56 protein-coding genes and 1 riboswitch (2 of these 57 cut by a window edge) are annotated in these 56874 nt (G+C 72.3%); of the genes, 16 read left to right on the top strand and 40 right to left on the bottom strand.

Annotated elements, in window-relative coordinates; genetic code table 11:
- Nucleotides 1-236, bottom strand: partial view of a hypothetical protein gene (locus tag FB388_RS03525; protein ID WP_142096807.1) — the 5' end (the start) only. 550 nt of this gene lie to the left of the window's left edge; the window shows 236 of its 786 coding nt (coding positions 1-236); its start codon is at nt 234-236; its stop codon lies beyond the left edge, outside the window.
- Nucleotides 237-701: 465 nt separating this feature from the next.
- Here FB388_RS03525 and FB388_RS03520 point away from each other — a divergent pair, with 465 nt between their 5' ends.
- Nucleotides 702-1955: an FAD-binding oxidoreductase gene (locus tag FB388_RS03520; RefSeq protein WP_142096804.1), complete on the top strand. Its 1254-nt coding sequence runs from the start codon at nt 702-704 to the stop codon at nt 1953-1955.
- Here the strand turns inward: FB388_RS03520 and FB388_RS03515 are convergent, their stop codons facing one another.
- Nucleotides 1956-2816, bottom strand: coding sequence for a LysR family transcriptional regulator (locus FB388_RS03515; RefSeq protein WP_142096801.1), 861 nt, complete (start codon nt 2814-2816; stop codon nt 1956-1958). It lies immediately after the preceding gene.
- Between the two features lie 82 nt (nt 2817-2898).
- Here FB388_RS03515 and FB388_RS03510 point away from each other — a divergent pair, with 82 nt between their 5' ends.
- The 4 genes from FB388_RS03510 (at nt 2899) to FB388_RS03495 (ending at nt 6082) form a co-directional block, all read left to right on the top strand.
- Nucleotides 2899-3312: a DoxX family protein gene (locus FB388_RS03510; protein ID WP_211361744.1), complete on the top strand. Its 414-nt coding sequence runs from the start codon at nt 2899-2901 to the stop codon at nt 3310-3312.
- 9 nt (nt 3313-3321) lie between these two features.
- Nucleotides 3322-4302, top strand: coding sequence for an ABC transporter substrate-binding protein (locus FB388_RS03505; protein WP_142096794.1), 981 nt, complete (start codon nt 3322-3324; stop codon nt 4300-4302).
- 87 nt (nt 4303-4389) lie between these two features.
- The gene (locus FB388_RS03500) at nt 4390-5298 is read left to right on the top strand and encodes a TIGR03564 family F420-dependent LLM class oxidoreductase (protein WP_142096791.1); all 909 of its coding nucleotides are present in this window, start codon (nt 4390-4392) and stop codon (nt 5296-5298) included.
- A gap of 10 nt (nt 5299-5308) precedes the next feature.
- Nucleotides 5309-6082 carry an aminotransferase class IV gene (locus tag FB388_RS03495; protein WP_142096788.1) on the top strand — a complete coding sequence of 258 codons (774 nt, stop codon included), beginning with the start codon at nt 5309-5311 and terminating at the stop codon, nt 6080-6082.
- Between the two features lie 4 nt (nt 6083-6086).
- Here the strand turns inward: FB388_RS03495 and FB388_RS03490 are convergent, their stop codons facing one another.
- The 5 genes from FB388_RS03490 to FB388_RS03470 all read right to left on the bottom strand — a co-directional run bounded on the left by FB388_RS03490 (nt 6087) and on the right by FB388_RS03470 (nt 8333).
- Complete coding sequence (locus FB388_RS03490; protein ID WP_142096785.1) at nt 6087-6689, bottom strand: DUF5134 domain-containing protein; 603 nt, start codon at nt 6687-6689, stop codon at nt 6087-6089.
- A gap of 93 nt (nt 6690-6782) precedes the next feature.
- Nucleotides 6783-7115, bottom strand: a complete 333-nt coding sequence (locus FB388_RS03485; protein WP_142096782.1) for a TfoX/Sxy family protein — start codon at nt 7113-7115, stop codon at nt 6783-6785.
- Between the two features lie 48 nt (nt 7116-7163).
- The gene (locus FB388_RS03480) at nt 7164-7373 is read right to left on the bottom strand and encodes a dodecin (protein WP_142096780.1); all 210 of its coding nucleotides are present in this window, start codon (nt 7371-7373) and stop codon (nt 7164-7166) included.
- A gap of 44 nt (nt 7374-7417) precedes the next feature.
- Nucleotides 7418-7825, bottom strand: a complete 408-nt coding sequence (locus FB388_RS03475) for a PPOX class F420-dependent oxidoreductase (protein ID WP_211361743.1) — start codon at nt 7823-7825, stop codon at nt 7418-7420.
- Nucleotides 7826-7892: 67 nt separating this feature from the next.
- A complete protein-coding gene (locus FB388_RS03470) occupies nt 7893-8333 on the bottom strand; it encodes a PepSY-like domain-containing protein (RefSeq protein WP_142096777.1) in 441 nt (146 codons plus the stop codon).
- Nucleotides 8334-8464: 131 nt separating this feature from the next.
- Here FB388_RS03470 and FB388_RS03465 point away from each other — a divergent pair, with 131 nt between their 5' ends.
- Complete coding sequence (locus FB388_RS03465; protein ID WP_142096774.1) at nt 8465-10426, top strand: M13 family metallopeptidase; 1962 nt, start codon at nt 8465-8467, stop codon at nt 10424-10426.
- Entirely contained in the window at nt 10423-10797 is a 375-nt protein-coding gene (locus FB388_RS03460) for a hypothetical protein (RefSeq protein WP_246121556.1), read from the top strand. Before FB388_RS03465 ends, FB388_RS03460 begins: the two co-directional genes overlap by 4 nt.
- Nucleotides 10798-10804: 7 nt before the next feature.
- On the opposite strand, the gene FB388_RS03455 is transcribed toward FB388_RS03460, so the two are convergent.
- The 5 genes from FB388_RS03455 to FB388_RS03435 all read right to left on the bottom strand — a co-directional run bounded on the left by FB388_RS03455 (nt 10805) and on the right by FB388_RS03435 (nt 14686).
- The gene (locus tag FB388_RS03455) at nt 10805-11644 is read right to left on the bottom strand and encodes a DUF1707 SHOCT-like domain-containing protein (protein ID WP_142096771.1); all 840 of its coding nucleotides are present in this window, start codon (nt 11642-11644) and stop codon (nt 10805-10807) included.
- A gap of 120 nt (nt 11645-11764) precedes the next feature.
- Nucleotides 11765-12271, bottom strand: coding sequence for a SixA phosphatase family protein (locus FB388_RS03450; RefSeq protein ID WP_246121554.1), 507 nt, complete (start codon nt 12269-12271; stop codon nt 11765-11767).
- On the bottom strand, nt 12249-12662 hold the full coding sequence (locus tag FB388_RS03445) for a guanyl-specific ribonuclease (RefSeq protein ID WP_142096768.1): 414 nt from the start codon (nt 12660-12662) through the stop codon (nt 12249-12251). Before FB388_RS03445 ends, FB388_RS03450 begins: the two co-directional genes overlap by 23 nt.
- Nucleotides 12659-13114 (bottom strand): barstar family protein, encoded by a 456-nt coding sequence (locus FB388_RS03440; protein ID WP_246121552.1) that lies wholly within the window; start codon nt 13112-13114, stop codon nt 12659-12661. The genes FB388_RS03445 and FB388_RS03440 overlap by 4 nt, the downstream gene beginning before the upstream one ends.
- Before the next feature lie 12 nt (nt 13115-13126).
- Nucleotides 13127-14686, bottom strand: a complete 1560-nt coding sequence (locus FB388_RS03435; RefSeq protein WP_142096765.1) for an AMP-binding protein — start codon at nt 14684-14686, stop codon at nt 13127-13129.
- 99 nt (nt 14687-14785) lie between these two features.
- Here FB388_RS03435 and FB388_RS03430 point away from each other — a divergent pair, with 99 nt between their 5' ends.
- Nucleotides 14786-17536: a helix-turn-helix transcriptional regulator gene (locus tag FB388_RS03430; protein ID WP_142096763.1), complete on the top strand. Its 2751-nt coding sequence runs from the start codon at nt 14786-14788 to the stop codon at nt 17534-17536.
- A gap of 14 nt (nt 17537-17550) precedes the next feature.
- On the opposite strand, the gene FB388_RS03425 is transcribed toward FB388_RS03430, so the two are convergent.
- The 19 genes from FB388_RS03425 to FB388_RS03335 form a co-directional block, all read right to left on the bottom strand.
- The gene (locus FB388_RS03425; RefSeq protein ID WP_142096759.1) at nt 17551-17991 is read right to left on the bottom strand and encodes an SRPBCC family protein; all 441 of its coding nucleotides are present in this window, start codon (nt 17989-17991) and stop codon (nt 17551-17553) included.
- Between the two features lie 8 nt (nt 17992-17999).
- Nucleotides 18000-18830, bottom strand: a complete 831-nt coding sequence (locus FB388_RS03420) for a phosphoenolpyruvate hydrolase family protein (RefSeq protein WP_281290376.1) — start codon at nt 18828-18830, stop codon at nt 18000-18002.
- A complete protein-coding gene (locus FB388_RS03415; RefSeq protein ID WP_142096754.1) occupies nt 18827-20017 on the bottom strand; it encodes a Tm-1-like ATP-binding domain-containing protein in 1191 nt (396 codons plus the stop codon). The genes FB388_RS03420 and FB388_RS03415 overlap by 4 nt, the downstream gene beginning before the upstream one ends.
- Nucleotides 20018-20057: 40 nt before the next feature.
- Nucleotides 20058-20888 (bottom strand): PhzF family phenazine biosynthesis protein, encoded by an 831-nt coding sequence (locus tag FB388_RS03410; RefSeq protein WP_142096751.1) that lies wholly within the window; start codon nt 20886-20888, stop codon nt 20058-20060.
- Between the two features lie 65 nt (nt 20889-20953).
- On the bottom strand, nt 20954-21904 hold the full coding sequence (locus FB388_RS03405; RefSeq protein WP_142096749.1) for an NAD-dependent epimerase/dehydratase family protein: 951 nt from the start codon (nt 21902-21904) through the stop codon (nt 20954-20956).
- Between the two features lie 97 nt (nt 21905-22001).
- Nucleotides 22002-22451: a cupin domain-containing protein gene (locus FB388_RS03400; protein ID WP_246121550.1), complete on the bottom strand. Its 450-nt coding sequence runs from the start codon at nt 22449-22451 to the stop codon at nt 22002-22004.
- Entirely contained in the window at nt 22445-23212 is a 768-nt protein-coding gene (locus FB388_RS03395) for an SDR family NAD(P)-dependent oxidoreductase (protein WP_246121548.1), read from the bottom strand. Before FB388_RS03395 ends, FB388_RS03400 begins: the two co-directional genes overlap by 7 nt.
- A gap of 17 nt (nt 23213-23229) precedes the next feature.
- Nucleotides 23230-23784 (bottom strand): hypothetical protein, encoded by a 555-nt coding sequence (locus FB388_RS03390; RefSeq protein ID WP_142096748.1) that lies wholly within the window; start codon nt 23782-23784, stop codon nt 23230-23232.
- 457 nt (nt 23785-24241) lie between these two features.
- Nucleotides 24242-24823 (bottom strand): hypothetical protein, encoded by a 582-nt coding sequence (locus FB388_RS03385; protein ID WP_142096745.1) that lies wholly within the window; start codon nt 24821-24823, stop codon nt 24242-24244.
- Nucleotides 24820-25065 carry a hypothetical protein gene (locus tag FB388_RS03380; RefSeq protein WP_170225457.1) on the bottom strand — a complete coding sequence of 82 codons (246 nt, stop codon included), beginning with the start codon at nt 25063-25065 and terminating at the stop codon, nt 24820-24822. The genes FB388_RS03385 and FB388_RS03380 overlap by 4 nt, the downstream gene beginning before the upstream one ends.
- Nucleotides 25062-25304 carry a metal-dependent transcriptional regulator gene (locus tag FB388_RS03375; protein ID WP_170225456.1) on the bottom strand — a complete coding sequence of 81 codons (243 nt, stop codon included), beginning with the start codon at nt 25302-25304 and terminating at the stop codon, nt 25062-25064. Before FB388_RS03375 ends, FB388_RS03380 begins: the two co-directional genes overlap by 4 nt.
- On the bottom strand, nt 25301-25990 hold the full coding sequence (locus FB388_RS03370) for an iron-sulfur cluster assembly protein (RefSeq protein WP_142096743.1): 690 nt from the start codon (nt 25988-25990) through the stop codon (nt 25301-25303). The genes FB388_RS03375 and FB388_RS03370 overlap by 4 nt, the downstream gene beginning before the upstream one ends.
- Nucleotides 25987-27054, bottom strand: coding sequence for an amidohydrolase family protein (locus tag FB388_RS03365; RefSeq protein ID WP_142096740.1), 1068 nt, complete (start codon nt 27052-27054; stop codon nt 25987-25989). The genes FB388_RS03370 and FB388_RS03365 overlap by 4 nt, the downstream gene beginning before the upstream one ends.
- A 20-nt stretch (nt 27055-27074) precedes the next feature.
- Complete coding sequence (locus tag FB388_RS03360) at nt 27075-28103, bottom strand: NAD(P)-dependent alcohol dehydrogenase (RefSeq protein ID WP_142096738.1); 1029 nt, start codon at nt 28101-28103, stop codon at nt 27075-27077.
- Between the two features lie 13 nt (nt 28104-28116).
- Nucleotides 28117-29805: a chaperonin GroEL gene (groL, locus tag FB388_RS03355; RefSeq protein ID WP_142096735.1), complete on the bottom strand. Its 1689-nt coding sequence runs from the start codon at nt 29803-29805 to the stop codon at nt 28117-28119.
- Between the two features lie 106 nt (nt 29806-29911).
- Complete coding sequence (mimD, locus tag FB388_RS03350) at nt 29912-30292, bottom strand: propane 2-monooxygenase effector subunit MimD (RefSeq protein ID WP_425468522.1); 381 nt, start codon at nt 30290-30292, stop codon at nt 29912-29914.
- The gene (locus FB388_RS03345; protein WP_142096733.1) at nt 30289-31476 is read right to left on the bottom strand and encodes a ferritin family protein; all 1188 of its coding nucleotides are present in this window, start codon (nt 31474-31476) and stop codon (nt 30289-30291) included. The genes mimD and FB388_RS03345 overlap by 4 nt, the downstream gene beginning before the upstream one ends.
- The gene (locus tag FB388_RS03340; protein WP_142096730.1) at nt 31473-32522 is read right to left on the bottom strand and encodes an FAD-binding oxidoreductase; all 1050 of its coding nucleotides are present in this window, start codon (nt 32520-32522) and stop codon (nt 31473-31475) included. Before FB388_RS03340 ends, FB388_RS03345 begins: the two co-directional genes overlap by 4 nt.
- Nucleotides 32523-32607: 85 nt before the next feature.
- Nucleotides 32608-34245 (bottom strand): ferritin family protein, encoded by a 1638-nt coding sequence (locus FB388_RS03335; RefSeq protein WP_170225664.1) that lies wholly within the window; start codon nt 34243-34245, stop codon nt 32608-32610.
- A 220-nt stretch (nt 34246-34465) separates the two neighbouring features.
- On the opposite strand from FB388_RS03335, the gene FB388_RS03330 reads away from it, so the two are divergent.
- On the top strand, nt 34466-36268 hold the full coding sequence (locus FB388_RS03330) for a sigma-54-dependent Fis family transcriptional regulator (RefSeq protein ID WP_142096725.1): 1803 nt from the start codon (nt 34466-34468) through the stop codon (nt 36266-36268).
- Between the two features lie 1109 nt (nt 36269-37377).
- On the opposite strand, the gene FB388_RS03325 is transcribed toward FB388_RS03330, so the two are convergent.
- On the bottom strand, nt 37378-38481 hold the full coding sequence (locus FB388_RS03325; protein ID WP_211361741.1) for an IS110 family RNA-guided transposase: 1104 nt from the start codon (nt 38479-38481) through the stop codon (nt 37378-37380).
- 265 nt (nt 38482-38746) lie between these two features.
- On the bottom strand, nt 38747-40195 hold the full coding sequence (gene gndA / locus FB388_RS03320; protein ID WP_142096722.1) for an NADP-dependent phosphogluconate dehydrogenase: 1449 nt from the start codon (nt 40193-40195) through the stop codon (nt 38747-38749).
- Nucleotides 40196-40529: 334 nt separating this feature from the next.
- Between gndA and FB388_RS03315 the strand changes: the two genes are divergently transcribed.
- A complete protein-coding gene (locus tag FB388_RS03315; RefSeq protein ID WP_142096719.1) occupies nt 40530-41648 on the top strand; it encodes a winged helix DNA-binding domain-containing protein in 1119 nt (372 codons plus the stop codon).
- Nucleotides 41649-41673: 25 nt separating this feature from the next.
- Here FB388_RS03315 and holA read toward each other — a convergent pair whose 3' ends face one another.
- A complete protein-coding gene (gene holA / locus FB388_RS03310) occupies nt 41674-42633 on the bottom strand; it encodes a DNA polymerase III subunit delta (protein ID WP_142096717.1) in 960 nt (319 codons plus the stop codon).
- 111 nt (nt 42634-42744) lie between these two features.
- Nucleotides 42745-42862: riboswitch (SAM riboswitch) on the top strand.
- A gap of 8 nt (nt 42863-42870) precedes the next feature.
- On the opposite strand from holA, the gene thrC reads away from it, so the two are divergent.
- Nucleotides 42871-44142 carry a threonine synthase gene (gene thrC / locus FB388_RS03305; RefSeq protein ID WP_142096715.1) on the top strand — a complete coding sequence of 424 codons (1272 nt, stop codon included), beginning with the start codon at nt 42871-42873 and terminating at the stop codon, nt 44140-44142.
- A gap of 158 nt (nt 44143-44300) precedes the next feature.
- Nucleotides 44301-45503, top strand: a complete 1203-nt coding sequence (locus tag FB388_RS03300) for an acyltransferase family protein (protein ID WP_142096712.1) — start codon at nt 44301-44303, stop codon at nt 45501-45503.
- Here FB388_RS03300 and FB388_RS03295 read toward each other — a convergent pair.
- The 5 genes from FB388_RS03295 to FB388_RS03275 all read right to left on the bottom strand — a co-directional run bounded on the left by FB388_RS03295 (nt 45487) and on the right by FB388_RS03275 (nt 52105).
- On the bottom strand, nt 45487-45972 hold the full coding sequence (locus FB388_RS03295; protein ID WP_142096710.1) for a hypothetical protein: 486 nt from the start codon (nt 45970-45972) through the stop codon (nt 45487-45489). The two genes, FB388_RS03300 and FB388_RS03295, sit on opposite strands and share 17 nt — an antisense overlap.
- Entirely contained in the window at nt 45969-47348 is a 1380-nt protein-coding gene (locus FB388_RS03290) for a sensor histidine kinase (RefSeq protein WP_142096707.1), read from the bottom strand. The genes FB388_RS03295 and FB388_RS03290 overlap by 4 nt, the downstream gene beginning before the upstream one ends.
- Nucleotides 47345-48019, bottom strand: a complete 675-nt coding sequence (locus FB388_RS03285) for a response regulator transcription factor (protein WP_142096704.1) — start codon at nt 48017-48019, stop codon at nt 47345-47347. The genes FB388_RS03290 and FB388_RS03285 overlap by 4 nt, the downstream gene beginning before the upstream one ends.
- A gap of 42 nt (nt 48020-48061) precedes the next feature.
- A complete protein-coding gene (locus tag FB388_RS03280; RefSeq protein ID WP_246121546.1) occupies nt 48062-48802 on the bottom strand; it encodes an SGNH/GDSL hydrolase family protein in 741 nt (246 codons plus the stop codon).
- A 183-nt stretch (nt 48803-48985) separates the two neighbouring features.
- Entirely contained in the window at nt 48986-52105 is a 3120-nt protein-coding gene (locus FB388_RS03275) for an AfsR/SARP family transcriptional regulator (RefSeq protein WP_142096702.1), read from the bottom strand.
- A 125-nt stretch (nt 52106-52230) separates the two neighbouring features.
- On the opposite strand from FB388_RS03275, the gene FB388_RS03270 reads away from it, so the two are divergent.
- The 4 genes from FB388_RS03270 (at nt 52231) to FB388_RS03255 (ending at nt 56595) form a co-directional block, all read left to right on the top strand.
- A complete protein-coding gene (locus FB388_RS03270) occupies nt 52231-53778 on the top strand; it encodes an MFS transporter (RefSeq protein WP_142096699.1) in 1548 nt (515 codons plus the stop codon).
- A 179-nt stretch (nt 53779-53957) separates the two neighbouring features.
- Complete coding sequence (locus FB388_RS03265; RefSeq protein WP_142096697.1) at nt 53958-54788, top strand: CPBP family intramembrane glutamic endopeptidase; 831 nt, start codon at nt 53958-53960, stop codon at nt 54786-54788.
- Nucleotides 54785-55939 carry a sensor histidine kinase gene (locus tag FB388_RS03260; protein ID WP_142096694.1) on the top strand — a complete coding sequence of 385 codons (1155 nt, stop codon included), beginning with the start codon at nt 54785-54787 and terminating at the stop codon, nt 55937-55939. The genes FB388_RS03265 and FB388_RS03260 overlap by 4 nt, the downstream gene beginning before the upstream one ends.
- Nucleotides 55936-56595 carry a response regulator gene (locus FB388_RS03255; protein WP_142096691.1) on the top strand — a complete coding sequence of 220 codons (660 nt, stop codon included), beginning with the start codon at nt 55936-55938 and terminating at the stop codon, nt 56593-56595. Before FB388_RS03260 ends, FB388_RS03255 begins: the two co-directional genes overlap by 4 nt.
- Here the strand turns inward: FB388_RS03255 and FB388_RS03250 are convergent.
- Nucleotides 56571-56874: the 3' portion of a winged helix-turn-helix transcriptional regulator gene (locus FB388_RS03250; protein ID WP_246121544.1), read on the bottom strand. The gene runs 98 nt beyond the window's last position; only the last 304 of its 402 coding nucleotides appear in the window; its start codon lies off the right edge, out of view; it ends in the stop codon at nt 56571-56573. The genes FB388_RS03255 and FB388_RS03250 overlap by 25 nt on opposite strands.

Genomic DNA, 56874 nt, shown 5'->3' with positions numbered 1-56874 from the left:
CCGCTCACATCGATCGGGCTTGCGTCCAGGTGTGCCAGGACCAGCAGCCAATCGGCCAGATCCGGGTGGTCCGCAAGAGACGGGTCACGCTTGACCGCTTCGTGAACTCGCTCGATGAGCTCTCGACCGGTGGCGTAATGACTACCGACCACCGCATCATCCGTGGCAATGCGCTCAGACGCACCGGTATCGCCGTCACCCGCAGCAGCTACGGGGTCGGCGCGTCGAGCTGTCACGATCGCGCTGGATTGCTCGCGAGTGTGGCCGGATACCTGCGGGGCCGCATCTGTTCGTCGAAGAGCGAGCCACGTACTCCACATAGACCGTCCCATCCCCGTGCGCGAATCAGCGATGCCGTGAAGTCGCATCGAGCGTACCGATCATCTCCAGCTCCAACTGTCAGCGAGCGCACCTTTCGTCGAATGCCAAGCGAGGATCGCCGGCATGAGCGGCTACGCCCAGCGGCGTAGGCCGCCCCATCGGCGTGGGCGCGGCGACGTAGCCGAGGAGCCGACACCGGTCGGACGCCCTCGACGCCCCCTCGGACCAGCCTTCTCGTACCCGGCCGATCAGTTCCGGACCGGGCGCCGGTCATCACCGGCGACGAGACGGTCCGAGGAGATGGCGATGAGCGAGCTTGCGAGCGAATCAATGTCACAGCGCCTGCGCGACGCGCCGGCCGAGCGCAGCGAGGCCGTGCGATGAGCACCCCGACGCAGCAGCTGGCGCAGGCACCGAGCCTCGGCCAGATCGCGCACGAGCTGGAGACCACGCTGACCGGCCCTCTGCACCTGCCCGGCGACGCCGAGTACGAGCGGCAGCGGGACAGCTTCCGCGGCGCGCCGGATGCCGTCGTCGACGCCGAGACCGTCGCCGACGTGCAGGCCACCGTCCGCGCCGCCCGCCGCCACGGCCTGCCGCTCACGGTGCTGTCCACCGGCCACGGCACGGTCGTCGCTCCCGACGGCGGCATCCTGCTGCGGACCTCGCGGATGGCACAGGTGCTGGTCGACCCCGACCGCCGCATCGCGCGGGTGGGGCCGGGGGTGCGGTGGAGCGAGGTGATCGCCGCCGCCGAGCCGTTCGGGCTCGCGCCGCTCTCCGGGGACACGCCGTCGGTCGGCGTCGTTGGATACACGCTCGGTGGCGGGCTGTCCTGGCTGTCGCGCAAGTACGGGTTCGCCGCCGACAGCCTGCTGCGGGCCGAGCTCGTCACGGCGGACGGGCGCGTGGTCGTCGCCGACCGGCAGCACCACACCAACCTGTTCTGGGCCATCCGCGGCGGGAGCGGCAACTTCGGCGTCGTCACCTCGCTGGAGCTCCAGCTCCACCCGGTGCCGAGCGTCTACGGCGGTTGGGCCGAGTTCCCGGTCGAGGGGGCCGAGCGCGCGCTTCGGTACCTGGCCGACCACGAGCTGCCCGACGAGCTGTCGGTCTCGGTGGTGGTCAGCGAGGAGTCGCTGGTGGTCCGTGGCGTCTACGCCGGCGAGGGCGGCCGGGCCGCGCTGCAGCCGCTCCTCGACGCCGCGGGCACGCCGGTCGTGGACCGGTTCCGCGAGATGCGCTACTCCGAGATCTCGACGATCGGGGGGACGCCGCCGATCACGTTCGCGATGTTCGACGAGCTCTCCGAGGACACCATCGCCGCGGTCGTCCGGAGCGGGGTGCCGGTCGAGGTCAAGCACTGGGGCGGCGCGATCGCGCGGCCCGCGCACGACGACCCCGGCCCGGTGAGCCACCGCGACGCCCGGTTCGTCATGAAGATCGCCGCGCAGGCCGCCGACGCGATCACCGCGTCGGCCACCGGTGGGTCGTTCCTCAACTTCCTGCACGACACGACGCTGACGCACACCGCGTTCACGCCGGAGAACCACCGGCGGCTGCGGGAGATCAAGACCGCCTACGACCCGGCGAACTTCTTCCACCGCAACCACAACATCCCGCCGCTCGGCTGATCACGAGGAGCGACCGTAGAGGGCCGCGGCGATGTGGACGAACGAGCGGACGAGCGGGTTGGCGTCGGCCTCGTTCCACGCGACGACGAGGCGGCTCGGGGGCATGTCCAGCAAGGGCACGGCGGTGAGTCCTTCGGGGAGCGTGTGCCCGAGCGGTACCAGCCCGACCGTCCCGCTCCAGAGAACGGCCTGCAGGCACTCGTGGACGGTCCGCACCACGGGACCGTCGCCCCGGACCTCGCCGGCATCCCAGTAGGCACGCCAGACGGGATCGGTCCCGTCGGGCAGCCGGAACCACCGTCGATCGGCCAGGTCACCGAGGCTCAGGGTATCCCGGCGGGCGAGCGGGTCGTCGGTGCGCAGCACCACGCCGACCGGGTCGGTGCGCAGCACGAGGGTGCTGATCCCGCTGTCCTCGAACGGGGCGCGGGTGAGGGCGACCTCGACCAGGCCGGCCCGCAGGCCGGTGGTCGGGTCGGCGAAGTCGGCCTCCCTGATGCGGACGTCGACGCCGGGGTGCCGTTCGTGGAACGCGGCGGCGAGGCGGGTCCCGGCCTGCTCGGCGCTGTCGGCCAGGGTGCCGATCGTGATCGTTGCGGCGCCTGCGGCCGCGGCCACGCGGATGCGGAGCTGGTCGGCTTGCGCGAGCAGGGTGCGCGCCTCGTCGTAGAGCGCGGCGCCCGCGGCGGTGGGCGCGACTCCGCTCGCCGTGCGGTGCAGGAGCACGGCGCCCAGCTCCGCCTCCAACTGCTTGACGGCCCGGCTCAGCGGCGGCTGGGTCATGTGGAGCCGGGCAGCGGCGCGCCCGATGTGGCGTTCCTCCACGACCGCGACGAAGTAGCGAAGCAGCCGCAGATCCATCACCAGCGAACATACCGGCGCGGTATCGGGCGACCCGAAGAGGTGTTGGCACGTGGCGGCCGCTCCGCGCTGGAGTGGTCGCGTGTCCCGTCCCCTTCGGATCGGCCTGTGGGCCGTCCAGATCCTGCTGTTCCTCGTCTTCGCAGGCACCGGCCTGTGGAAGCTGCTCACCCCGATCCCGCAGATCGCTGCCGCTTTCCCCTGGGCCGGGGAGGTTCCCGCCCCGTTCCTGTACGCGACGGCGCTGCTCGACCTGCTCGGCGGCCTCGGCATCCTGCTTCCCGCCGTCACCGGGGTCGCACCCGGACTCACCGTCCTCGCGGCGCTCGGGTGTGCGGCGCTGCAGGTGGGCGCGATCGCCTTCCACCTCTCCCGCGGGGAAGCCGCCGACACGCCGTTCAACGTCCTGCTCGCGGCGCTCGCCCTCGTCGTCGCATGGGGCCGGCGGCGGGAGACGACGAATCCACACTCGACAAGCAAGGAGAGCCTTACTTAATCTCCCGCCATGCCCTCGACCGACGCCACCCGCCGGGAGTTCCTCGCCATCCTGGCCGCCACCGGGCTCCTGTCCGCGTGCGCCACGACGGACCGGCCAGCTGCGCCGGCGACCCGCACCGTCCATCACCCGCTCGGCACCACCGAGGTACCGCTCGCGCCCACCCGCGTGGTCGCGCTCGACCGCCGGGCCGCGCTCCCCCACCTGCTCGCACTCGGCGTCACGCCGATCGGCGCCCTCACCTACGAGAGCATCATCGGCACGCCGTTCCCGCCGCTCGTGGCCGAGCAGGCCCGCGATGTGGCGGTCCTGCCGGTCGCGGGCAGTGCGGACGACCCGAACCTGGAGGCCGTCGCCGCCCTGCGGCCCGACCTCGTGATCGGCTGGACCGGCGGCATCGACGAGAAGTACGCAGCGCTGTCGGCGATCGCGCCCACGGTTGCCGTCGACGTGGACTTCACGGACGCCGCGGTGAGCCTCCGCGCGATCGCGGCGGCCCTGGGGCGTGAGGCCGAGGCAGAAGCCGTGATCAGCGCGTTCGACGAGCGCCGCGCCGTGCGCCTGCGGGAGATCGGCGAGATCGGGGACGTGTCGGTGGTGCTCGGGATCGGCGGGCAGCAGTTCCGCGTGTACCAGCCGGCCGGGTCGTCGGTGGCCCGCTGGCTGGCCGAAGCGGGCGGGCGGCTCGTGCCCGACATCGCGTCCGCCATCGGCGAGCCGTCCGGCGACGAGCTCGTGCTGATCAGCCCGGAGAACCTCGGCCAGATCACCGGCGAGACGATCGTCGTCATGCACAACACCGGCGCTGCGGGCGAGGCCGCGCTCGCCGAACTGGAGGGCTCGCCGCTCTGGCCGACGTTGCCCGCCGTGCAGGCCGGGCGCGTGGTGAAGGTGAACTCGCAGGAGTCGGTGGGGTCGTACGGGTTCCAGGGTTACGCCTCCGTGCTCGATGCCCTCGTCGACCAGTGGACGGCGCTCGGGCCTCGCTGACGCCTACGCGGCACCCATCCGGGGGCGAACGTGTCCGAGCCGCAGTAATCGGATTCGGATGCGGCGCCGCGATGGCAAGGTGGCGCCATGCGGATCAGCGTTTTCGGGTTCCTCGGCGATGGAGGCGGGCGCTCTCCCGTCGACCGTTACGTGGAGTACCTCCGCCGCGTGCGCGACGAGGGCTTCACGCGGCTGTGGACCGCGCAGCTGCCCCACGAGCCCGACCTCCTCACGACCATGGCGGTGGCCACCCGGGAGGTCGACGGGATCGAGGTCGCCACCGGCGTGCTGCCCATCCAGGTGCAGCACCCGATGCAGCTGGCTCAGCGCGCGCTGACGGTCAACCTGATCTCCGGTGGACGGCTGGTGATGGGGCTCGGGCTGAGCCACAAGGTGGTCGCCGAGAACACCTGGGGCGTGTCCTGGGACCGGCCGGTGCGGCGCATGTCGGAGTTCCTCGACGGGCTGCTCCCGCTGCTCGCGGGCGACAAGGCCGACGCCACCGGCGAGTTCACCAGCACGCGCGGTGCGCTGCGGATCCCCGACGCGCCGACGCCGCCCGTCTACATCGCCGCGCTCGGCCCGCAGATGCTCAAGCTCGCGGGCAGGCGCACCGCCGGCACGGTCACCTGGATGACGGGGCCGCGCACGGTCGCCGAGCACGTCCGCCCGACCCTTCGCGAGGCGGCGGGCGAGCGGGCGGTCGAGGTCGTCACCGCGCTGCCGACCTGCGTCACCGACGACGCCGCGGCCGCCCGCGCACACGCAGCGTCCGAGTACGCGATCTACGGCAAGCTGCCCTCGTACCGCGCGATGCTCGACCGGGAGGGCTGGGCCGGGCCGGAGGACGCCGCGCTCATCGGCACCGAGTCCGAGGTCGCCGAGCGGATCGAGGAGCTGCGGGCGGCGGGCGTCGACGAGTTCGTGGGGGCCACTTTCGGGTCGAGTGAGCAGCGCGCCCGCAGCCGGGCCCTGTTGCTGACCTGCCGAACGTAGGCTTCCCGCCGTGGACGAGCTGGCATCTGTCGACGGCACCATCGGCCCGGCCGACGAGATGAGGATCCCGGTCACCGACGACGGCCTGCTGCGCGGCGACGGCGTGTTCGAGGTCGCCCGCCTCTACGCAGGCCGGCCGTTCGCGTGGGACGAGCACGTCGAGCGCCTGAAGCGTTCGGCGGCCAACGTCCGCCTGGAGTTCGACCTGGACGCCGCGCTGGCCGAGGTCGACGCGCTGTTGGAACGGGTAGGGGCCGTCGACGGTGCGCTCCGGCTGCTGATCACGCGCGGCGGGCGGCGGGTCGTGATCGTCGGCCCTCTCCCGCAGCGGCCGCCCGCCATCACGCTCGGGACCATCCAGTACGCCCCGACGCGGGTGCTCGACGCCGTCAAGTCGCTGTCCTACGCGGCGAACATGCTGGCGTCCCGGGTCGCGCGCGAGGGCGGCGCCGACGAGGCCCTGCTGGTGACGCCGCACGGCCGCGTGCTCGAAGCCCCGACGTCGGCGTTCTTCTACGTGCTCGACGGCCGCCTGCACACCCCGCCGCTCGCCGACCACATCCTCGACTCGATCACCCGGCGCCACGTGCTCGAGCTGACCGGCGCGACCGCGCGGGTGTTGCACTGCGACCAGCTCGTCGAGCTGGAGGAGGCGTTCCTCGCCTCGACGACGCGCGAGGTCCAGCCGGTGTCCGCGATCGACGGCCGGCCGCTCCCCGCCACTCCCGGACCACGGACGGCGGCGGCCGCCGAGGCGTTGCGGCGGCGCATCGAGGCGAGCTGACCGCTCACAGCATCGTCAGCAGCATCCCGGCCATCCCACCGCTCATCAGGACGTGGCCTGCGGTATCGAGCCGGGACCCGACGGGCTGCGCGGGCCTCGTGCCCCTTCCCGCGCGCGATCCGGCCGCGACCAGAACCGGCGAGCTCCGGTGCTCCTCGACCACCGAGGCGAGCGCGGCGTTGCCGAGCAGCACCAGGATGGCGAGGGTGACCACCTGCATCCAGGCCGGGACCGGAGCGTCGTGGGATGCGGGGTCGGTGCCCATCGCCCAGGGCATCGCAGCGAGCATCCACACCATCGCCACCAGAACGAGCAGGTGACGGGCGTCGCCGGCCCGTCCGTTCCCCGCGGGATGCAGGACACGTCGAACGAACAGGGCGGCGAGCAGCCCGACCATCGCGAGCTGCGCGACGCCGGCCGGCGTGCCCGGAGCCGGCCACCCCCACGCCATCCCGACCATCGCGACGCTCATCAGTAGGTGCGACAGCGCGGCCATCCGGCCGCCGCCGGAGACCGGGGCCGGCCCGAACAGCCGGACCGACGAGGACAGCGCGGACACCCCGAAAGCCGCCGTGAACGCGAGCGCCGAGACCAGGGAAGGGGACACCCGGACCTCCCACGGGAGCGCGTACGTTCGTATAGCAACCAACTTGTTGCTATACGAACGCTATCGCAACCCGCGGATTGCGTCAATCGGTCCCTACTTCGCCGGCAACCTGCGCGCGTAGCTGCGCCCGCGCTCGACCCACGCGGCGAGCTGCTCCTCAGTTCGCAGGTCGTCGGGCTCGACGCGGAGGAACCCCTTCATGGTGCGGCCACCCATCACCATCGGGAACGCGGCGGTGGTGGCCAGCAGGTGCTCGCGCTCGGCCGGGTCGATGCGCACCAGGATCCCGCCCTCGCGGCTGGCGCAGACCGCCATGTTGCCGCCGAGCAGGAACGCGAGCCCGCCGAACATCTTCTGCTCGCCGAGCTCCGGCTCGCCCAGCAGAACGTCGCGGATCCGCTCCGCGAGATCCTCGTCGTACGCCACGGCCGGGACGCTACGCCCGACCACCGACACCAGCGGTGTCGCGGCCGGTCAGCCGTCCTCGAGGCGGAACCCGACCTTCATGCCGACCTGGAAGTAGGTCAGCTGGTCGTCCTGCACCGACCCGCGGATCTCAGTGACCTCGAACCAGTCGACGTTGCGCAAGGTCTGGGTGGCTCGGCCGATCCCGTGGCGGATCGCCTCATCGACGCTGTTGGAGCTACTGCCGACGATCTCGGTGACGCGGTAGACGTGGTCCATCGGTGTAGCGAACCACGCCGACCGCAGCCTTCCCAGCTCCTGCGCTATCCGCGCTTCCCGACGGCCGTCGGCCGGACCACGACGACGACGCGGTCGGGCGCGTCCTTCGGTGCGTTCGTACCGAACGGGGCGTCGTAGCGCTTCGCCAGCTCGACGTAGAACGCACCCGTCGGATCCGGCTCGATCCGCTCGACGACACCGCGCACCTCGAGGTACCGGTACGGGTTCTCCGCGTCCACGATCGAGATCGCCACGGCCGGGTTCGCCTGGATGTTCCGGAACTTGCGGCGGAAGTTCGTGTGCGTGAAGCGGATGAACTCGCCGTCCCACGCGAACCACATCGGGTTGACCTGCGGGGTGCCGTCCTCGCGGACGGTCGCGAGGTCGGCGATCAGCGGCCGCTCCAGCAGGTCGCGGAACTCCTCGGGGATGATCTCGGTCGCAGTGGTCACCTGGTCTCCTGTCTGCTCGGTCGTCGCTTTCCAACATCACCGGGACGGGCCGCGATTCCCGCAGCGCTCAGGCGTCCTCGAACTGGTTGTCCACCGGCCGCCCGGCGGCGTCGAAGTAGTACTCGCCGTCCGAACCGAGGAACTCCACCTCGTAGAACTCCCCCGCGGGGGTGACCTCGATCTCCCACTTGTCGACGTGCACGCCACCGGTCACCCCGTGGACCGCCTGGCGCACGGCGGCGGGGAAGCCCGCCGCGTCCACGACCTCGACCTCGGTCTCCAGCCACCGTCCCGAGAAGTCGAACTCGGCCTCGTACGCGCCGTCGTCGCCACCGAAGGCGGCCTCCCAGCCGTAGGGCTGCCGCTCCCACGTCACGACGTCGAATGCCGGGTAGCGCTGGTCGAAGGCCTGCTGCGCAGAGCTCGGGGCAGCGCTGCAGCTCGTCAGGCTCGCGACGGCCAGCGCCGTCGCCGCGATCCGCAGGTAGCCGCGGAGATCAGTGATCACATCCGGGATCATGCCGCTGCACGATCTTCGCGGCCAGGGCCGTGAGGTCGTCCACCGTGACGCCGAGCAACACGCCTGCGATCCGATCGGTGTCCATCCTCCCCGTCAGAACACGGGCATGATGGACGGCTGTGACGACCTCGGCTCTCCGTTCGGGGCTCGACCTGCGCTGGGTCGACCCCGCCATCCGCCCTCAGGACGACCTGTTCTCCCACGTCAACGGCCAGTGGCTGCGCACCCACGTCATCCCGGACGACCGGGCGCAGGACGGCGCGTTCCGAGCGCTGTACGACAAGGCCGAGGAGGACGTGCTCGCGATCATCGAGGAGGCGGCCGGCGAGCCGGGCACCGACGCCCGCAAGATCGCCGACCTCTACGCGTCGTTCATGGACGTCGAGCGGATCGAGGCGCTCGGTACGGCGCCCCTGAAGCCGCTCCTCGACGAGGTCGCGGGCGCCGGGGACAAGGCGGCGCTCGCCGCGGTGCTGGGCCGCCGCCAGCGGGAGGCCCGCACCGCGCTGTTCGCCGCGTTCGTCTCCACGGACCCGAAGAACGCCACGCGGTACCTGGTGCAGCTCGAGCAGTCCGGGCTGGGCCTGCCTGACGAGTCCTACTACCGCGAGGACGCCTACGCCGAGATCCGCGCCAAGTACGTCGCGCACCTGACGCGCCTCGCCGAGCTCGTCGGGCTGCCCGACCCGGCCGGGCTCGCCGAGCGCGTGCTGGACCTCGAGACCGCGCTCGCCGCCGTCTCGTGGGACCGCGTCACCAACCGCGACGCGGAGAAGACCTACACGCTCATGACGTTGCCGGCGCTGCGGCAGAACGCGCCGGAGTTCGACTGGGATCCGTGGCTCGCGGAGTTCGGCGCTGCGGACGGCGCCTTCGACGAGATCGTCGTGCGGCAGCCGACCTTCGTCGTCGCCGCCGCGAAGCTGTGGGCCGAGCGGCCGCTGTCGCAGTGGCAGGAGTGGCTCGCGATCCACACGGCCGCCGCATGCGCCGACTACCTCACGGAGGAGATCGTCGAGGAGGACTTCGACTTCCACGGCCGCACGCTGTCGGGCACGCCGCAGCTGCGGGATCGGTGGAAGCGCGGGGTCGGCGTCGTGCAGGGCGCGCTCGGGGAGGCGGTCGGCAAGCTCTACGTCGAGCGGCACTTCCCCGCCGCCGCGAAGGAGCGGATGGTCGAGCTCGTCGCCAACCTCGTCGAGGCCTACCGGCAGAGCATCAGCGAGCTGGACTGGATGAGCCCGGCCACCCGCGAGCGCGCGCTCGCCAAGCTCGCCAAGTTCGGGTCGAAGATCGGCTATCCGGAGAAGTGGAAGGACTACTCGGCGCTGGAGATCCGGGCCGACGACCTGCTCGGCAACGCACTGCGCTCCGGCGCCTGGTACACCGACTTCCAGCTCTCCAAGATCGGCAAGCCGGTGGACCGCGACGAGTGGCTCATGACGCCGCAGACCGTCAACGCCTACTACCACCCGCGGATGAACGAGGTGGTGTTCCCGGCCGCGATCCTGCAGCCGCCGTTCTTCGACGCGGAGGCGGACGACGCGGCCAACTACGGCGGCATCGGCGCAGTCATCGGCCACGAGATCGGGCACGGTTTCGACGACCAGGGCTCCAAGTACGACGGCGACGGCAACATGACCGACTGGTGGGAGCCGGGCGACCGCGCCGAGTTCGAGCGCCGCGCCAAGGGGTTGATCGACCAGTACAGCGCGCTCTCCCCCGCCGGGCTGCCGGACCACAAGGTCAACGGCGCGCTCACCGTCGGGGAGAACATCGGCGACCTCGGTGGGCTGACGATCGCGATCAAGGCCTACAAGATCGCACTCGGTGGCCAGGAGGCGCCGGTGATCGACGGATTCACCGGGCTGCAGCGGGTGCTCATCGGCTGGGCGCAGGTGTGGCGGATCGTCACCCGCGAGGCCGAGGCGATCCGGCGCCTCGCCGTCGACCCGCACTCCCCGCCCGACCTGCGATGCAACGCCGTCATCTCCAACATCGACGCCTTCCACGATGCGTTCGACGTGCAGCCCTCCGACGCGCTGTACCGGGCGCCGGAGGAGCGGGTGCGCATCTGGTGACGGAGAGCTGGACCAGCGCCGAGTGCGCGGCCGCGTGGGGCGTGAAGCCGGCGACCTGGCTCGGCTACGTCTCGCGCGGCCAGGCTCCGCAGCCGCTCGCGGAGCCCGACGCGCAGGGGCGCAAGAGGTGGGACGCCGACGAGGTGCGCGGGTGGCCGCGACCCGGCGTCGGGCGCAGCCGCGCCGGGGCCGGGCCGGAGGCCGAGGCGCTGCTCGAACAGATGCGGGAGGTCGCCGACCGCATCGAGGAGCTGCGCGGGCGCCAGCGGGAGCTGCTGTCCGCCGGGAAGGAGCAGGGGCTGGAGATCAGCTCGATGGCCAAGGCGCTCGGCATCTCCCGGCAGACGGCGTACGGCTGGCTCGCCGAGTGACCCCGGCTCAACCGGGCTCGTGCGCGTGCACCCCGATGACCGTCCCGTCGGGCTTCGCCTCGAGGTAACCGGACTGGCCGGTGTCGTTGTTGGTCGCGTAGATCGCGACCTCCGGTCCCGTGCCGATGTCCCGGACGATCATGTAGTGCACGGTCGGGTTCTCGACGTTCAGGCTCTCCGCGGCGCCGGCGAGCAGCCCGAGGATCTTGTCGACGTCGATCGCCGCGAGGTCCACGAGCGGGTCGTCGGGGTCGCGGTGGCCCGCGCTGCTGGGGCCGTCGAACCCGCCCTTGTAGTGATAGCTCTGCGCGCGGGCCGGAGCATCCGGTACCGGCATGTCGATCGACGCGTAGTCCGGGTAGACGGTGAGGTCCGCGACGAGCGTGGTGCCGAGCTCGGTCCGGACACCGTCGATGAGCTTGCGCAGGCCGGCCGGGGTGTGCAGGGCGGTCGGACCGATGACGATCGGTGCGGCGGCCGGTCCCCCCGCCGCGACGGGCGTGCCGTCCGGGCCCACCGGGGACGGCGCCTGCGAGGTCAGCCGTCCGATGCCGAACCCGGCGCCGAGCAGCACCAGCACGGCAACGGCGCCCACGACGCGGCTCCGACGTCGCACCGGCCGCTGCGGGGCGCGCTCCCGCAGCTCCGGCATCGGCTTCTCGAGCTGCAGGTCCTCGACGAGCTCCCGCAGCTCGCCGAGGGTCTTCGCCGCGGTGGCTGCGCCGGTGCGGGAGCGGTGCTCCTCGGCGTCGAGCTGGCCGTCGGCGTAGGCGGTGTCGAGCAGCCCGCACACCTCGGAGCGGTCGAGATCGCGCGCCCTCGTCCTGGGCGACCGGGCGGACGACACCGGCGGATCGTAGCCAGACCGGGCGCACCGGTGCCGCGGGGCCGGACCAGCTCCGCCAGGTGACGCACGATCTCCGCCGCGCGCCCGCCGTTGTGCGCGGGGCCGCTGCCCAGGCCGGCGTCAGGACCCGCGCGGTGTGGCGTGGTCGATCAGGCTCACACCGCCCGGCGCCGCGTCCACCCAGGAGGCGGTGAGGCCGAGGACCGTGATCGCCGACGTCTTCATCTCCACCTCCTCGCCGGTCAGCACGGCGACGAGGCCCGCGACACCCGGGTTGTGGCCCACGAGGAGCGCGGTGCCGACGTCCTCGGGAATGTCCCTCACGACGGCGAGCAGCGTCTCGACCGGCGCCGCGTACACGCGGTCGTCGACGATCGGATCGGGCGGGGCGTCGAGCTCGGCCGCGAGCAGCCGCCACGTCTGGCGGGTGCGGATGGCGGGCGAGCACACGACCGCGTCGAGGGGCCCGACCCGGTCCCGGATCCAGCGCCCGACGGCGGGCGCATCCCGGCGGCCGCGAGCGTTCAGCGGCCGTTGCGGGTCGGGCACGCCGTCGGGCCAGTCCGACTTCGCGTGCCGGAGCACCACGAGCCGGCGCGGGGCGTCAGGGCTGTGGGGTGAACTCACAGAAGCTCTCATAGTGGTCGTCGGTGTAGTACCAGTGTTCCGGGTCGCGCTCGTCCGGCCCACCGGTGACGATCCGGCGGGCCCCGCGGTTGCTCGCGCCGGGCGTCCTCACCGTGAACTCGCGGTAGTAGCCGGGAGCCTCGTCGGGCAGCAGGCCCTCGCGGTTGCCGAACGTGACGCCGTCGTTGCGCGGGTACTCGTACGGACCGCCTGCCTCGACGTCCTCGACCACCTCCCGCGCCTCCGGCGGCAGATCCTTCGTGCACGCGGGGACGGCGGCGGCCGCCGCTGAGGCGGGCAGGCTGGTCGCGGGCTGCGCAGAACTCGGTGCCGCCTGGCAGCCGGCCAGCGCGAACACGGCCAGCAGCAGGGCGAGCACCGCGCGGATCATGCTTCCCCCAGCGCCCGAACGCCGTGGCGACGGACGAACGCGACCGTCTCGAACTGGCGGTCGCCGGTGCCGCCGCCGCGCCACAGGTCGTCGGTGGCGGCACGCAGGATCTCGGTCAGCGTGAGGAAGCCGGGGAGATCACCCTCCACCAGCTGCTCGGCGCCGGGCCAGAGCAGGGCGACCCGCTCGTCGTCGGGCCACCACGTGGCCAGGTCGCGCAGCGAGTCGACCAACGCGTCCAGGTTGCGCCCCGCCGTATCGGGCAGTCGCAGCGCCCGCGCGATCGCCGCCTGCGCCTCGCGCATCCCGGCAGCCGGACCGGCGACCTCGGCCACGGCGAACCCGCTCGTGGAGAGGGTCCTGCGCACGTGGTCGGCGTCAACCGGTGCGGCCAGCAGCACCCCACGGCCGGTCAGGCCGGGGAGGAGAGACGCGACCCGCAGCCTGTCCATCCGGCTATTCGATCACGAACGCTCGCGGCCGGCGAGGACCCTGCGGAGAATCTTGCCGGCCGGGGAGCGCGGGACCTCGTCCACGAATACCACGGCGCGCACGCGACGCGATGGCGAGACCCGCGCGGCGACGTGGCCGATCAGCTCGTCGGCGTCGACCTCGCGTCGCCGCACCACATAGGCCACCGGGATCTCCCCCGCCACCTCGTCGGGGCGCCCGATGACCGCGCAGTCGGCGACCGCCGGGTGCTCGCCCAGCAACGCCTCGAGCTGGGCAGGGGCGACCTGGTGGCCCTTGTACTTGATCAGTTCCTTCACCCGGTCGACGACGAAGAGCCAGCCGTCGGCGTCGATGCGGACGAGGTCACCGGTGTGCAGCCAGCCGTCGGTGTCGAGCGTCTCGGCGGTGGCCTCCGAATTGCCGAGGTAGCCGGTCATCAGCTGCGGGCCGCGCACCCACAGCTCGCCGACCTCGCCGGCCGGCAGCTCGGCGCCCGTCGTGGGCTCGACCACGCGGGCCTCGGTGTTCGGCACGAGCATCCCGGCCGATCCGGGCCGCGCAGGACGCCCGTCGTGCGGGGAGGCGGAGATGATCAACCCGGTCTCGGTGAGCCCGTAGGCCTGTCCCACGAACCGGCCCAGGCGCTGCGCGCACGCGGTCTGCATCTGCGCGGACAGCGGCGCCGACCCGCACACGACCTTCTCCAGCGACGACAGGTCGTAGCGGTCCACCAGCGGGTGCTTCGCCAGCGCGAGGACGATCGGCGGTGCGCCGAGCACCGTCGTCACGCGGTACCGCTGGATCAACGCGAGGAACGACTCGACGTCGAAGCGGGACATGGTGACGACGGTGGCGCCGGCCCGCAGCACCTTGTTCATGCCGACCGCCTGGCCCGCCATGTGGAAGTACGGGATCGGGCAGATCGGCCGTTCCTGCTCGCCGAACGGGGCGAGCCGGTCCAGCTCCACCAGCGCGGCGACCAGTGCGCGGTGGGTGAGCATCACGCCCTTCGGCCAGCCGGTGGTGCCACTGGAGCACAGGAGAGCGGCCAGGTCGTGGGAGGGGTCGATGCGCACGGCCGGTGGGGCGTCGCCGTGCCCGAGCAGCTCCGAGAACGCCGAGGCGCCGGGGGCCGTCGCGCCGAGCACGAACACCCGCTCGACGCCGGCCTTCTCGGCGGCGGCGAGCGCGATCTCCAGGCAGGGCGGGACGGTGAGCAGGAACCGGGCGGACGTGTCGGCTAGCTGGTACGCCGCCTCGTCGACGGTGGCGAGCGGGCTCAGCGTGGTCACGACGCCGCCTGCGGTCAGCGCGCCGTGATAGGCGACCGCGAACTCGGGGAGGTTCGGCATCATGATCGCGAACACCTCGCCCGGCAGCAGGCCGCGGGCGGCCAGGCCCGTGGCGCAGCGGCGGACGCCGGCGACCAGGTCCGCGTAGGTGAGGGCACGCCCGCTCGCGCCGTCCACGATCGCGGGTTTCGCCTCCCGCTCCGGTGCGTGCGCGAGCACGTACTCGGGCACCGCGACGTCGGGGACGTCGACATCTGCGAACGCACTCGTGATGATCATCGTGCCTCCCTCGCGCGGGCTATCGTGCGTCGAACACAACCCGAGCGAGGCGTGAGATCGCCTCGGGGTGGGACCCCGGGATTTCGGGGGTGGTGGCGGATGGTGCTGCTCGAACGGGAGGCGGAGCTCGGCTGCGTCGACGCCCTGGTGGACGCGGTCGCCGGCGGGTTGGGCCGGGTCCTGTTCGTCGAGGGCCCGGCGGGGATCGGCAAGACCCGCCTGCTCGACGCGGCGGCTCAGCGGGCGCGCGCCGTGGGCCTGCGCCCACTCGTCGCGCGGGCCGGCGAGGTGGAGCGGGAGTACGCGTTCGGGCTCGTGCGCGCGCTGTTCGAGCCGGTGCTGGCCACCGGCGGTGCCGCGGAGCTGCTCGCGGGGCCTGCCCGACTGGCGGCCCCGGTGATCGTCCTGGGGGAACCCGGCAGCCCCGCCGGCATCGCCGAACGCCTGCACGGCCTGTATTGGCTCACCGTGAACCTCGCCGACCAGGACCCGCTCGTCCTGATCGTCGACGACGCGCACTGGGCCGACGAGCCGTCGCTGCGGGCGCTGGCCTACCTGGCCCACCGCATCGCCGACCTCCCGATCGGTCTCGTCGTCGCGGCTCGCCCCGAGGCCGGTGGGTCCGCCTCAGGTCTGCTCGCCGCGATCCGGTCCGAACCGGTGGCCACGGTGCTGCGCCCCGGCCCGCTCACCCGTGCCGGAAGCGATGCCCTGCTCCGCACGCGCTACACGGCCCCGACGCCGGAGTTCTGCGCGGCGTGCCACGAGGCGTGCGGCGGCAACCCGATGCTGCTGCTCGCCCTCGTCGACGCCGTCGGTGATGCGCCACCGGACGACCGCGTCGCCGCCGTGCACGATCGGGCCCCCGCGATCGTGGCGACGTCCGTGCTGCCCCGGCTGCGCAGGCTCCCGCCGGCGTCCGCAGCGGCAGCGAGGGCGGTCGCGGTCCTCGGCCCGGACGCGGAGCTGCGACACGTCGCGGCGCTCGCCGAGCTGGATCACGACGAGGCGGCCGAGGCGGCCGACGCGCTGGCCGCGGCCGGGCTGCTCGTGCCAGTGCGACCCCTCGCCTTCACCCATCCCCTGGTGGCACAGGTCGTCGCGGACCACATGACGCCCGGCGAGCGGCACCACGGCCATCTCGACGCCGCGCGGCGCCTCCACGCGGAGGGCGCCGACCCCGAGCGCGTGGCCGGTCACCTCATGGCCACCGAGCGACTCGGCGATCCGTGGGTGGTGGCGGCGCTGCGCGATGCCGCTCGCAGCGCGCTCCGGAAGGGAGCACCGGCCACCGCCGTCGCCTACCTGCGCCGCGCACTCGCCGAGCCGCCCGACCCCGCCGTCCGTGCCGAGATCCGGCTCGAACTGGGAACCGCCCAGCTGGAGGTCTCGGCACCCGACGCGTTCGCCACCCTGTCCGAGGCACTCGAGCTCACCCCGGACACCGCGTTCCGCGCCCGCGTCGCGCTCGTGGCATCCGGGGCTGCGCGGTCGGCGTCCGACTTCCGCACCGCGGATCGCTTCCTCGCGGAAGTGGACGACCGGCTCGACCAGCTGGAGGACGGGCTGCGGTACCAGGTCGAGGCCGAGGCCGTGTTCGTCCGCTGGCTGGATCCGGGGCGCCGGGCGGAGATGATCGCCCGCGCCCGGGCCCTCGAACCCCGCGCCGCGGCGGGCGGCGCAGCGGGCGCGAACGTCCTGCTGGTCCTGGCGTTCGACGCGCTGCTGGGCGGGGCGCCGACCGCCGACCGGGCGGCCGACCTGGCCGTACGCGCGGCCGCCGTGGCGAACGACATCGACGGGCCCACGCTCGGCCTCGTCGCCGCTGCGGTCAACGTCCTGCTCGCCCTCGACCGGGTCGGGCCTGCCCGCACCACGCTCGACCGGGTGATCGCGGTGGCGCGGCACCACGGGTCACTCCTGCAGCTCGGCGAGGCCACCACGTTCCGCGCGATGCTGAACCACCGGCTCGGGATGGTCCCCGACGCCGAGGCCGATGCCCGCCTCGCCGACCGGATCGCCCAGGAGGCCGCCGGCCCGTCGGCGCGCCGGTGGACCGTGGCGTGGCTCGTGCGCTGCCTGGTCGAGCGGGGCGAGCTCGCCGAGGCCGAGGACGTGCTGTGCCGCAGCGGTGTGCCGGCGAACCTCTCGGTGCTCCTCGAGGCGCGCGGGCACCTGCGGGCGGCACAGGGTCGCGCGGAGGAGGCGCTGGCGGATCTCCGCGCGGCCGGCGGCCGGGCCGAGCGCCAGCTCGACCACCCCGGGCTCGTGCCGTGGCGCCCGGCCGCCGCGTCGGTGCTGCGTCGGCTCGGGCGCCTCGGCGAGGCACGGGACGTCGCCGACGAGGCCGTGCTCCTCGCCCGGCGGTTCGCGGCTCCGCGGGCGCTCGGCCTGGCCCTCAACGCCCGTGGGCTGGTCGACGACTCGGTGGACACCCTGCGGGAGGCCGTCGAGGTGCTGGCCGCCACGCCGGCCCGGCTGGATCACGCCCGCGCCACCGTCAGCCTCGGTGCGGCGCTGCGGCGGGCCAACTCCCGCACCGACGCTCGGCAGATCCTCGAACACGGCATGCACGAGGCGCATGCGTGCGGCGCCGCCGCGCTGGTCGCCCACGCCCGCGAGGAGCTCACCGCCTGCGGCGCCCGGCCCCGCCGGCCCGCGACGACCGGGTGGGACGCGCTGACCCCCAGCGAACGCCGGATCGTCCAGCTCGCGCGGGACGGGCTGAGCAACCGCGAGATCGCCCAGACCCTGTTCGTCACGACCAAGACCGTCGAGACGCACCTCGGCGCGGCGTACCGCAAGCTCGGGATCACCCGGCGCACCGAGCTGGCGAGGGAAACCCGGTGAACGCCTCCGCCTCCTCAGCCCGCCGCGGCGAAATGCTCCCGCAGAGCCCCGATGCCGCCGCCGTACACCCCGTCCGCGAAGAAGTCGGTCAGCCGCTTCTCGTCGGCCGCGTCCGCGTCGAACTCCGCCCACCACTCGACGAACGCCTCCCCGGTGGCCGTCACCGGAGCCACCCGCAGCGTCGCGACGTAGCGGCGGGCGCCGAACGGGTTCTCCAGGAACTCGTAGGTGAGGCTGCGGTCCGGGTCGTCCAGGACCAGCAGCCGCTCGACGACGATGCCACCGTCGCCGAGCGTCAGCTTCCGCACCGCGCCGACCTCCGCGCCGGTCCCGGAGGTCAGCTCGCTCGCGGTGATCGCCGGATGCCACTTGGGCAGGCTGTCGAAGTCGCGGATGTGCGACCAGACCGCGTCCGCGGAGGCGGGGACGACACCACTGGCATACGCACGGGGCATGGGAGCTCCTACTTGGTGAGACGGGTCTTGAACGCGCGGGTCTGTTCGGTCAGCGCCTTCTCGGTGGGCAGCCGTTCCATCGAGGAGGCCCCGTAGAAGCCGTGGCAGTTCTTCGTGCGCTCCAGCACGTGCGCCGCGTCGTCCGGCATCGCGATCGGGCCGCCGTGGCAGAGCACCAGCACGTCGTCGCGGACCTCACGAGCGGCGGCGGCCCACTCGTCGATCAGCGTGACGCAGTCGTCGAGCGACTTCGCCGTCTCCGCGCCGATCGAGCCGCCGGTGGTGAGGCCCATGTGGCAGACGATGATGTCGGCGCCCGCGCGGGTCATCGCGCGGGCGTCGTCGGCGGAGAAGACGTACGGAGTGGTCAGCAGGTCGGCCTCGCGGGCGGCCGCGACGAGGTCGACCTCCAGGCCGTAGCCCATGCCGGTCTCCTCCAGGTTGGCCCGGAACACCCCGTCGATCAGGCCGACGGTCGGGAAGTTCTGGATGCCGGCGAAACCCAGGTCGGCGAGCTCGCGCAGGAACCGGTCGATGATCATGAACGGGTCGGTGCCGTTGACGCCGGCCAGCACCGGGGTGTGCCGGACGACCGGCAGCACCTCGGCGGCCATCTCCACCACGATCTCGTTCGCGTTGCCGTAGGCGAGCAGACCGGCGAGCGAGCCGCGGCCGGCCATCCGGTAGCGACCCGAGTTGTAGATGACGATGAGGTCGATGCCGCCGGCCTCCTCGCACTTGGCCGAGAGCCCGGTGCCCGCGCCGCCGCCGACGATCGGCTCACCGCGCCGGGCCATGTCCTGGAACTTCTCGACGAGCTCCGCGCGAGCGAACCTCACTTCTGCACCTCCCGCCACGCGTCCACCAACGCGTCGGCGAACTCGGGGTCGTTGATGTGGTGCGGCAGGCGCTCGACGCGCCGCCGCTCGGTCTGGCGCACCTCTGCCTCGAGGGTGGCGAAGAGCGCCTCGTCCGCCTCCGGGTCCCAGAACGCCTGCCCCGGCGCGTCCAGCGCGGACACCCCGCCTGCCGGCAGCAGGAAGCGCACCGGCCCCTCGCACGCGTTGAGCCCCCGCGCGATGAAACGGGCGAACTCCACGCACTCCTCCGGAGTGGTGCGCATCAGCGTGACCTGCGGGTTGTGCTCGTAGAACGTGCGATCGGCGAACTGCGCCGGCACCGTCGAACGCGCGCCGAAATTGACCATGTCCAGCGCGCCGCACGACCCGACGTACGGCACGCCGGTGCGCGCGATCGCGCCGAGCCGGTCGTCCGTGGCCGGGAAGACCCCGCCGACGAGCAGGTCGCAGACCTCGGTGGTGGTGATGTCCAGTACCGAGCCGACCAGGCCGTCGTCGACCAGTTTCTCCATGGCGCGACCGCCGGTGCCGGTGGCGTGGAAGACCAGCGGGTCGACGGTGCCACCGAGCCGCTCGGTGACCGCGGTGACGCACGCCGTGGTGACCCCGAACATCGTCAGCCCCACCGCGGGCCGGTCCTCAGCGGCCGGGATCTCGTGCGTGACGATGCCCGCGAGCGCGTGGGCGGCGTTGCCGATCACTCGCCGCGAGATGCGGTTGAGGCCTGCGACGTCGGTGACGGAGTACCACATGGCGACGTCGGAGGCGTCGACGTAGGGCGCGACGTTCCCGGACGCCACCGTCGAGACCATGATCTTCCCGACCCCGACCGGTAGCGCCCGCATCGCGGGCGTGACCAGCGCGGTGCCGCCCGAGCCGCCCAGCCCGAGCACGCCGCCGACGTCCGACCGGCTCAGCAGGAACCGCTCGAGGGCCACCGCCATCGCGGCGACGGCGCTGCCGCGGTCGCCGGTGAAGACACCGGCCACGCCGTCGGGATGGTGTGCCGCCACCTCGTCCGGCGGGACGTCGGCCGGCCCGTCCCGCCCCTGGGTGGACACGTCGACCGTGACGACCCCCGCGCCCGCCGCCCGCAGGCGCTCGGCGGCGTAGCCCAGCTCCGCACCCTTCGTGTCGAACGTGCCGATGACGTAGGCGAGGGCCATACGAGAAGTTCTTAGCGCACCTCCGGCCCGCGGGCGAGGGTCAGACCTCGATCTCACCCCGCACGCACGCCACCGCGTCGCCGCCCACCCAGACCGTGCCGTCGGCGTCCTGGTCGATGTACACCCGGCCCGCCCGGCCCAGCGCCGTGCCCTGGGACGCGACGTACGGCGCCCGGAGACGGCCGGTGCGCAGCAGCCAGATCGCGAGGCCCGCGTTGAGGCTGCCGGTCACCGGGTCCTCCACGCTGCTGCGATCCGCCGGGAAGAACGCCCTGACCTCGACCGCCTCCGGCGAACCCTCCGAGTGGGGGCCTGCGATCCCGAGCTTGAGGTCCTCGGCGTTCGGCTCGACCGCGAGCACCGTCTTCGCGTCGTCGAGGAGGACGCCCACCCAGCCGGGGCCGTTGTCGATCCACCGAGCGTCCACGATGCCGGCCCGCTCGACGCCCAGGATGCGCGCGATGCGCTCCTGCAGCTCCTCGTCGACGGGCTCGTCGCGCATCAGCGGCGGGGCCGCGAAAGCGAGCCGGTCCCCGGTGCGCCGCAACGTGATCAGCCCCGCCGCGCACTCCTGCACGACCGTCTCACCGGTGTGCTGCGGGTTCCGGGCGAGCCACGCGTGGCAGGTGCCGATCGTGGGGTGGCCGGCGAACGGGAGCTCCTCCCCCGGGGTGAAGATGCGGACGCGGTAGTCGGCGGCCGGGTCGGTCGGCGGGAGGACGAACGTCGTCTCCGAGAGGTTCGTCCAGTTCGCCACCCGCTGCATCTGCTCGGTGGTGAGACCGTCGGCGTCGAGCACGACCGCGACCGGGTTGCCCCGGTACGGGACGGCGGAGAAGACGTCGACCTGGGCGAACGGACGGCTTGTCATGTCTTCGAGGATCATCCGCCGCCCGCCGTGCCGCCACGGCCAATCCCCGAACAGTGGCCCCTTGCCTAGATCTCGTGCGCCCGCAGCCAGTCGACGTAGTCCGGGACGGCGCGCTCGACGTCGTACTCGGGCTCGAACCCGGTGTCGGCCCGGAGCCGGGTGATGTCGAGGTAGGTGTCCGGCGGCCGGTCGGGGTTGCGCCCTTCGGGAAGGGCGATGTTCGCGCCCGGAACAGCTGCGTTGACCGCGTCGACGACCTCGCGGTAGCGCACCAGCCGTCCGCTGGAGACGTTGTAGACGCGGTGGTTCAGCCGTTCCGCGGACATGAGCAGCGCGATGGCCCGGCCGCAGTCCTTGACGTAGCACAGGTCCGTGCCGTCCTCGGCGTACGCGGCGGGACGGGGCGGCGTGAGATCGGGGTCCTCGCCCCACGCCGCGGCGCTGACCAGGCGGGGAACGGGGGTGAACGGGTTGTCCGGCACGCCCAGGGGACCCCAGATGGTGCCGATCCGCAGGCTGACGGTGTCGAACCCGCCGCTGTCGCCCGCCAGCGATGCGAACAGCTCAGCGGTCTTCTTGAACACCGGGATCTGGTGCGCCGCCACCACCGGCAGCGGGGCGTCCTCCTGCAACGGGACCTGGTCCACCCCCAGGTACACCGCGATGGAGCTGGCGACGGAGAACCGCCGCACACCCCACACGGTGGCCGCCTTCAGCGCGTTGAGCAGGCCGAGCGCGTCGGCGCGCAGGTACTCGACCGGGTCGGGCAGGTCGTAGCGGGCCGCCGCGAGGTGCACGATGCCGGTGATCTCGTGCCGCTTGCCGATGTCGAGGAAGGCCGCCTCGTCCGTGGTGTCCAGCGGCTCGACCACGACCCGGCCGGCGGGCTCCTCGGCGAGGAACTCGGGCAGCCGGGTGGACCGGTGCGCGGTCAGCACCACCGACTCGCCCAGGTCGAGCAGTGCCCGTGCGGTGTGCGACCCGATCGAACCCAGGCCGCCGGTAACGAGTATCACTCGCGGATCTCCTTCTCGGATCAGGTCCGACTGCGTCCGGCCCACAGCCTGATCTGCTCCGCTGCCGTTCTTCTTGAACAGAACGGCCATCGCGAGGTCAGCGCGTGAGTGCGGTGATCCGGTGGGCGGCCTCCGGGTAGCCGGCGACGAGCGCGGCCCGCTCACCCAGCTCGAACCCGTCCCAGTCGAAGGGCGGGGCCGTCGTCGTGCCGACGAGCGACCAGCCGCCCGCGGAGCTGGACCCCTGCCAGGTGCCGGCGGGCACCACGATCTGAGGCCGTTCCCCAGCCGCGAGGTCCGGGCCGAGCACCGGCTCGGACACGTCCGCGGCCCCGCCGAGAAGCAGCATGCGCAGCGGGGAGCCCGCGTACCAGTGGTAGGTCTCGGTGTTCGTGAGCCGGTGCATCGCCGAGAAGTCCGGCGCGATCAGCAGGAAGTAGATCGCCGACGAGTGCGCGTCGATGTGCGTGCGGCGGAACAGGCCGCCCTCGCCCGGCAGCGGCTCGAGCCCGAGGATCTCCGCCACCCGCTCGCCCTCGCTCACCACGCCGGCACCGCCGACATTCCGCCGTCCACGACCAGATCATGCCCGGTGACCCAGCGGGCCATCGGCGAGGCGAGGAACACGCACGCGTCGGCGACGTCCTCCCGCTCGCCCAGCCGGCGCAGGGGCGCCGCTCGCTCCCACCGGTCGACGCCGTCCGGCCAGTCCTCGCGCAGCCCCGCGCGCGCGACGAGACCGGGCGAGACCGAGTTGACCCGCACGCCGTCGCAGCCGTACTCCAGGGCGGCGGCCCGGGCGAGCATGATCGTCGCCGCCTTCGCGGCCGCGTAGTGGGCGTGCCCGCGCGCCGGGCGGGTGCCCTCGACGGACGCGACCAGCGTGATCGAGCCGCCCCGGCCGCGCAGCGCCGCCGCCGCGGCCTGCACGGTGGCGAACGCGCCGGTCACGTTGCCGTCCACGACCTCCCGCCAGCCCGCCACGGTCATCCCGGCCAGCTCCGCGACGGGCTGCACGCCTGCCGCGGCCACCACGGAGTCCAGGCGGCCGAACCGCGCGACGGCGAGCTCGACGAGCGCGGTGGCAGCCGCCGGATCGGTGACGTCGGCCTGCGCGGCGACCGCCCGCCCGCCCGCGCCGACGATCTCGTCGACGACCGCTCGTGCCCGTGTTGCCCCGGTGTTGTGGTGCACCACGACGGCGGCTCCGGCCGCCGCGAACCGCAGCGCGATGCCGGAGCCGATCCCCCCGCTCCCGCCGGTGACCAGGGCGACGGTGCCGTCGAGGGCGGGCAGCGATGGGTCCACGGGGGCGAGTCTGCCGTTCACCCCACCAGCGTGGCCACGACGATGGCCGCCGCCAGCAGCGTGTCGAGCACGACGCAGAACTCCGCCAGCGAGCGCGCGACCACGCGCCCGGTGCGGTGGTGGTGCACGTCCCACGCGGCGTGGCCGAGCAACCCGGCCGCCACCAGGTAAGAACCCAGGTCGGGGCTCACCGCCAGCGCGACGACGGCGGCGAGGCCGAAGCCGGCCACCCCCAGTGCCTGCAAAGGCAGCCCGCTCGCCGGGCGCGCCGCCCCGCGGAGCAGCCCGTACCCGGCGAGCAGCGCAGCCGCGCCGAGGAGGACCCAGATAGCCGCATCATCGGCGAGCGCGAGCACCAGGAAGGCCCCGAGGAAGATCGGCCACGACGCCCCTGGGCGTCCCAGCGCCGCCGCACCGAGGTAGATCACCGCCGAGGCGGCGAGCACCGGCGCCAGCCCGACGCCGCCGTCGGCGATGTCGAGACCGGCGAACCCGGCCATCACGACGCCGGCCGCCGCGGGCCACCAGCGCCGGATCCCGCCGGCGGTACGGACCTGAACCGTCGTTGCCATGGCCACCACTCCTCGACTCGGAACCTCTGGCTCCGAGCGTGCTGCGAGTGGCCGCGGGGCCACACCCGCGTGCTGTCATGGCTCACCCGTGCAAATCGCATGGCTCATCGGCGCCTGCGGGGCGCCCCGGGGAGGGTGGCGAGCTTCTCGTCGCGGGTGAGCGCCGGCTCAGGTCCCGATTTCGCTGGTGATGGTGGGTCGCCGGGTTGGGGCGGATCGGTGAGGCCAGGAGGCCCGAGCCGGGGACGGCGCGCCCACCGGAACGGCTCACGAGCAGGACGGCACCACGGCGGCGTTCCGCGGAACGCACAAAGGTCCCGGCGGCCACCGTGCACACCCTCCCGTCACGACGCACACCGCCGAACACGTGCACCGACCCCACATGATGTGCACGCCCACCCGGATGGGGATGCCGCTCCACCGCCTGCCGGGTCCGGTCGGGTTCGGAACTGCCCGTCTAGCTCGTCAGGTGCACCACCGGCAGCGTGGCCAGCTCCGCGGGCGACAACGCCGCGGCCGCGTCGAGCACCTCGCGTTGCTGCTCCCGCATCCGGGCGTCCACCCGGCCGGCGAGGAGGTAGGCGAGCCGCCCGAGCATGCGCACCGTCGGCTCCTCCACCAGCGGGCGTGGGCTGGACACGACCGCGATCCCGGTGGGGGTGCCGTCGTTCGCCTGCGCCGCCCCCACCGTGAACGCCTCCCGCGGGTTCACGTGCCGGGACGCGAGGTGGTCGCGCAGCCGCAGCAGCACGTCGTGCAGGCGCCGGAACTCGGCCCCGTCCTCGAGCTCGTCGAGGTCCGTGGTCGTGAGCAAGGCGCTGCGCGGCGAGAAGCAGCGGACGTAGGCGAGCAGGGCACCGGTCCAGAGCGCCTCGACCAGCACCGGGTCCGGTTCGCGGCGGCCCAGCCGGGACACGAGGTGCTCGCAGCAGCGCAGCGCGTACTGCAGGTCCTCGAAGACGGCGGCCAGGCCGGCGAGCTTCCCAGCGCTCGGCAGGTCGAGCGCACGGACGGTGGTCGGCGTCGCCGGTGCGGTCACCGTCGTCCCTCCTCGACGTTCGGGAACATCCGGGCGCGGAGCTCGGCGAGGTGGGCCTGGATCGCCGGCGCGGCCGGGCCCTCGTCGTCCCGCCCCGGCTCGACGCCCAGTGCCCGCAGCAGCGCTGCCGCAGGCGCCGCTGGGTCACCGGTCTCACCGAGCACCGGGTGCAGCCCCGCGGCCGCGAGGTGGTCGAACACGACGTTCACCACCGTCCACGGGTTGTAGGTCTCGCGACTCACGGCGATCCGTCCGGTCGCGGGATCGGGTTGTCCCACAGGTCGCGCTCCGGCCGTCCCAGCAGCGCGTCGATGCGGCCGAGCAGCCGCGCGGAGACGGCGTGCTGCAGGGCGTCGGCCTCGGCCCGGGCGTCGGCGGGCGCCATGTCGAGCACGCGCACCAGGAACAGCTCGACGAGCGCGTACCGGCGCACGTGGTCCAGCGGCGTCAGCGTCGGCGTGGACGCCTCGGTCGTGGTCACGACGAGACCACCTCCTCCGGGTAGCGGGCGGCGAGCAGGTCTCGGCAGGTGTGGCCGTTGGCCTCGATCCCGACGCGGGTGAGCCGGGCGCGGCGCAGGTGCAGGGGCACCTGCTCGGCGGTGACCGGGGCGCCGTCCGGGTGCAGCAGCAGCGGCGCGTCGCCGTCGTGGGGCAGGCCGACCGCGGCGCGGCGTTGCCGGAGCCGGTCGAGATCGGCCGACGGCGGCACGTCGCCGAGCCGCATCGCCGCCAGGTCCTCCGGGGTGCGGCCGGCGTCCACGAGGGGGCGGGCGATCCGGTCCTGACCGGCCAGGGCGGCCTTGCGCAGGAACACCGCGCGCAGCTCGTCCAGCTCGGCCTGGGCCTGCCCCGGGAACGCGGACACGAACCCGGCCCGTGCGGCGACGCCCTCGTTGATGGTGACCGCGGTGAAGTGGTCGTCGAGGGCGATGTCCACCCGCGTGACGCCCGGGACGGCGGCGACCGCGTCGTGGGCGTCGGCGACCATCAGCCACGCGAAGTTGGGTGCGCAGAAGAACGTGGGCAGGCGCAGCCGGACGGCCGCGACCCCGTCGTCGGACACGGTGCACGACGACACGAACTGCAGCTCGGTGACGGGCTGGTCGAGTTCGGGGTCGTGCACCGTGTCCAGCGCCGCCCACACCGCGGCGGCGAGTGCGGTCACGGGGTGCCGGCCGCCGCGGCCTCGGTGAGCAGCTGCTCCGCCGGCTTGTCCTGCGTGCCGGCCGATGTCTCCAGCTGGCACTCGGGCGGGACCGGGATGTCGTAGAGCTTCGCCGCGTTCAACCCCAGGATCTTCTTCTTAGTGGCGGTGGTGAGCTTTGGGTAGTCGGTGAACGCGTCGTCGTCGGGCATCTGCCAGTCGACGAAGCCCTCGACCTGCCACTTGGGCACCCAGATGTTGTAGTCGCCGCCGAAGGTCATCTTGTCCTCGCCGACCCAGAACAGCAGCTCGCCCATGACCTTGGCGAAGAACTTCGGCCGGGCGTGCATCAGGCCACCGATCACGACGGACAGGCCCGCGTAGACGTTGGGCTCCTGCACGGCCATGAAGCAGAAGTCCTCGATGCGGGGCAGCCCGACGTGCTCGACGACGAAGTTCAGCTCCGGGAAGTCGGTGGCGGCGTGGTCGACGTCGGCCACGTCGAACGCGTCCTTGTCCAGCGGCCAGATCGTCGGGCCCTTGTGGACGTGGATGTTCTTGATGCCGAGCTCCTGCGCGCGGGCGAGGAACCGGTATGCCTCCGGGTCGGTCAGCTTGTAGCCGCGCGACCCCTGGTTCCATTCGGCGGTGTAGAGCTTGACGCCTTTCAGGCCGTACTTCTCGGCGTCCGCCTCCAGCTCCTTCATCCCGGCGTCGCCGTCGCGCGGGTCGAAGCGCCCGTTGACGATGAGGCGGTCACCGAAGCGGTCGAGCAGCTCCGCGTTCCGCTCGGCGGTGTTGAAGCCGTTGGTGTACCACTCCTTGAGGTAGGTCGACTGGAAGATCGCGTAGTCGACGTGGCCCTCGATGAACATGTCGCGCTCGAAGTCCTCGGGCGTGACCTTGAGGTAGTGCTCGTAGTCCCAGTGGGTCTCGGGTGGACCGAGCTGGTGGTAGCCGTAGAAGCAGTCGATCCAGCCCTTCGCGTACTGCTCGGCGCCCGGCTTCCAGTTCTCCCGGCTCGCGTCCCAGAAATGGCAGTGTGAATCGACGATGAAGTACTTCTCGCCGTCCTTCTCGTACATGTGGTGGGTCTCCTTGCGCGTCAGGGGACGAGAATGGCCCGGCCGCGGACCCGGCCGGCGTCGAGGTCGTGCAACGCGTCCAGCGCCGCATCGAGCGGGTACTGCTTCGTGTGGAGGGTGACCTTCCCGGCCTGGGCCAGCACCATCAGTTCGGCCAGATCGGTGTAGGTGCCGACGATGTTGCCGATCACGTTCTTCTCCCCGGCCACGAAATCCAGGGTCGGTGCGGAGAACTGCCCGCCATAACCAATCACGTACTGGTAGCCGTCCGGCGCGGTCATCGCCCACGCCTGGTTCTCCGCGCCCTGCTCGGCCACGAAGTCGAACACCACCGTGGCGCCCTCACCACCGGTCAGGTCCCGCACGGCGTCGACGTGGGAGCCGTCGGCCACCACGGTCTCGTCCGCCCCGATCTCCTTGGCGAGCTCGAGGGCGGCCGGGTTCTTGTCGACCACCACGATCCGGGTCGCGGTCAACGCGGCGAGGCACTGGATCCCGATGTGTCCGAGCCCGCCCGCCCCCTGCACCACCGCGGTCGTCCCGGGCCACAGCACGGGCACGGCCTTTCGCACCGCGTGGTACGCCGTGATCCCGGCATCGGCGAGGGCGGCCACATCGGCCGGGTTGGTGGACGGGTCCAGCTTCACGCAGGCCCGGGCGGTGGTGCGCAGGTACTCGGCCATCCCGCCGTCGTTGTCCGACAACCCGGGGAAGAACGCGTTCGCGCAGTGCATGTCGTTGCCCCGACGGCAGGCCAGGCACAGCCCGCAGCTGGGTTGCGGGTGCAGGATCACCGTGTCGCCGACGGCGACGTTGGTGACCCCGTCCCCGACGGCGTGCACCCAGCCGGCGTTCTCGTGCCCGATCACGTACGGCAGCTGCGGGCTCATCGCCGCCGCCCACTGGCCTTCCAGGATGTGCAGGTCGGTGCGGCACACCCCGGCCCCACCGACCTTGACGATCACGTCGAGGGGGCCCTGCAGCTCCGGCTCGGCGATGTCGTCGATCTTCGGGTCGGTGTGGTAGTCGTGCACGCGTACGGCTTTCATCTCGTCCCCTTCCTCAACCGATCGACGGGCCTAGGCCGAGGGACTGCGGGGTGCTCGAATCCGGCGACGGCTGCGGGATGCCCTCGTCGAGCGGCCCGAACTCGGTCATGAGCGACTTGTTCCACGGCGTGACCTCCTCGGCCACCAGCGAGTTCGTGGTGAGGATCAGGCCTGCCACCGATGCGCCGTTCTGCAGCGCGGACCGCACCACCCGCAGCGGGTCGATCACACCGAGCTCGACCAGGTCGCCGAACCGACCCTCCAACGCGTCGAACCCGTCGTCAACTCCCCGAACGGTGAGCTGCTTGACGACGTCGTCGCCGTCGTAGCCCGCGTTCGTGGCGATGAGGTGCGCCGGCTCGGTGAGCGCCTGCCGGACGATCTCGACGCCGATCCGGTAGTCGCCGCCGACGTCCAGGTCGTCGAGCGCGGGCTCGGCGTGCAGCAGCGCGACGCCGCCGCCCGCGACGATGCCCTCTGCGATGGCCGCGCGTGTGGCCTGCAGGGAGTCGTCGACGCGGTGGCGGATCTCCTTGGCCTCCGCGTTGGTGGGCGCACCCACGCCGATCACCGCGGCCTTGCCCGAGAGCCGCGCGATGCGCTCGGAGAGGAAGTCCTCGTCGGTGCCGAACGTGGCGCGGGCGAGCTCGGCCCGCAGCTGCGTGAGCCGTAGTTCGAGGGCCTCCCGGTCCCCGCCGCCGCCGATGATCGTGGTGTTCTCGCTGGTGACGCGCACCTGCGAGGCCCGCCCGAGGTGCTCGGTTGTCATGTGCTCCATCGAGAACGCGGAACTGCGGCTGTGCACCTTGCCGCCGCACAGCGCCGCCATGTCCTCCAGCAGGTGGATGCGCTTCTCTCCGAAGCCGGGCGCCCTGATCGCCACCGCCTGGAACGTGCGGTTGACGTGGTTGTGCACGAGCATCTGCAGGGCCGTGCCCTCGACCGTCTCGGCCACGAGCACGAGCGGGCGCCGCTCGCCGCGCATGATCTTGTCGAGCACCGGCATCAGCTGCTGGACGTCCTTGACCTTCTCTGCCGTGAACAGCAGGTACGGGTCGTCGACGATCGCCTCGAGCCGGCCCGGGTCGGTCACCATGTACGGCGTGACGTAGCCGTTGTCGAACTCGAAGTCCTCGACGAACCCCACGCTCACCCCGTGCTGCGGGACGTCCTCCACCGTGACGACGCCGTCGTCACCGACGGTGTACAGGGCCCGCGCGACGACGCTGCCGATCGACTCGTCGTCGTTGGCGGAGATCGACGCCACGCGGGCGTAGTCCTGCTCGGTGGACACCGGGTGGGTCACCCGCTGCAGGTGCTCCACGATGCGCCGCACCGCGAGGTCGATGCCACGCTTGACCAGAACCGGGTTGCCGCCCGCCGCGATCGCCTTCATGCCCTGCCGGACGATCGCCTGGGCGAGCACGATCGCCGTGGTGGTGCCGTCGCCGACGGTGTCGTTGGTCTTGACCGCCGCTTCCTTCACCAGCTGCGCGCCCATGTTCTCGAACGGGTCGCGCAGGTGGATCTCCCGCGCGATCGTCACGCCGTCGTTCGTGACCTCGGGCGATCCGGTGATCTTCTCCAGGATGACGTTGCGGCCCTTGGGCCCGAGCGTGCTCTTGACGGCTTCGGCCAGCTGGTCGACCCCGGCCTGGAGCAGCCGCCGGCCCTCCTCTCCGAATCGCAGTTCCTTCGCCATGTTCTGTCCTCCTGGATTTGCGGAACGTCGGTCTGCTGCGCGGGGGCGGATCAACGAAGCCGTGAGTGGATACGAGTGCCGGAGCACTCGTATCCACCCACGGGACTCACCTGATGGGCTTCAGGTCGAAGTCCAGGTACTCGGCCGCGTCCTCCGGGTTGGCGAACATGATCGTGCGGTCGTCGAGGTGGACCATCCGGCCGTAGTGGGTGGACATCGCCTCCTCGAACTCGGAGGCGTTGAACCAGCCCTCCTCCTCGCCCGCCTCCTCGTCGACGTCGGCGTAGACGACGTCGAACCGGCCCTGGCCGTCGACGCGGATCATCGAGGGCAGGTGGGTGACCTTCACGTTGTCGAGCCGCTCCAGAACGTGCGCGATGAGCACGCCGACCTGGCTGTTCATCAGCGTGAACCCGCACATGTTCGAGGCGGTGCTGTTGGACTCGAAGCGGATCGGGGCGGTGGACGCATTCGTTGCCGTGGTCACTGCTTCAGCTCCTCGGGGGTGGCGAGACCGAGATCGCGGCAGATCCCGGCGAACCGGTTCTTGGCCCGGTCGAGGCTGTCCTCGAACCGCGGGGGCTTGGCGTCGGGCTGCGACCACAGCGGCTGCAGCTGGCGGGCGGCCTCGAGGGCCTGCGGCACCCAGTGCGACAGCCAGCCCTGCATGAGCGCCTTGTTGTGCTCGGCGAACTCACGATCCTGGGTGAGCGGCGCGAGGCACGCGATCGTCCAGCGCAGGTCCCGCTGGGCGTAGTCGTACTCACCCGCTCCCATGACGGTCGGCGTGACGAAGTCGCCGTGGCCGGACGCGGACTGCATCACCAGGTGGCTGCGGAAGAGCTCCCCGAGCAGCGGCTCGAACACGATGTTCGCCGCGAGGACGGCCTCGCCCCAGTCGTCCTCGATCGCGGTGAGCGCCTCGCACACCTTCCGGACGCCCTGCCACTCCGCGTCACCGTTCCACGCGGCGAGGTGCGCGGTGCCGTCGAAGCCCTCGATCTCCTCGGTGAGCGTGAGGTTGTAGAGCGCGAGGTCCTGCGCGAACCGGATCTTGTGCGCGCTGTTCACGGCGAGCGCCGTGTTGTGCATGTTGGTCGGCGCGGACCGCTCGTTGGCCGCGAACACGTACAGGCCCAGCACGTGCTCGATGTGCATCCAGGCGCCCACGTGGCGCTCGACGAACCGGACCCAGTTGGTCGACCACTGCTCGAACGACTTCGCGTGGCGCGCGTTCTCGATGTTCTGGTTCAACTGCCGTACGACGTTGGCGTTGTACCGGTAGATGGTCTGTTCCCACTCCTCGTTGGGGTCGCGGAACTCGTGCCATCCGTGTGCAGGCCAGTTCTCGACGGGCATGCCGCCGGTGCCCGGGCCACGCTGCGGCTCCGGCTGGTCGACGCCCCAGGCCTTGAGCTTCGTCCAGTGCAGCGGGTAGCCGGTCTCGCCGTCGGCGAAGCCGTAGATCCAGCCCTGGGTGAGGTAGTGCCGCGGGTCGGGCTGGACGTCGACGGTGACGTCCTCGTAGTGGGTCTGCTTGCGCTTGGCTGGTGCGAAGTAGTTGTAGCGCCGGGCGCTCGCCGAAGAGTCGGGGAACTCACGCGCCCCTGCCTCGGCGTCCGTGAAGACCGGCTTCGGGACGCTCCGTTCCGGACGTTCGGTCGTGGTCATGCTTGGTCCTCCGGGTCACCGGTGGTGGTGAACTTGTCGTAGAAGATGTGTTCGGCCTTGCAGCCGAGCCGGGTGAGCACCGCGATCGCCGCGTCGACCATCGGCGGCGGGCCGCAGACGTACGCGTCCTTGCCGGCCAGGTCGGACTCGTGCCGGGCGACGACATCGGTGATCAGACCGGTCTCGCCCGCCCATTCGTCGTCCTGGGACGGCTCGGACAGCGCCGGCACGTACGTGAAGCCGGGCAGCTGCTCCTGCAGTCGCGCGAGCTCCTTCTCGAAGCAGAGGTCCCGTGCCCCACGGGCGCCGTAGTAGAACGCCACCCGGCGTGCGATGCCCCGCTCGGCCATCGACCGCAGGAGTCCGAGCATCGGGGCCATCCCCGCGCCGCCGCCCACGAAGACCAGGTCGGACGTGCGGCTCTCACGGAGCGTGAAGGTGCCGAACGGCGCCTCCACCGCCAACCGGTCCCCCACCTGGAGGCGGGTGGCCAGCAGCCCGGAGAACAGCCCGTCGGGGTAGGTCTTGATGACGAACTCGAAGCGGCCGTCCCGGTTGGGCGTGTTCGCCATCGAGAACGACCGGCTCTCCTGCGTGCCGGGCACCTGGAAGTCCATGTACTGGCCCGGGAAGAACTTGATCTCCTCGGGCTCGACGAGCTTGACGACCAGGTGCCGCATGTCGTGGGTGACCGCCTCGATCGCCACGACCTCGACCGTGCCGCGCCGCAACGGCAGCCCGGAACGGATGATCTCCTCGTCGTAGTTGAGGAGCTCGATGGTCAGGTCCTCGAAGGGATGCGCCCGGCAGAGCAGCGTCTGCCCCTCCTCCTTCTCGTAGTCGGGCAACGCGAACGTCGAGTAGCGGTCCAGCTCGATGTCCTCGCCCTCGAGCACGAAGGACTTGCACGCCGCACATTGACCTTCCTTGCAGCCGTGCATGAGCTGGACGCCCTGCTCGGCGGCCGCACGGAGGATGGTCTGGTCCTCGTCGACCTCGATCTCGATGCCGACCGGTTCGAACCGGACGACGTGCTTCTCGCCCAAAGTGTCTCCTCGGCGGGGAAGAGAGCAGGGTTCGGCAGGGGGAAGGCCGGTTGTGGCCGGCCTTCCCCCCTCGCCTGGCCCGCGCTCAGGCGTCGGTTGGGGCGGGACGCCCGGCCGGTCCCTGACGGACGTAGTCGGCCGCGAACGCCGCGCGCTCGTCGTCGCTCATCTCGTTCAGCAGCACGTTCGGGCTCAGCAGGTTGGGCATCCGACGCATGTGGTCGAGCGTCCACATCTTCTTGGGATCCAGATCGAGGTGTGGTTGCGCGGTCATGGTCTTCCCGTCGTCGCGCACGAAGCCCATGTCCTTGACCACGTCGGCCCAGTTCCAGCCGTGGTAGAGCGTCTCCCACTCGCGGTGCCCGACGAGCTGGCCCATGTTGGGGGTCTCGCGCCCCTCGTAGGTCGGGCGGAACGCCACCTTGTCGGTCCAGTGGCACATCTCGTGGCAGTACGTGCGCCACTGGCCGTCGACCTGGTCCATGACCATGTCCTCACGGACCAGGCACGGCACCATGCAGGTCCAGCACCGGTGCGGGTACACGTAGTCGACGCTCTCGGCCACGATCGCGTTGTGGCCGTTGGGGGTGGCGAGCCGGTTGTAGTTCTCCCACCACTTCCCGTACCGGTCGTACCAGCCCGGGTACTTGTACTCGAACCACTCGAAGTCCTCGTCGGTCATGCCGTCGATCCGCCAGTAGTTGGCGAGCCAACCGGTGGCGAAGAACTGCGCCACCTCGTGGACGTAGCCCTTCTCCCAGATCTGCTTCCAGGACTCCTCGACGAGGTCGTGCGGGATCGTGAGCCCGTACTTCTCCAGCGGCACGAGGTAGGACCGGTAGTAGTCGTCGTAGATCCAGCGACGCCACATCTCCGCGTAGGACTCGCGGTCCTTGCGGCGGTCCTTCGTGCCGTACTCGATGAACGTGCCGATGGCGGCGTCCACCACCCGGTGGTTGTTCCACCACGCGTAGCGCAGGTCGCGCGCCAGCAGCTGGTGGTTCTCCTCGTCGGACAGCGCCATCAGCAGGGTCGCGTAGCCGTTGGAGATGTGGCGCGACTCGTCGGACTGCACCGAGTGGAACACCGTGGGCAACAGGTAGTCGCCGTTCGCGGCCGCCTCGGCCGGCATCGCGACGAACAGCGTGTTGGTGAAGGCGGTCTCGGCGACGATCGTCAGGTAGATGCTCGCCGCGGTGATCGCGTCACCCGTGATGAACCCCTCGGCGAACTGGCGGCCGATGGTGCCGCAGTAGTCGCCCTGGAACCCGCGGAGGCTGTTGTTGAAGCCGGCCGGGTCGATGTAGTTGTTCATGTACAGGCGCTTGAGGTTCTGCTGGATCGTCGAGTGGCGGACCTCGTCGATCATCTGGATCGCCTGACCGTTGTGCAGTTCCGGGTTCGGCACCGTGTGGAACAGCATCGGCATCGAGCGCGCCGCGGAGATCTCCGGCAACGGGATGATCGACAGGAACAGCTTCTGCCACTCCAGCCAGCGCTCCTGCACCTGGCGGAACATGTTGCCGCGGATCGCGCCGTCCTGGGCGCCGTAGACCCGGTGGTCCTTCTCCTCCTCCATCGGGAAGTAGGAGCGCAGGATCTGCTTCAGCGGGTCCTTCTTCGCGGCCTTCCGGAACGTGTAGTCCGTGCCGTACTTCATGTACGGCTCGTGGTACATCGGCTCCCAGGCGAGTTCCTGGATCTTCTGGTGAGCCTTCGCCAGACTCTGCCGACTCACGTCATCTCCTCCTGGGGTGGTGGGTTGGCGGCGAGTCGTCGACGGCGCGGGTGTCGACCGCTCGTGTTCCCGATCACACTCCCTTCGCCTTGCACACGGGGTCTCAATATGAGACGTCTGCGCCGGCCTCCGACCGTTTACGCTGGTCGCGCTGAGGATCGACACCGCTGTCGGGGAGGCCCGCTTGGCTGGAGGCGGAGCGCGGGTGCCGGCCGGACCCGCCACCGAGGAGCTCGCGCGCGCCCGCGTGTCGTTCCTGTCGAGGGAGCCCGTCAGGTCCGGCGTCGTCCGGGAGCCGATCCTGGCCTCCTGGTCCCGGTCACTCGCGTGGCACGTCCCCGCCGACCACATCGAGCTGCCCCACGACGACGTCGACCCGGACACCCTGCTCGCCCGCGCAGCGGAGCCGGTGCTCTCCGAGGTCTCCGACCAGTTCGCCACCGAGCCGGTGAGCGTGATCCTCTGCGACGCCGACGGCGTCGTGCTCGACCGGCGCACCGCCGACACCGGCCTCGAGTCGCACCTCGACCGCGTCCTGCTCTCCCCCGGCTTCAGCTACGCCGAGCGCCACGTCGGCACCAACGGCATCGGCAGCGCCCTGGAGGGCGGCAGGCTCACGCAGGTGTTCGGCCACGAGCACTACGTCGAGCACCTCGAGGACCTCGCATGCGCGGGCATCCCCGTGCGGCACCCCGGCACCGGCCGCGTGATCGGCGTCGTCGACCTCACCTGCTGGCGCCGCAACGCCGGGGCCATGATGGCCGCCGCGGTGGCCTCCATCGGACGCCGGATCGAGGAGGCCCTGCTCGAACACTCCGGGCGCCGCGAGCACCTGCTGCTGCAGGACTACCTCAGGGCCTGCCGGCACGCGCGGGGCGCCGTGTTCGCGATCGGCGCCGACCTGCTGATGATGAACGACCGGGCGCGCGAGCTCTTCGACGCGCGGGACCAGGCGGCGCTGCTCGCCGAGGCGGTGGAGGCCCTCGGCTCCGGGCGCGACCGCAGGCTCGTGATCGACCTACCCAGCGGGCACACCGCTCGCGCGTACGCCAAACCCAGCTTCAGCGAGAGCGGCGTGACGGGCGGGGTGCTGCAGGTCCAGCTCGTCGCGCAGATGAACGCGGCCGAGCGGACCGTCACCGCGTCGGCGTACACCCCTTCCCTGCCCACCGCGGTCGGTTCCAGCACGGCGTGGAAGAAGTGCGGGCAGGCCGTCGACCGGCACTTCCAGGCGCGGGAGTGGCTGCTCCTGCAGGGCGAGCCGGGCGTCGGCAAGGCGACGCTCGCCCGCGCCACGCACCGCAACCGCTCCCCCGCGGGCCACCTGCGCGTCCTCGACGCCGACGCCTACGGGCCGCAGTGGATCGCCGAGGTGTCCGGCGAGCTGCAACACGCAGGCACGCTCGTCATCGCCCACCTCGACCGGCTGCCCCCCGCCGGCGTCGCCGCGCTCGCCGACGCGCTCGAGCCCGACCGCGAGTCCACCGAGCTGGACCGCCCGTGGGTGGTCGCCACGCTCACCTGCGACCCCGGGCAGCGCAGCCCCGATCTCGCGGGCCTGCTGGGCTGCTTCCCACGCACGGTGGAGGTGCCGCCGCTGCGCCACCACATCGAGGACGTCGCCGAGCTGGTGCCGCACCTGCTCACCCGACTCTCCCGCGGCTCCCTCACCTGCTCGCCGGAGGCCATGCACGTGCTCATGCGCAACCGGTGGCCGGGCAACGTCGAACAGCTGCACCAGGTGCTACGCAAGGTCGTGGCCAAGCGCCGCGCCGGCGTGGTGGAAGCCCGCGACCTGCCACCGGAGTGCCGGATCACCACCCGCCGGGTGCTCACCCCGCTCGAGGCGATCGAGTGCGACGCGATCATCGAGGCGTTGCTCGACACCGACGGCAACAAGGTCGAAGCCGCCCGCCTCCTCGGCTCGTCCCGCGCGACGATCTACCGCAAGATCCGCGAGTACGGGATCACGATGCCGAGCCCGCTCGAGGCGAGCCGCCGCGGCTAGAGCTGTCCGGTGGCCGAGAAGGTGGCGGGCGGCCTCGCGGGCGACATAGCGCCAGGCCCACCCCTCACCAGGCCTTCGACGGCACCGTGCATCATCCAGGCCCACCCCGCCCCGGGCCTTCGGTGGCGCCGCGCATCGTGCGGGGCCGCCCCTCACGCCTCAAGGGCGCTCCGCGTCGCTCCGCGATCGCTACGCGACCCTTGACCCGCGAGCCTCTGTGACCCCTGATGGCCCGCTTCGCGGGCAGGCCCCGGGCCTGCCCCTTCTGCGCGCGGCGCCACCGAAGGCCGGTCTCACCACCATGATCACGGCTTCGGCGCGAAAACTGACCAAGAACAGTCCGGAAACGCGCCCAACCGGCGATCATGAACCGCTCCGACGGGTGTGATCGGCCCGAGCAGTACTACCTGGTCGCGGCCAGGACCCTCGTGTGCTGCTCGAGGTGATCCTCGGACAGTCACGCCCCCGTTCTCGGCCCACGCTGCCCGTCGACCGGCTGCGTGGACCGACAAGGGGTGCGCGAGCACCAACGCGGTACGCGAGGACAACCAGATGCCCGGCACCGGCCTCCTGGCGGCGTCGCGCGCCCCCACCGCATGCCCCAGGGGCCGCAGAGGCTCACAGGTCATCCCTGAAGGAGCGGGGCCGGTCAACCCGCGGTTGCGGCTGCTGATCTTTCTTCTCGGTTCTCCGGCCTGTTCTTGGGCGCGGCGGGCTGAGGCGTCGGGGTCAAGGATCGGCCCGGAGGGTCGACCGCGTAGCGGCCGCAGGTCCTTGATGCCGACGCCGGGCGGCGCACGCTGTTCAAGGGTGGAGAAAAGGGGGTGGTCTCGCGGCTCCCGGGGGTCGGGTGATCGAGGGTCGGGTGCGTGCTCCAGTGCCGGTGCCCCGGCGGTGGACAGGCCCGGTTGAGGGCTGTCGGTCATCCCTTCGCCCGTTGGGCATGGAGTGCTGCGACGGGTTCGCGGTGAGCGGGGTCAATCAAGGGGGCGACCACGCCGTGGTTCCCGGCGCCGTGATCGTGCGCTGTGATCTTGCGCGCTGTGATCTTGCGCTGGGACGGGGGTCATGACCCGTGCGACCGGCGCCCACCTCGGTTGGCGGCCGGCTCATGCCGCCGATCTGCCGGGCGGGGTGTGTGGCTGGGGCGGGATGTGTGGCGGGGTGTGGGGTTGGGGCGGGGTGTGGGGTTGGGGCGGGGTGAGCCGGCGGATGTGCCCGTCGCGTAGGCCGTAGTAGACCAGCTCGACCAGCTCGCGGGCGGCGGCAACAACGCCGATGTTGCGGCCGCGGCGGGCAGCGACCCGCTCCCGGACCGCACCGGTGCGGGTGTGTTCGCCGACCCGCTGCACCGCCTCCACCGCAGCCCAACGCACCAACCGGGAACCCTGTTTGGTGATCCGGCCGCGATGCACGGTGGTGTCGGACTCATGGTGTTTCGGGGTCAACCCGGCCCAGCTGGCCAGCTGCGCGGGTCCGGGGAAGCGGGTGACGTCACCGATCTCAGCGACGAACACCGCGGCCAAGGTGGGCCCGACCCCGGGGATCTGCTGGATCGCCCGGTAGCCGGGATGTTCGCGCAGCCGGTTGGTGACCAACTTGGCGAACAACTCGACCTCGAAGTCCACGTTAATGATCAGTCGTAGCGCGGAGTCGACCCGAGCGCGTGATTCGACCGACAGCCGGGCCGCGGCCAACAAGTGCTGCCCGCCCGGGCTGAACAGATCACTCATCGGCACCTGCACCCCGGCCTCGGCCAGCACGGCGTGGACCTGGGATTTCAAGCTCGAGCGCAACGCCACCAGCTTGGCCCGATGCCGCACCCAACCACGCAGCTCCCGGGTGGCCGGTGGCGCGATCCACGCCTCGGGCAGCCGACCCATCCGCAACAGATCAGCCAGATCCCCCGCGTCCCGCTCGTCGTTCTTCACCCGCCGATAGCAGAACATCTTCACCCCCAGCGGATGCGCCAAATGCACGTGCGCGCCCAACTCGGCCAGGGTGTCCGCAGCCCAGTACCAGCCATAGGCCGCTTCCAGCACCACCTCCGGGGCCTCCCCAGCGCGGGCCATCACCTGCCGCAGATACTCCGGATCGTTGGAGATCCGCACCGTCTCCAACGTCTCACCCATCTCGGTCTTGCGAACCAGCACCGACCGCCGCCGGTGCAGGTCAATTCCCACGACCTGCTTGCCCTCGTACGATTCGCTCACAGGGGCCTCCTCAAATCGTTGGTGTGAGCACCCCGAGCATGAGCCGGGAGCCACGAGGAGCGGAGGCCCCGCTCCTTCATCCCATCAAGGGGCGCGAAGCGATCGCGGAGCGACGCCGAAGGCGCCCTTGAGCTGTGAGGGGCGGCCCCGCACAATGCGCGGCGCCGCCAGGAGGCCCGGGGAAGCAAGACCTGGAGCCAGAAGACCTTGCCCGCGATGACCAGGCACACAGTTGTCGGCGCCACCTGACCTGCGGGTGGTTCGTTCAGGCGTCCGTGCGCACCTCGGTGCCGTCCTGCGCCCAGCGGGTGTGGAACACGCCCTCGGTGTCGATCCGCCGGTAGGTGTGGGCGCCGAAGAAGTCCCGCAGGCCCTGGATCAGGTTGGCCGGGCCGCGCTCGCGCCGGTAGCCGTCGTAATAGGACAGCGAGCTGGCGAACGCCGGGATCGCCACGCCCTGCTGCGTCGCCGTGACCACCACGCGCCGCCACGCGTCCTGCGCATCGGCGACGGCCTCGGTGAAGTAGGGGACCATCAGCAGGTTCTCGATGTCGCCGTGCTCCGCGTAGGCGTCGCGGATGCGGTTGAGGAACTGCGCCCGGATGATGCAGCCGCCCCGCCAGATCGTGGCCATCGCGCCGAGGTCGAGGTTCCAGTCGTTCGCCGCCGACGCCGCGCGCATCTGCGCGAAGCCCTGCGCATAGGCCACCACCTTGCTGGCGTAGAGGGCCTGGCGGATGTCGTCGACCAGGTCGGCCCGGTCCTCTCCCGCACCCGGCACCGGACCGCCGAGCGTGCCCGCGGCCGCCTTCCGCTCGCCCTTCAGAGCCGAGAGGGTGCGCGCGAACACGGCCTCGGTGATGCCGGTGAGCGGCACGCCGAGGTCGAGCGCGTCGATCGCCGTCCAGCGCCCGGTGCCCTTCTGCTCCGCCTCGTCGAGGATGACGTCGACGAGCGGGCGACCGGTGCTGGCGTCGGTCTTCTGCAGCACCTCGGCCGTGATCTCGATGAGGAACGACTCCAGGTCGCCGGAGTTCCACTCCTCGAAGATCTTGCCGATGGCCGGGGCGTCGAGGCCCGCGACGTGCGTGAGCAGGTCGTACGCCTCGGCGATGAGCTGGATGTCGGCGTACTCGATGCCGTTGTGCACCATCTTGACGTAGTGGCCGGCGCCGTCCGGCCCGACGTGCACGCAGCACGGCGTGCCGTCCACCTGGGCGGCGATGCCGGTGAGGATCTCCTCGACCTCGGCGTAGGCGGCCGGGTCGCCGCCGGGCATGATGCTCGGCCCGAGCAGCGCGCCCTCCTCACCACCGGAGACGCCCACGCCCATGAAGCGCAGGCCACGCGCGGCGCACTCCTCGGTGCGCCGCTTGGTGTCGGGGAAGTGCGAGTTGCCCGCGTCGATGATGATGTCGCCCTCGTCGAGCAGCGGGGCCAGCTCCTCGATCACGGCGTCGACGGGCGCACCCGCCTTCACCATCACGATGATCCGCCGCGGCCGCTCCAGCGCGGCGACGAAGTCCTCGACGGTCTCGGCCGCGGTGAACGTGCCCTCCGAGCCGTAGGCCTCGATGAACTCCCGCGTGCGCGCCGCCGTCCGGTTGTGGACGGCAATCGGTGTTCCCCGCCGTGCGATGTTGCGGGCGAGGTTCGCCCCCATCACGGCCAACCCGGTCACACCGATCCGGCTCTTCCCGTCTGGCACGGTCATCTCCCTCGGGCGTCGACGTACGCGCCCTGCACGCTACCGCCCCGCCCGCACGCGCCACTGGGCGCGCTCAAACGTGAGTTCGCCGACATCGCGTCGACAGCTCCCGAGGCTCTCGCCGACAGTGGAAGCTCCGCCGGCGGGCGCCAGGCTCCCCTCGCCCGTCCGACACGAGGAGATTTCCCCCGATGCTCGTTGACATGCTCGCGTTGGTCCCCGCTGTCCTCGCCGGTATCGGCGGCGCCCTGCTGGGCGACAAGGTCGGTGCCTGGTTCAAGAAGGGCCGCACCAGCGGTAACAGCTGAGGACGAGCCTGCGCGGGCCGTAGGTTGCGGGCATGCCCGCACCGGCCGTCGACCGGCAGCGCGTGCTCGCCCACCGCGCGGTCGCCCACGACCTCGTCGCGCCCGGCACCGGTGACGTCGTGCTCGGCGTGGGTCTGCAGGACTACCCACCGGGCCGCAGCGCCCGGCCGGCGCTGAGCCTGCGGACCGGACCGGGCCGGCCCCGGGGCGATCTCGCGCTCGTCCACGGCGTACGAGGCGCGCTCCACCTGCACCGGGCCGACGACCTCGCCCTGCTCCGCGGAGCGCTGCACGTCGCCGACGGACGGGACTGGTCACGTCAGACCATGGCGACGTTCGGCGACGAGCTCGCCGGCGCCGGGATCACGTTCGCGGCGGCGCTCGACGAGGTCGCCGCCGCGATGGCCACGGTGACGGCCGACGGCACACCGCGGACCAAGGGCGAGGTGAGCGGGGCGATCAGCTCTGCCGTCGACCACCGGCTGGCGCCCTGGTGCGAGAGCTGCGGCGCCGCGCACGTGCACGACGTGCTCTTCCGGCTCGCCACGCTGCACGCCGGCCTCACCGTGCAGGTCGACCCGGCATTGCCGAGCCGGTTCCGCTACGCCGGCTCCAGCGACGGGACGCGGGCCGCCACGGACGAGAGCCGCGCCGAGCTGGTGCGCCGGTTCCTCGCGGCGTTCGGGCCGGCGAAACCCGCGCACCTCGCCGGCTGGCTGGGCCTGCGCCCGGCCGCCGCCCGGCGGTGGTGGGACCTCGTGGCGGGTGAACTGCGGCCGGTGCGCGTCGCGGACGCGGAGCTCTGGGTGCACGCCGACGACCTCGACCGCGTCGTCGACGCCCCACCGGCCCGCGGGGTCCGGCTGCTGCCGGCCTACGACCCGCTCACCGAGCTCGCCGACCGCGAGCTGCTGGCGCCGGACGCCGATCGTCGCCGCAAGATCTGGCAGGCCGTCGCGAACCCCGGGGTCATCTGGGCGGACGGCGAGATCGTCGGGGTGTGGCGAGGCCGCACGCGCAAGGACGGGCTCACCGTGACGCTCGACCCCTTCGAGCCGATGTCACCGGCCCAGCGGCAGGCGCTCGAGCCGGACCTGGAGGTGTTCCGCGCCGCGGCCGGCACGACGACGGCCACGCTCGCCCCCGCGTGATCCGATGCTCCTCGGGATGGGCGGGCTAGCGGCGGGAGCGGGCGGCGAGGATGCGCAGGACCGCGCGTTCCAGGGCGTAGTCCGGGTCGGCCGCCGCACCCTTGACGTCTGCGTTGACCTCGGCCGCCGCGGCGAACGCCTCCGCAAGGGCCTCCGGGCCCCATCCGCGCACCGCCTGCTGGGCCTTGCGGATCTTCCACGGCGGCATGCCCAGCGTGCCGGCCAGGCGGTTGGGGTCGCCGCGACCGGCCGACCCCACCTTCGCGAGCGTGCGCAACGCGTCGGCCAGCGCGTCGGCAATCAGCACCGACGGCGTGCCGAGCAGCTGCGCCCAGCGCAGCGCCTCGACCGCGCCCGCGCGGTCGCCCGCCACGACCTTGTCGGCGACCGCGAACCCGGTGGCCTCTGCGCGGCCCCGGTGGTAGCGGCGCACTGCGCGCTCGTCGACCGAGCCGCCGGTGTCGGCCACCAGCTGGCTGGTGGCCGATGCCAGCTCCCGCAGGTCCGACCCCACCGCCTCGAGCAGCGCGGCGATCGCGTCGCCGGTGATCTTGCCCCCCACGCGCCGGGCCTCGGCACGCACGAAGTCGGACCGCTCGTCCATCCTCGTGATCTTGTTGCAGGTGGTGACCGGGGCACCCGCCTTGCGCAGCGCGTCGACGAGGGCCTTGTTGCGCGCCCCTCCCGAGTGGACGACCACGAGGACGATGCCTTCGGCCGGGTCGGCCGACTGCTCGAGGATCGCCGTGGCCAGCTCCTTGCCGACCTCGTGGGCCGCGAGCAGGACGAGCACCCTCGCCTCGGCGAAGAGCGACGGGCTCAGGTTCTCGGCGAGGTCGGCCGGGGTGAGCTCGGCCGCGCGCACCCGGCGCACGTCGGCCGCGGGGTCGCTCGCGCGGACCTCCGCCGCGACCTGCTCGATCGCCCGCTCGACGAGCAGCTCCTCCTCGCCGACGACGAGGCGGATCGGGGCTGGCGCGGCCATGCGTCCATGCTCGCGCACCACCCCGACATCCCGTGACCCGGCTCCCAGATCACGAGACGGGCTTGGGAGCCGCAACGGACGTGTCGTAACGTGATGGGCACAACCGCATATGGCTCATCCAGAGGGGCAGAGGGAACGGCCCGACGAAGCCCCGGCAACCGGCGATGCGCGCTCTTCGCGCTCGATCACGGTGCCAATTCCGACCCGCACGGTGCGGGAAAGATGAGGAGACTTCTCATGTCCCTGACTGCTGACAGCGCCACGACCACCGCTTTCGACCTCGGACCCGCCCGCGCGCTGTCCTGTCGGGAATGCGGTCACCAGATCCCGCTCGCGGCCGAGTTCGCCTGTCCGGAGTGCTTCGGCCCGCTCGAGGTGGCCTACGACTTCGGCACCGTTACCCGCGAGTCGATCGAGTCGGGCCCCAAGTCCATCTGGCGCTACCGCCACCTGCTCCCCGTGCCCTCCGACGTGCAGTCCCACCCCAACACCGAGCCCGGCCTCACCCGGCTGATCAAGGCCGACCGGCTCGCCGCCGCACTGGGCGTGCGCACGCTGTGGGTCAAGGACGACACCGGCAACCCCACCCACTCCTTCAAGGACCGGGTGGTGGCCGTGGCGCTGGCGGCGGCCCGCGAGCTCGGCTTCACCGTGCTCTGCTGCCCGTCCACCGGCAACCTGGCCAACGCGGTGGCCGCCGCGGCCGCCCGCGCGGGCTGGGACTCGGTGGTGCTGATCCCCAGCTCCCTCGAGCAGGCCAAGGTGCTCACCACCGCCGTCTACGACGGCACCCTGCTGGCCGTCGACGGCAACTACGACGACGTCAACCGGCTCGCCACGGAGCTCGCCGCCGAGCACGAGGACTGGGCGTTCGTCAACGTCAACGTGCGCCCGTACTACGCGGAGGGCTCCAAGACCCTCGGCTACGAGGTGGCCGAGCAGCTCGGCTGGCGACTGCCCGAGCAGGTCGTGGTGCCCGTGGCCTCGGGCTCCCAGCTGACCAAGGTGGACAAGGGCTTCACCGAGCTCGGCACGCTCGGGCTGGTGGAGCCCACCCCGTACCGGGTGTTCGGTGCGCAGGCCACGGGCTGCTCACCGGTGGCCAAGGCGTTCGAGGACGGCCACGACGTGGTGCAGCCGGTGCGCCCGGACACGATCGCCCGCTCCCTCGCCATCGGCAACCCCGCCGACGGCCCGTACGTCCTCGACGCCGTCCGCCGCACCGGCGGGGCCGTCGCGCACGTCAGCGACGAGGAGGTCGTGGAGGGCATCCGGCTGCTCGCCCGCACCGAGGGCGTGTTCGCGGAGACGGCAGGCGGCGTCACCGTGGCCACCGCGAAGAAGCTCATCGAGTCCGGGCAGCTCGACCCCGACGCCGAGACGGTGCTGCTGATCACCGGCGACGGGCTCAAGACCCTCGACGCGGTGTCGGGCCACATCGGCCCGTCGGCCACCGTGCCCTCCACCAGCAAGGCGGTGCGCGAGGCGCTGGCGGCGCGCGGGCTCTGACCCGCCACCCCTCGCGACATCCCCGGCGTCGGGGAGGTAGCGGTGGGGGACTTACGCGACGCGGGCCCGAGGCCGCGAGCGCCCGCGGCCAACCGTTGCGACATTCCTGCTACGCGACGGGGACCGTGCGACGACCCGTGCCCCGCAGGCTCGTGGCGATGGGTGATGCGGAACAGCCACCGCAGCGGCTGGCGGGGTTGGACGGGCTGCGCGGGATCGCGGTGGCCGGTGTGCTGTTGTTCCACGCCGGCCACCTTGGCGGCGGTTTTCTCGGCGTCGACCTGTTCTTCGCGCTGTCCGGCTATCTGATCACCGGGCTGCTGCTCCGGGAGGTCCGGGCCACCGGGACCGTGTCGTTGGTCGCGTTCTGGGGGCGGCGGGTCAGGCGGCTGCTGCCCGCGCTGGCGGTGATGCTGGCGGTGACCACGCTGCTGGTGTGGGCGCTGGGGGCCGAGGATCTGTGGAGCAGCGCTCTGTCGGACGGCCCGTGGGTGCAGGCGAACCTGGCGAACTGGCATCTGCTGGCCGAGTCGGCCGGCTACTGGGACAGGTACGGGCCCGGCCGGGTCTTCGGCCACCTGTGGAGCATCGCCGTGGAGGAGCAGTTCTACCTGGTGTGGCCGGTGGTGGTGCTCCTGATCGCGGCGACCGCGCGGCGGGTGGAGCCGTGGGTGGCGCTGGTGGCCCTGCTCGTCTCCGCGTCCTCGCTGGCCTTGATGGTCGTCCTGTTCACCGCCGGCGATCCCACCCGCGTCTACACGGGGACCGACACGAGGGCGTTCTCGTTGCTGTCGGGGGCGTTGCCGGCCACCGCTCCGGTCCGTTCGGCGGTGTCGCGGATCGTGGGCCGGCACGTCGTGGCGGCGCAGGTGGTGCTGCTCGGCGCGCTCGCGGTGCTCTGGGCGTCGGCGGACGGGGAGGGCGCGCACTGGCTGTTCCGGGGCGGGTTGCTCGCACACTCGCTGCTCGCTGCCGTGCTGATCTCGATCTGCGCGCAGGCGCCCGGTTCACCGGTGACCCGGATGCTGGGCCGGGCGCCGTTGCGTGGGCTCGGATCGGTGTCCTACAGCCTCTACCTGTGGCACTGGCCGGTCTTCCTGCTGCTGCCCGAGGAGCGTCTCGATGTGCAGGGGTGGGCGCACACGGCGGTCGTGTGCACGTTCTCGATCGTGCTCGCCGTGCTGTCGAAGGTGCTGGTGGAGGACCCGATCCGGTTCGAGGTCCACTGGGCGCGGGGCCGTACCGGATTCGCGGCCTTCGCCGTCGCCATGGTCGCGCTCGTCGCGCTCTGGGTCGCGGTGCCCCGGCCTCCCGTCGCACAGGTGGACGTGACGGTCCTGAGCGTCAGCCGGTCGGGATGAGCGGACAGCTCCGCGGCGGGTTGGCGTCGTCACCGGGCAGCGTGAAGCTCAGCTGCACGGTGGCCGAGGGCGACCCACCGCCCTGCACGTGCACACCCAGCGCGGTGCAGACGATCTGGTCGATGCCGAGCGACGTCACGTCGCGCCGGGTCAGCGGGAGGCGGACCGTGATCAGATCGGCCGTGGTGTCCGCGACCACGCGGGTCTCCCCGGAGGCCCGGATCTCCGTGTGCAGGGCGGCGTCGGGGCCGGGACCGGTGAGCAGCAACGACAACGCGTCGGTGACGGTGCCCAGCCTGCCCGTCGCGCGCTGCTGGGGCTGCAGCCGCTGCTGGGCGTCGACGAAGAACAAGGTCGCGCCGGGCGCCACGCCGGTGGGCGCAGGCATCCCGTCGGTGATCTCGGACGGAGGCGCCCCGCAGCCGGCGATCAGCAGCAGCGCCAACGCGGCCGGCACGATCCACCTCATGCCTGCTCCCCGTGGTTGCCGGGTAGCCGGAGCACGAACCTCGCTCCGCCCCCCTCGGCGTTGCCGGCCAGCAGGTCCCCACCGTGCAGCCGTGCGTTGGCCAGCGAGATCGCCAGTCCGAGCCCGCTGCCCGGGGAGCGGGGTCGTGCCGCGTCCGCCTTGTAGAAGCGGTCGAACGCGTGCGCCAGCACCTCCGGTGACAGCCCCGGACCGTGGTCGGTGACCTCGATCTCCACCAGGTCGTCGTCGGCGCGCAGCCGCACCTGGACCGGCGGGTCGCCGTGGCGCAGCGCATTGCCGACGAGGTTCGCCAGTACCACGTCCAGCCGACGCCGGTCGAGCAACGCAGGCGCCTGCTCGGGCATGTCCACCTGCACCTGCTCCAGCCAGCCGCGTGCGCGCAGGCAGTCGCGGATCGCGTGCGTCACCTCCACCGGCTCGACCCGCAGGTGCGCCGTGCCGGCGTCGAACCGCGACACCTCCATCAGGTCCTCCACGAGCGCGACCAGCCGCTGGGTCTCGGCCACCGCGAGCTCCGCCGACTCCCTCGCCGTCGGCAGGCGGTCGTCGACGGAGGCGGCGAGCACCTCGACCACCGCGGTCAACGCGCTCAGCGGAGTGCGCAGCTCGTGGGAGACGTCGGCGACGAACCGCCGTTGCTCGGCCATCGACTCCTGCAGGGCATCGGCCATGCGGTTGATCGTCTCGCTCAGTTCGGCCAGCTCGTCCCCGCCCCGGGTGGGTATCCGGGCGGACATGTCGCCCGCGGTCAGCGCACGCGCGGTGTCCCGCACCCGGCTGACCGGTCGCAGCACCCCGCTCGCCGCCACGAGCGCCAGCAGCACGGCGACGGGCAGCGCGACGGCGCTGGTCAGGGCCGCGGTCGCGAAGAGGCCGTCCACCTGCCGCTCGAAGGCCGAGAGGTCCCGCACCGCGTACACCTCGATACCGGAGGGAGCGCGGCGCAGGTCGAGACCGGTGATGACGATCGGGGTGCCGATCAGCAGCTTCGGCCCGTCGGGCCCGACCACCCGCTGGTGAACCAGCCGATCGTGGGCGGCGGCGCGCAGCTCATCGGTGATCAGCGGCAGGTTGCCGGAACGCAGCCCCTGGTAGGTCACCTGGATGTCCTCGCCCATCGAGGTGCGCAGTGCGTCGAGGGTGTCCTGGGTCGGCGGATAGCTCAGATCGGCGGTGGTCATGCCGATCTGGTGCACCAGGTTCTCGATGGTCCGCCGCTCCGCCTCGACGACGATGGCGGCACCGGCCGACGCGGCTGCGGCCCACGCTGCCGCGGTGGCGCCGAGCACGGCCACCAACACGAAGGCCAGTACCAGCCGGACCCGCAGTCCCCGCGGTTGGGGCAGCCGCCTCATACCGGGCCGAACCGGTAGCCGAAGCCGCGCACGGTCTGCACGTACTCCGGCTCGGCAGGCACATCCTCGATCTTGGCTCGAAGTCGCTGCACGCAGTTGTCGACCAGCCGGGAGTCACCGAGGTAGTCGTGCTCCCACACCTGTTCCAGGAGCTGTTGACGGGTGAACACCCGCCCGGGCGATCCCGACAGCGTCAGCAGGGTGCGCAGCTCGATCGGGGTCAACGCCACCGGCTGTCCACGTTTGGACACCATGGCGCCGACGGCGTCGATCGTCAGGTCGCCGTGCGTGCGCACCTCGTCGGAACGCACCGAGCCCCGGCGCATCACCGCTCTGATCCGGGCGTCCAACACGGCGGGTTGCACGGGTTTGACCACGTAGTCGTCGGCACCGGCGGCCAGCCCCGCCACGACGTCGAAGTCGTCTCCGCGCGCAGTCAGCATGATGATCGGGACCGCGCCCTGCGCGCGGATGCGCCGGCACACCTCGAACCCGTCCATGCCGGGCAGCATCACGTCGAGCACGACGAGATCCGGTGTGGCCGAACGGAACTCACGCATCCCGTCCTCGCCGGTACCCGCCGTGCTCACCGTGTGCTCGTACCGGGCCAACGCCAGCTGCAGAGCTCGGCACACCTGCGGGTCGTCCTCGATGAGCAGGATCACGGCCACCTGCCAAGTATGTGACGCACGGGGCGGCTTCCGGGCCCGGTGTCAGCAGCCCTGGAAGGCGGGGCCGGCCGCCCAGCCCGCATTGGCCCAGGACGCCGGCGCCGCCGGCGTGAACCCCGCGTAGTGCGCCGCGAGGTGATCCAGTAGCCAGGCGGTGAACCGGGCAGCACCTTGCGGGCAGGTGTGGACACCGTCGGGACTGCGGTCGCGCTTGCCGTCCCGGTCCAGCTGGTAGCTCGCCCCCCACACCTCCGCGCTGTCCCACGCCACGGCCTTGCCACCGGAACCGGCGGCGACCTCCGCGACCAGCCTGGAGGTGCGCTCGAGCTCCTCCATGTGATCGGCGTAGAAGTCATCGACCCTGATGGGGGGCATCGTCACGAAAACCAGCGTCGCCCCGGCGTCGGTCACCGTCTTCAGCAGTCTCTCGTACGCGGCACGCTGCTCGTCCTCGGTGCCCCAGTCGTAGGTGGACACCTGATAGGCCACCACGTCCGGGGAGAAGGACGCCAACCGCGCGGTGAGCTGCTCCCACGTGGACGTCGTCAGCTCCGCGATCCCGGACACGTTGCCACCGCCGGTCGACGCGATGGACTGCATCTGCAGCCCGCTCGTCGCCGCAGCGTCTGCCAACGGTCCCGCCAACCCGTCCGCCACCGAGTCGCCCATCCACAGCAGCTTGGGAGCGTCGGCCGCCGGCACGCTCGCGGCGGACTCGGCCCGCGAACAAGCACCGACGACCAGCGCCGACAGCAACGCACACACGACGGTCAGAAGCTTCATGCGGTTGTTCACCACCCCGACGCTGCCGCCGCCGGGTCCACGGATCGTCCGCGGTGTGTCGCTGTCCTGTCGCACGTGGCCCCGACAGCCCGGAACCGGATCCTGCGCCGCCGGGACGTCGTCACCCCGGTCGTGGTCCGGCCGGAGGAGACCGCCGGCGCGCGCGAGTCCCCGGGAGTCGTCTCATCGCCCGGCCACGAGCACGCCCGCTTCGGGCTCGCCGTGCACCCGGCCGTGGTCGAACGCCGAAGCGAACGCGGCCTCCCCCACCGCCGCACGGCAGGTCGCGGTGATCCGGTCGACGTCGCCCCGTTCACCGGCCGGCAACGGCGCCCCGACCTGGGCACGCAGCGCGGCGGCGGCCCCGAGCAGCCGCGCCGCCCGCTCGTGGTCGCCGCAGAGCGCCTCCACGCCGGCGAGGCCTTCCAGCGCCAGCGCCACCGCACGCGGGTCGGCCGCCTTGCGCGCCGCCGCCAGCCCTTCCAGGTGCAGGGCGCATGCGGCGTCGGCGTCACCGCGTTGTTCGGCGATGAAGCCCAGCTCGGCGAGGATGAGGGCGATCGCCATGTCCGACTCCAGTCGCCGGTCGTAGACCAGCCACTTGCGCAACCACGCCTCGGCCTCGTCGAACCGTCCCTGCCGCCGCGCGCTGAGCGCCGAGCCCAGCTCGGCGAACTCCTCGCCGATCGTGTAGCCCTGCGCGACGGCCTGGACGCGGGCGCTCTGGTGCAGCTCGTCGGCCTGCTCGAAGTCGCCGGTCAGCAACGCGATCCGGCCCAGCGCGGACAGCTTGTCCGACACCTCGGTGCTCAGGCCCAGCTCCTCGGCGATCCGCAGGCCGTCGCGGTGCAGCTCGGCCGCGCGGTCGTAGTCGCCGACGACCTCGGCGTGGGTGCCGAGACCGAACGTCGCGTGCAGCTGCCCCCACCGGTCGCCCACCTCGGTGAACAGGGCCATGCCGCGCTCGCCGTGCCGGGCCATCGCGTGCAGGTCGCCGCGTGCCAACGCGTACCGCGCGAGCGTGCCGTGGGCGGCGGCCGTGCCCCACCGGTCGCCCTGCTCCTCGAACACCGCCAATGCCCCGGCGACGAGGTCGTGGCCGACGCTCAGCTCGCCCATGCCAAGGCCGGTGAGCCCGAGGAACCACTCGGCCCGCGCCCGCCGGGCCGCGGCCTCCGGGCCGGTCGGCCGGGCCTCGAGCGGCGGCACCAGCGCGGGGCCGACGCCCATGCGCAGGTCGAACGCGGTCTGCCACACGCGGACCGTGCCCGCCACGCCGTCGGGACCGCCGCCGGCCAGCGCCGCGGTCAGCGCCCGCCGCCCCTCGCCGAGCCGACCGCGCAGCACCCAGTACCAGGCCAACGAGTCGACCAGCGGCAACGCCTCGCCGTCGCGGGCCGCGTGGTCGACCGCGGCGCGCAGGTTGGCGGCCTCGGCGTCGAGCACGCGCAGCCACTGCCGCTGCCGGGGTCCGCGCAGGTGCGGGTCGGCGGTGGCGGCGAGCCGCGCGTAGTGGTCCCGGTGCCGCCGCTCGACCTCGGCGACCTCACCCGCATCGCGCAGCTTCGCCGCGGCGTACTCGGCGACCGACTCCAGGAGCCGGTACCGGGGCGGGTCGGCGGCGGTGGTGGTGGTGACCAGCGAGCGGTCGACCAGGCGGGCCAGCAGGTCCGGAACGTCGAGGCCGTCGCCACCGGACACGGCCTCCGCCGCGCTCAACGTCCACCCGTCCACGTGCACGGACAGCCGGCGCAGCACGGTCTGCTCGGCCTCGGTCAGCAGCTCCCAGCTCCAGTCGAGCACCGCCCGCAGGGTCCGCTGCCGGGCGGGCGTATCGCTGGGGCCGGCGGTCAGCGCGCGGAACCGGTCGTCCAGCCGCGCCAGTACCTCGTGCACACCCCAGGCGCGGACCCTGGTGGCGGCGAGCTCAAGGGCCAGCGGGATGCCGTCCAGCCTGCGGCAGATCGCCGCGACGGCGTCGGCGTTGTCCGCGTCGAGGGCGAAGCCGGGCGCGCTCGCCGCCGCTCGGGCCGCGAACAGCTCGACGGCGCTGGCCTCGGCCAACGGCGGCACGGTCCACAGCAGCTCACCGGCCACGGCCAGCGGGCGTTGGCTCGTGGCCAGTACCCGCAGCCCCGGCACGGCGTGCAGCAGCCGCGCGGCCAACTCCGCCGCGGCCGGTGCGACGTGCTCGCAGTTGTCGAGCAGGAGCAGCATCCGCTTGGCGCGCAGCGCCTCGGCGAGCGTGCCCACCAGGCCCGTCACGACGCAGTCGCGGATGCCCACGCTCGCCGCCACCAGCGCGGCCACCTCGTCCGGCGACGCGCCCGCCGGCAGCGCGGCCAGCTCGACCAGCCACGTGCCGTCCGGGGACCCGGTGACCAGCTCCCGGGCCACGGCCAGCGCCAGGCGGGTCTTGCCGACGCCGCCCGGGCCGGTGAGGGTGACCAGCCGGTCCGCCGCGAGCAGCGACCGCACCTCGCCGAGGTCGGCCTCCCGGCCGACCAGGTCGCCGAGCAGGTGCGGCAGGTTCGTCGGCGGCTCCACCGCGCCGCCGAGCGACGGGTCCTGCTCCAGGATCGCGCGGTGCAGCGCGGCCAGGCGCGGGCCCGGTTCGACGCCTAGCTCTGCGCTCAGCCTGGCCCGCACGTCGCGGTAGCCCGCCAGCGCCTCGCCCTGCCGCCCGGCCCGGTACAGGGCACGCAGGTGGGCGGCCCGGAGGCGCTCGCGCAGCGGGTGGCGGGCCACCAGGTCGCCGAGCTCGTCGGCCAGCACGCCCGGATCGCCGAACTCCAGGCGTGCCTCGGCCCGCTGCTCCCACGCGGTGAGGCGCAGCTCGTCCAGCCGGGCCGTGACCTCCCGGGCGAAAGCCTCGTCGACGAAGTCGGCCAGCACCGGACCCCGCCACAACGCCAGCGCGTCGTCCAGCACCGCGACCCGCGCCCGCGGGTCACCGGTCGTGGCGGCTTCGGCGAGCAGCGCTTCGAATCGTCCGGCGTCCACCGCGTCCGGTGCGACGTCGAGCAGGTAGCCGGGCGGGCGGGAGACGACGAGCTGCCGCGCGCCGGGCTCTGCGTCGTCCAACGCGGCGCGGAGCTGGGACACCCTGGTCTGCAGCGCGGCCGCGGGGTTCGCGGGCAGCCGGTCGCCCCACAGGCGGTCGATCAGCCGGTCGGCGGGCACCACGCGGCCCGCGTCGACCGCGAGCTGGGCGAGCAGCGACCTGACCTTCAGCTCGGGAACACGGACCGGGCGGCCGTCGGCCGCCCACACCGCGAGCGGGCCGAGCACCCCGAATCGCACGATCGGACCGTACCCGAATGCGACCCGAAGCCGGTCCGAACGATTCCTGGAGCCGCACCGACCAGCGTGGCTGGAGAACGGGCGGACCAACCGCCCGAGCGGTTCGAGCGAGGGAAAGAATCACGATGTCTGTCGAAGTCGGTCACCGGGCCGGGACCAGGGAATGGCTCGGCCTCACGGTGCTGCTGCTGCCGACCGCGCTGCTGTTCGTCGCCCAGACCGTGCTGTTCCTGGCCACTCCGCACATCGCGGCCGACCTGCGGCCGAGCAGTGACCAGCTGCTGTGGGTCAACGACGTGTACGGGTTCGCGATGGCCGGGCTCCTGGTGGCCATGGGCACCATCGGCGACCGGGTGGGCCGACGGCGGGTGCTGCTGCTCGGCGCGGTCGTGTTCGGCGTCGGCTCGGTGGTGGCCGCGTTCGCACCGAGCATCGGGGTGCTGATCGCGGCGCGCGCGTTGATGGGTGTCGGCGCGGCGGCGGTGATGCCGTCGACGTTGTCGCTGGTCCCGAACATGTTCGAGGACCCGCGGCAGCGGGCGACGGCGGTCGGGATGTGGGCCGCTTCGGTGTCGGTCGGCGTCGCGCTCGGCCCGCTGCTCGGCGGGCTGCTGCTGGAGGCGTTCTGGTGGGGCGCTGCGCTGCTGATCGGCGTGCCGGTGATGGCGCTGGTCGTGATCCTCGCGCCGCTGCTGGTGCCGGAGTACAAGGCGCCGGACGCCGCCGGGCAGCGGATGCCCGACGTGCTGAGCGTGCTGCTGTCCATGGCCGCGCTGCTGCCGTTCGTCTACGGGGTCAAGGAATACGCCAAGTCGGGGCTGACCGTGACCGCGGTGGTGACGGCGCTGTTCGGCATCGCGTTCGGGGTCGTGTTCGTCCGGCGGCAGCTCGGCCTGGAGACCCCGCTGCTCGACGTGCGGCTGTTCGAGAACCGCTCGTTCAGCGGTGCGTTGGGCGTGTGGCTGCTGTCGGCCATCGCGCTCGGCGGCATCTACCTGCTGTTCACGCAGTACCTCCAGCAGGTGGCCGGGCTGTCGCCGCTGGCGGCGGGACTGTGGATCCTGCCGGCGGCGCTGATGCTGGTGGTGGTGTCGACGGTGTCGCCGATCGTGGCGCGCAAGGTGCGGCCGGCGTACGTGGTGGCGGTCGGTGCGCTGTTCTCGATGGCCGGGTACCTCGTGCTGACCCAGGTCGACAGCGTGGCCGGGCTGCCGCTGCTGATCACCGGGTTCTACCTGCTCTACCCGGGCATCGCGCCGACGATGGCGTTGACCACCAACTTGGTGATGTCGGCGACGCCGCCGGAGAAGCAGGGCGCCGCGTCGGCGGTCAGCTCCACGTCCATCGACCTGGGCGTCTCGCTCGGCATCGCGGTGATGGGCAGCATCGGCACAGCCGTCTACCACGCCACGGTACCGTCCGGCCTGCCCGCCCAGGCCGCGGACTCGCTGTCGGGCGCGCTGAACGAGGCTTCGACGATGTCCGGCGACGCGGCGCAGTCGTTGGTGGCGACGGCGCGGGAGGCGTTCACCAGCGGGCTCAACGTCGCCGGGGTGGTGGCGGCGGTGCTGGTCGCGGGCGCGGCCGTGCTCGCGGTCACCCTGCTGCGGCACGTGCCGCCGGCCTCCGTACCGGCGGACGAGCCCGATGGCGCGGCCACCGTGAGCGCCTGATCATCCACCTCGTGCCGGGGACGGGAGCTCCCGTCCCCGGCACGACGCTTTCAGCGGGTCGTCCCCCGTGCGAGCTACCCCGAAGTGCCCCCTCCACGGTGACGATCATGCGGCCCGCGGAGCCATACGGTCCTCACCACGCCGCGCGCCCCGGTCGCGGCCCTCGGACAAGGACCCCCATGCGACTGGTCATCCAGCTCGCCGTCGTCGCGGCCATCGCCGTCGTCGGTAGCACCCTCGTCAACGCCGTGGCGTCGAACCCGCCACTCACCCTGATCATCGGCCTCGTCACCGCCGCAGCCGCACTGCTGGGCTACAGGTGGGTCGTGCGCCGCACCGAGCACCGCCCGATCGACGAGCTGTCCCGCACCGGCGCTGTTCCCACACTCGCCCTCGGCACTCTGATCGGCGTCGGTCTGTTCGCCTCGGTCATCCTCAACATCGCCTTCCTCGACGGCTACCGGGTGCTCGGCTGGGGATCCCCGGCCGGCGCCGTCGCGCTGGTCGGGTTCATGGCCGCAGCCGCCGTCACCGAGGAGCTGATCTTCCGCGGCATCCTGTTCCGCATCATCGAGCAGTGGACGGGCACCTGGACCGCGCTCGTCCTCACCGCTGCACTCTTCGGCCTGTCCCACCTGTTCAACCCGCACGCCACCCTCTGGGGCGCGCTCGCCATCGCGATCGAGGCCGGCGCGATGCTCGCCGCCGCGTACGCCGCCACCCGCACGCTGTGGTTCCCCATCGGCCTGCACTTCGGCTGGAACTGCGCGGCAGGCGCCATCTTCAGCACCGAGGTGTCGGGCAACGACACCCCCGACGGCCTGCTGCACGCCGTCATGAGCGGGCCCACGGCACTCACCGGTGGCGAGTTCGGACCCGAAGGCAGCGTCTACGCCGTCCTGTTCGCCTCCGTCCTCACCGTCGTGTTCCTGTGGCTGGCCCACCGCCGCGGCCGCATCGTGTCTCGCCGCGAGGCCCGCACCGCTCCGCGCACTACGCTCGCGCCGTGACCGACACCGCGCGTCTCGCGCAGCGGTGGCAACAGCTGCCCGTCCCCGTCCGGGACGCGCCGCTCGCGCTGCTGCTCGCCGCCGCGACGCTCGTGCCGGCGGTCAACAGCAATGGCACGCAGATCGGCGACGTCGCCACCCGCCCGATGGACGCCCTGAGCCTCGCGGTGGTCGCCCTCGAGTGCCTCCCGCTGCTCCTGCGCCGCCGCCTGCCCGCCCTCTGCCTCGCGCTCGTGTTCCTCGGCTTCGCGGTCGACCAGGTCCTCGGCTACCACACGGTCGCCGGCACCGCGCTGCCCGTCGCGCTGCTGAGCACGGCAGCGCACCTGGAGCACGGCCGGCGCACCACCGCGGTCCTGGTCTCCGCCGCGTACGTGCTGATGGCGATCGCGCTGACCCTGCGCGGCGCACCCGAGACCGTCGCCGGCTACGTCACCTTCTACCTGGCGATGGCCATCGCATGGGGCGCCGGGACGTGGCTGCGGCAGTTGCGGGCCGCCGAGGCGGAGCGCCGCGTCCACGTCGCCGAGGCGGCCCGCACCGCCGAGCGCACCCGCATCGCCCGCGAGCTGCACGACGTCGTGACCCACCACGTGACCGCGATGGTGGTGCAGGCCGAGGCGGCGCGCTACCTCACCGCCCAGCCCGACCGCCTCGACCAGACCCTGACGGTCGTCACCGAGACCGGCCGAGAGGCCATCTCCGACCTGCGGCACCTGCTCGACCTGCTCGACCCCGACGAAGGCCCGCCGGGGCGCACGCCGACCGTCGGCGAGCTGCACGACCTCGTGGAGCAGACCCGCCGGGCCGGTCAGCCCGTCGAGTTCACCGAGGAGGGGCGCCCTCCCGCGGGTATCGGCAGCGCCGAGATGATCGTCTACCGGGTGGTGCAGGAGTCGCTGACCAACGCCCTCAAGCACGCCCACGGCAGCAGCACCACCGTGGACGTGCGGCACGGCGAGGGGGAGATCGCGGTCGAGATCGGGACCGACGGCACGGGATCGGCGGTCGCGTCGCCGGGCGGGAGCGGACGCGGCCTCGCCGGACTCCGCGAACGGGTTCGGGTGCTCGGCGGCGAGTTCAGCGCGGGCCACCGCGACGGCGGCGGGTTCGTGGTGCGGGCGCGCATCCCCGTGCAGAGCACTTCGTGACCGCACCGGTGCGCGTCCTGGTCTGCGACGACCAGGCGCTGATCCGCACCGGGTTCGCGACCATCATCGGCGCGCAGCCCGATCTCGAGGTGGTCGGCGAGTGCGGCGACGGCCGCGCCGCGGTCGAGCTCGCAGGCCGGCTGCACCCCGACGTCGTGGTGATGGACGTGCGGATGCCGGTCCTCGACGGGATCGAGGCGACCCGCCTGCTCGCCGGCGCAGGCGTGGCGAGTCCGGTGAAGGTGCTCGTGGTGACGACGTTCAACCTGGACGAGTACGTGTACGAGGCGCTTCGTGCCGGGGCGAGCGGCTTCCTGCTGAAGGACGCCCCACCGGCGCAGCTGCTGCAGGGCATCCGCACCGTCGCCTCGGGCGCCGCGCTGCTGGCCCCCGAGGTGACCCGGCAGCTCGTCGGCCGCTACGCCGCGCGGATCCGGCCCCAGGACAGCGGGCCGGACGACGTGCCGCTCACCCCGCGCGAGCTGGAGGTGCTGCGCCTCATCGCGGACGGCCGCTCCAACAGCGAGATCGCCGCGACGCTCGTGATCAGCCAGGAGACGGTCAAGACCTACGTCTCGCGCATCCTCACCAAGCTCGACCTGCGGGACAGGGTGCAGGCGGTCGTCTACGCCTACCGCCGCGGGCTCGTCGCCTGACTCGGGATCACCGCTTCGCCGTCGGTCCGGTGTTCCTGGAAGCTGACGACCGCTTCGCCGTTCGTCCTCGCCCAGTCGGTCAGCATCGCGATGGGCTCCTCGAGGGAGCGACCGAGTTCGGTCAGGCTGTACTCGACCCGCGGTGGCGCCTCGGCGTAGACGCGCCGCTCGACGAGGCCGCTGTCCTGGAGCCTGCGGAGGGTCTGCGTCAGCACCTTGCGTGAGACGCCGCCGATCAGCTCGACGAGCTCGCCGTGGCGCAACGGCCCCTCGCTCAGG

Source organism: Pseudonocardia cypriaca (genome assembly GCF_006717045.1).
In the GTDB taxonomy this organism is placed as follows: domain Bacteria; phylum Actinomycetota; class Actinomycetes; order Mycobacteriales; family Pseudonocardiaceae; genus Pseudonocardia; species Pseudonocardia cypriaca.
Note: the sequence above shows the minus strand (reverse complement) of the source record. Positions and strands in the feature narration are given on the sequence as shown.

Coding starts and splice junctions, on each gene's coding strand:
- FB388_RS03520 (WP_142096804.1), top strand. CDS start 702: ATGAGCACCCCGACGCAGCAGCTGGCGCAGGCACCGAGCCTCGGCCAG.
- FB388_RS03515 (WP_142096801.1), bottom strand. CDS start 2,816: ATGGATCTGCGGCTGCTTCGCTACTTCGTCGCGGTCGTGGAGGAACGC.
- FB388_RS03505 (WP_142096794.1), top strand. CDS start 3,322: ATGCCCTCGACCGACGCCACCCGCCGGGAGTTCCTCGCCATCCTGGCC.
- FB388_RS03500 (WP_142096791.1), top strand. CDS start 4,390: ATGCGGATCAGCGTTTTCGGGTTCCTCGGCGATGGAGGCGGGCGCTCT.
- FB388_RS03480 (WP_142096780.1), bottom strand. CDS start 7,373: ATGGACCACGTCTACCGCGTCACCGAGATCGTCGGCAGTAGCTCCAAC.
- FB388_RS03445 (WP_142096768.1), bottom strand. CDS start 12,662: ATGATCCGCGCGGTGCTCGCCCTGCTGCTGGCCGTGTTCGCGCTGGCC.
- FB388_RS03440 (WP_246121552.1), bottom strand. CDS start 13,114: ATGGACAGGCTGCGGGTCGCGTCTCTCCTCCCCGGCCTGACCGGCCGT.
- FB388_RS03435 (WP_142096765.1), bottom strand. CDS start 14,686: ATGATCATCACGAGTGCGTTCGCAGATGTCGACGTCCCCGACGTCGCG.
- FB388_RS03430 (WP_142096763.1), top strand. CDS start 14,786: ATGGTGCTGCTCGAACGGGAGGCGGAGCTCGGCTGCGTCGACGCCCTG.
- FB388_RS03425 (WP_142096759.1), bottom strand. CDS start 17,991: ATGCCCCGTGCGTATGCCAGTGGTGTCGTCCCCGCCTCCGCGGACGCG.
- FB388_RS03415 (WP_142096754.1), bottom strand. CDS start 20,017: ATGGCCCTCGCCTACGTCATCGGCACGTTCGACACGAAGGGTGCGGAG.
- FB388_RS03410 (WP_142096751.1), bottom strand. CDS start 20,888: ATGACAAGCCGTCCGTTCGCCCAGGTCGACGTCTTCTCCGCCGTCCCG.
- FB388_RS03390 (WP_142096748.1), bottom strand. CDS start 23,784: ATGGCAACGACGGTTCAGGTCCGTACCGCCGGCGGGATCCGGCGCTGG.
- FB388_RS03365 (WP_142096740.1), bottom strand. CDS start 27,054: ATGTACGAGAAGGACGGCGAGAAGTACTTCATCGTCGATTCACACTGC.
- FB388_RS03360 (WP_142096738.1), bottom strand. CDS start 28,103: ATGAAAGCCGTACGCGTGCACGACTACCACACCGACCCGAAGATCGAC.
- groL (WP_142096735.1), bottom strand. CDS start 29,805: ATGGCGAAGGAACTGCGATTCGGAGAGGAGGGCCGGCGGCTGCTCCAG.
- FB388_RS03345 (WP_142096733.1), bottom strand. CDS start 31,476: ATGACCACGACCGAACGTCCGGAACGGAGCGTCCCGAAGCCGGTCTTC.
- gndA (WP_142096722.1), bottom strand. CDS start 40,195: ATGACCGTGCCAGACGGGAAGAGCCGGATCGGTGTGACCGGGTTGGCC.
- FB388_RS03315 (WP_142096719.1), top strand. CDS start 40,530: ATGCCCGCACCGGCCGTCGACCGGCAGCGCGTGCTCGCCCACCGCGCG.
- holA (WP_142096717.1), bottom strand. CDS start 42,633: ATGGCCGCGCCAGCCCCGATCCGCCTCGTCGTCGGCGAGGAGGAGCTG.
- thrC (WP_142096715.1), top strand. CDS start 42,871: ATGTCCCTGACTGCTGACAGCGCCACGACCACCGCTTTCGACCTCGGA.
- FB388_RS03300 (WP_142096712.1), top strand. CDS start 44,301: ATGGGTGATGCGGAACAGCCACCGCAGCGGCTGGCGGGGTTGGACGGG.
- FB388_RS03295 (WP_142096710.1), bottom strand. CDS start 45,972: ATGAGGTGGATCGTGCCGGCCGCGTTGGCGCTGCTGCTGATCGCCGGC.
- FB388_RS03290 (WP_142096707.1), bottom strand. CDS start 47,348: ATGAGGCGGCTGCCCCAACCGCGGGGACTGCGGGTCCGGCTGGTACTG.
- FB388_RS03280 (WP_246121546.1), bottom strand. CDS start 48,802: ATGAAGCTTCTGACCGTCGTGTGTGCGTTGCTGTCGGCGCTGGTCGTC.
- FB388_RS03270 (WP_142096699.1), top strand. CDS start 52,231: ATGTCTGTCGAAGTCGGTCACCGGGCCGGGACCAGGGAATGGCTCGGC.
- FB388_RS03265 (WP_142096697.1), top strand. CDS start 53,958: ATGCGACTGGTCATCCAGCTCGCCGTCGTCGCGGCCATCGCCGTCGTC.